The 55176-nt window shown below is 68.6% G+C and carries 57 protein-coding genes and 3 tRNA genes; 19 read left to right on the top strand and 41 right to left on the bottom strand.

Features of this window, described 5'->3' with window-relative positions; translation table 11 throughout:
* Positions 1 to 83: 83 nt before the first annotated feature.
* The 27 genes from BO64_RS09220 to BO64_RS09090 all read right to left on the bottom strand — a co-directional run bounded on the left by BO64_RS09220 (position 84) and on the right by BO64_RS09090 (position 14353).
* Entirely contained in the window at positions 84 to 650 is a 567-nt protein-coding gene (locus BO64_RS09220) for an adenylate kinase (protein ID WP_496402997.1), read from the bottom strand.
* Between the two features lie 51 nt (positions 651 to 701).
* Positions 702 to 2051 carry a preprotein translocase subunit SecY gene (gene secY / locus BO64_RS09215; protein WP_496402996.1) on the bottom strand — a complete coding sequence of 450 codons (1350 nt, stop codon included), beginning with the start codon at positions 2049 to 2051 and terminating at the stop codon, positions 702 to 704.
* An 80-nt stretch (positions 2052 to 2131) separates the two neighbouring features.
* A complete protein-coding gene (gene rplO, locus BO64_RS09210; RefSeq protein WP_496402995.1) occupies positions 2132 to 2620 on the bottom strand; it encodes a 50S ribosomal protein L15 in 489 nt (162 codons plus the stop codon).
* A gap of 132 nt (positions 2621 to 2752) precedes the next feature.
* Positions 2753 to 2929, bottom strand: coding sequence for a 50S ribosomal protein L30 (rpmD, locus tag BO64_RS09205; RefSeq protein ID WP_496402994.1), 177 nt, complete (start codon positions 2927 to 2929; stop codon positions 2753 to 2755).
* 4 nt (positions 2930 to 2933) lie between these two features.
* Positions 2934 to 3521 (bottom strand): 30S ribosomal protein S5, encoded by a 588-nt coding sequence (gene rpsE, locus BO64_RS09200; RefSeq protein ID WP_496402993.1) that lies wholly within the window; start codon positions 3519 to 3521, stop codon positions 2934 to 2936.
* Positions 3522 to 3532: 11 nt separating this feature from the next.
* The gene (rplR, locus tag BO64_RS09195; RefSeq protein ID WP_496402992.1) at positions 3533 to 3889 is read right to left on the bottom strand and encodes a 50S ribosomal protein L18; all 357 of its coding nucleotides are present in this window, start codon (positions 3887 to 3889) and stop codon (positions 3533 to 3535) included.
* 3 nt (positions 3890 to 3892) lie between these two features.
* Complete coding sequence (gene rplF, locus BO64_RS09190; protein ID WP_496402991.1) at positions 3893 to 4426, bottom strand: 50S ribosomal protein L6; 534 nt, start codon at positions 4424 to 4426, stop codon at positions 3893 to 3895.
* 1 nt (position 4427) lies between these two features.
* Positions 4428 to 4823, bottom strand: coding sequence for a 30S ribosomal protein S8 (rpsH, locus tag BO64_RS09185; protein WP_496402990.1), 396 nt, complete (start codon positions 4821 to 4823; stop codon positions 4428 to 4430).
* A gap of 13 nt (positions 4824 to 4836) precedes the next feature.
* On the bottom strand, positions 4837 to 5142 hold the full coding sequence (gene rpsN, locus BO64_RS09180; RefSeq protein ID WP_496402989.1) for a 30S ribosomal protein S14: 306 nt from the start codon (positions 5140 to 5142) through the stop codon (positions 4837 to 4839).
* A 22-nt stretch (positions 5143 to 5164) separates the two neighbouring features.
* The gene (gene rplE / locus BO64_RS09175) at positions 5165 to 5725 is read right to left on the bottom strand and encodes a 50S ribosomal protein L5 (protein ID WP_496402988.1); all 561 of its coding nucleotides are present in this window, start codon (positions 5723 to 5725) and stop codon (positions 5165 to 5167) included.
* On the bottom strand, positions 5718 to 6032 hold the full coding sequence (rplX, locus tag BO64_RS09170) for a 50S ribosomal protein L24 (RefSeq protein ID WP_496402987.1): 315 nt from the start codon (positions 6030 to 6032) through the stop codon (positions 5718 to 5720). The genes rplE and rplX overlap by 8 nt, the downstream gene beginning before the upstream one ends.
* Positions 6032 to 6400 (bottom strand): 50S ribosomal protein L14, encoded by a 369-nt coding sequence (gene rplN / locus BO64_RS09165; protein WP_012521798.1) that lies wholly within the window; start codon positions 6398 to 6400, stop codon positions 6032 to 6034. Before rplN ends, rplX begins: the two co-directional genes overlap by 1 nt.
* Positions 6401 to 6412: 12 nt before the next feature.
* Entirely contained in the window at positions 6413 to 6661 is a 249-nt protein-coding gene (rpsQ, locus tag BO64_RS09160) for a 30S ribosomal protein S17 (protein ID WP_496402986.1), read from the bottom strand.
* Between the two features lie 12 nt (positions 6662 to 6673).
* Positions 6674 to 6865, bottom strand: coding sequence for a 50S ribosomal protein L29 (gene rpmC, locus BO64_RS09155; RefSeq protein WP_496402985.1), 192 nt, complete (start codon positions 6863 to 6865; stop codon positions 6674 to 6676).
* Positions 6865 to 7293 (bottom strand): 50S ribosomal protein L16, encoded by a 429-nt coding sequence (gene rplP, locus BO64_RS09150; RefSeq protein WP_496402984.1) that lies wholly within the window; start codon positions 7291 to 7293, stop codon positions 6865 to 6867. The genes rpmC and rplP overlap by 1 nt, the downstream gene beginning before the upstream one ends.
* 11 nt (positions 7294 to 7304) lie before the next feature.
* Entirely contained in the window at positions 7305 to 8063 is a 759-nt protein-coding gene (gene rpsC, locus BO64_RS09145) for a 30S ribosomal protein S3 (protein WP_496402983.1), read from the bottom strand.
* Positions 8063 to 8443 (bottom strand): 50S ribosomal protein L22, encoded by a 381-nt coding sequence (rplV, locus tag BO64_RS09140; protein WP_496402982.1) that lies wholly within the window; start codon positions 8441 to 8443, stop codon positions 8063 to 8065. The genes rpsC and rplV overlap by 1 nt, the downstream gene beginning before the upstream one ends.
* A 1-nt stretch (position 8444) precedes the next feature.
* Positions 8445 to 8723, bottom strand: a complete 279-nt coding sequence (gene rpsS / locus BO64_RS09135; protein ID WP_496402981.1) for a 30S ribosomal protein S19 — start codon at positions 8721 to 8723, stop codon at positions 8445 to 8447.
* 3 nt (positions 8724 to 8726) lie between these two features.
* Entirely contained in the window at positions 8727 to 9563 is an 837-nt protein-coding gene (gene rplB / locus BO64_RS09130) for a 50S ribosomal protein L2 (RefSeq protein ID WP_496402980.1), read from the bottom strand.
* 4 nt (positions 9564 to 9567) lie between these two features.
* Positions 9568 to 9870, bottom strand: a complete 303-nt coding sequence (locus tag BO64_RS09125; RefSeq protein WP_496402979.1) for a 50S ribosomal protein L23 — start codon at positions 9868 to 9870, stop codon at positions 9568 to 9570.
* Positions 9870 to 10508, bottom strand: coding sequence for a 50S ribosomal protein L4 (rplD, locus tag BO64_RS09120; RefSeq protein ID WP_496402978.1), 639 nt, complete (start codon positions 10506 to 10508; stop codon positions 9870 to 9872). Before rplD ends, BO64_RS09125 begins: the two co-directional genes overlap by 1 nt.
* Positions 10508 to 11287, bottom strand: coding sequence for a 50S ribosomal protein L3 (rplC, locus tag BO64_RS09115; protein WP_496402977.1), 780 nt, complete (start codon positions 11285 to 11287; stop codon positions 10508 to 10510). The genes rplD and rplC overlap by 1 nt, the downstream gene beginning before the upstream one ends.
* 13 nt (positions 11288 to 11300) lie before the next feature.
* Complete coding sequence (gene rpsJ / locus BO64_RS09110; protein ID WP_012521787.1) at positions 11301 to 11609, bottom strand: 30S ribosomal protein S10; 309 nt, start codon at positions 11607 to 11609, stop codon at positions 11301 to 11303.
* Between the two features lie 309 nt (positions 11610 to 11918).
* A complete protein-coding gene (locus tag BO64_RS09105; protein WP_496402976.1) occupies positions 11919 to 12755 on the bottom strand; it encodes a GIN domain-containing protein in 837 nt (278 codons plus the stop codon).
* Between the two features lie 149 nt (positions 12756 to 12904).
* A complete protein-coding gene (gene tuf, locus BO64_RS09100; protein ID WP_496401745.1) occupies positions 12905 to 14095 on the bottom strand; it encodes an elongation factor Tu in 1191 nt (396 codons plus the stop codon).
* Between the two features lie 46 nt (positions 14096 to 14141).
* Positions 14142 to 14215 (bottom strand) — tRNA-Gly (locus tag BO64_RS09095).
* Positions 14216 to 14267: 52 nt separating this feature from the next.
* Positions 14268 to 14353: transfer RNA gene (locus BO64_RS09090), tRNA-Tyr, on the bottom strand.
* A 135-nt stretch (positions 14354 to 14488) separates the two neighbouring features.
* Between BO64_RS09090 and rlmB the strand changes: the two genes are divergently transcribed.
* Together rlmB and BO64_RS09080 are read left to right on the top strand one after the other, a co-directional pair.
* Positions 14489 to 15298 carry a 23S rRNA (guanosine(2251)-2'-O)-methyltransferase RlmB gene (gene rlmB / locus BO64_RS09085; protein ID WP_496402975.1) on the top strand — a complete coding sequence of 270 codons (810 nt, stop codon included), beginning with the start codon at positions 14489 to 14491 and terminating at the stop codon, positions 15296 to 15298.
* A gap of 37 nt (positions 15299 to 15335) precedes the next feature.
* Positions 15336 to 16049, top strand: a complete 714-nt coding sequence (locus tag BO64_RS09080) for a TerC family protein (RefSeq protein ID WP_496402974.1) — start codon at positions 15336 to 15338, stop codon at positions 16047 to 16049.
* Positions 16050 to 16105: 56 nt separating this feature from the next.
* Here BO64_RS09080 and metG read toward each other — a convergent pair whose 3' ends face one another.
* Positions 16106 to 17812 carry a methionine--tRNA ligase gene (metG, locus tag BO64_RS09075; RefSeq protein WP_496402973.1) on the bottom strand — a complete coding sequence of 569 codons (1707 nt, stop codon included), beginning with the start codon at positions 17810 to 17812 and terminating at the stop codon, positions 16106 to 16108.
* A gap of 179 nt (positions 17813 to 17991) precedes the next feature.
* Here metG and BO64_RS09070 point away from each other — a divergent pair, with 179 nt between their 5' ends.
* Positions 17992 to 18465 (top strand): hypothetical protein, encoded by a 474-nt coding sequence (locus BO64_RS09070; protein ID WP_496402972.1) that lies wholly within the window; start codon positions 17992 to 17994, stop codon positions 18463 to 18465.
* On the opposite strand, the gene BO64_RS09065 is transcribed toward BO64_RS09070, so the two are convergent.
* On the bottom strand, positions 18462 to 18821 hold the full coding sequence (locus BO64_RS09065; protein WP_496402971.1) for a DMT family protein: 360 nt from the start codon (positions 18819 to 18821) through the stop codon (positions 18462 to 18464). The genes BO64_RS09070 and BO64_RS09065 overlap by 4 nt on opposite strands.
* A gap of 192 nt (positions 18822 to 19013) precedes the next feature.
* Between BO64_RS09065 and BO64_RS09060 the strand changes: the two genes are divergently transcribed.
* From BO64_RS09060 to BO64_RS09045, 4 genes are read left to right on the top strand one after another with little or no spacing between them, the layout of a single operon-like run.
* On the top strand, positions 19014 to 20105 hold the full coding sequence (locus BO64_RS09060; RefSeq protein ID WP_496402970.1) for a polyamine ABC transporter substrate-binding protein: 1092 nt from the start codon (positions 19014 to 19016) through the stop codon (positions 20103 to 20105).
* Between the two features lie 8 nt (positions 20106 to 20113).
* Positions 20114 to 21079, top strand: a complete 966-nt coding sequence (locus BO64_RS09055) for an ABC transporter ATP-binding protein (protein WP_496402969.1) — start codon at positions 20114 to 20116, stop codon at positions 21077 to 21079.
* On the top strand, positions 21076 to 21960 hold the full coding sequence (locus BO64_RS09050; protein ID WP_496402968.1) for an ABC transporter permease: 885 nt from the start codon (positions 21076 to 21078) through the stop codon (positions 21958 to 21960). Before BO64_RS09055 ends, BO64_RS09050 begins: the two co-directional genes overlap by 4 nt.
* Positions 21957 to 22733, top strand: coding sequence for an ABC transporter permease (locus tag BO64_RS09045; protein WP_496402967.1), 777 nt, complete (start codon positions 21957 to 21959; stop codon positions 22731 to 22733). The genes BO64_RS09050 and BO64_RS09045 overlap by 4 nt, the downstream gene beginning before the upstream one ends.
* Here BO64_RS09045 and BO64_RS09040 read toward each other — a convergent pair.
* Positions 22730 to 24130 carry an amidase gene (locus BO64_RS09040; protein WP_496402966.1) on the bottom strand — a complete coding sequence of 467 codons (1401 nt, stop codon included), beginning with the start codon at positions 24128 to 24130 and terminating at the stop codon, positions 22730 to 22732. The genes BO64_RS09045 and BO64_RS09040 overlap by 4 nt on opposite strands.
* Positions 24131 to 24387: 257 nt before the next feature.
* Here BO64_RS09040 and BO64_RS09035 point away from each other — a divergent pair, with 257 nt between their 5' ends.
* Positions 24388 to 27345: a TonB-dependent receptor domain-containing protein gene (locus BO64_RS09035; protein WP_496402965.1), complete on the top strand. Its 2958-nt coding sequence runs from the start codon at positions 24388 to 24390 to the stop codon at positions 27343 to 27345.
* Between the two features lie 343 nt (positions 27346 to 27688).
* Here the strand turns inward: BO64_RS09035 and BO64_RS09030 are convergent, their stop codons facing one another.
* The 4 genes from BO64_RS09030 to BO64_RS09015 form a co-directional block, all read right to left on the bottom strand.
* On the bottom strand, positions 27689 to 30439 hold the full coding sequence (locus tag BO64_RS09030; protein ID WP_496402964.1) for a M14 family metallopeptidase: 2751 nt from the start codon (positions 30437 to 30439) through the stop codon (positions 27689 to 27691).
* Positions 30440 to 30571: 132 nt separating this feature from the next.
* Positions 30572 to 32056, bottom strand: coding sequence for an amidohydrolase (locus BO64_RS09025; protein WP_496402963.1), 1485 nt, complete (start codon positions 32054 to 32056; stop codon positions 30572 to 30574).
* Positions 32057 to 32124: 68 nt separating this feature from the next.
* Positions 32125 to 33123 (bottom strand): FecR family protein, encoded by a 999-nt coding sequence (locus BO64_RS09020; protein ID WP_496402962.1) that lies wholly within the window; start codon positions 33121 to 33123, stop codon positions 32125 to 32127.
* A complete protein-coding gene (locus BO64_RS09015; protein ID WP_496402961.1) occupies positions 33086 to 33601 on the bottom strand; it encodes an RNA polymerase sigma factor in 516 nt (171 codons plus the stop codon). The genes BO64_RS09020 and BO64_RS09015 overlap by 38 nt, the downstream gene beginning before the upstream one ends.
* 288 nt (positions 33602 to 33889) lie before the next feature.
* Between BO64_RS09015 and BO64_RS09010 the strand changes: the two genes are divergently transcribed.
* The 7 genes from BO64_RS09010 to BO64_RS08980 all read left to right on the top strand — a co-directional run bounded on the left by BO64_RS09010 (position 33890) and on the right by BO64_RS08980 (position 40970).
* Positions 33890 to 36373, top strand: coding sequence for a TonB-dependent receptor (locus BO64_RS09010; RefSeq protein WP_496402960.1), 2484 nt, complete (start codon positions 33890 to 33892; stop codon positions 36371 to 36373).
* Between the two features lie 196 nt (positions 36374 to 36569).
* Positions 36570 to 36836, top strand: coding sequence for a hypothetical protein (locus BO64_RS09005; protein ID WP_496402959.1), 267 nt, complete (start codon positions 36570 to 36572; stop codon positions 36834 to 36836).
* Positions 36837 to 36896: 60 nt separating this feature from the next.
* Positions 36897 to 37928 (top strand): hypothetical protein, encoded by a 1032-nt coding sequence (locus BO64_RS09000; protein WP_496402958.1) that lies wholly within the window; start codon positions 36897 to 36899, stop codon positions 37926 to 37928.
* A 47-nt stretch (positions 37929 to 37975) separates the two neighbouring features.
* Positions 37976 to 39700 (top strand): autotransporter family protein, encoded by a 1725-nt coding sequence (locus tag BO64_RS08995; protein ID WP_496403216.1) that lies wholly within the window; start codon positions 37976 to 37978, stop codon positions 39698 to 39700.
* A 160-nt stretch (positions 39701 to 39860) separates the two neighbouring features.
* Positions 39861 to 39936, top strand: a tRNA-Thr gene (locus BO64_RS08990).
* Between the two features lie 19 nt (positions 39937 to 39955).
* Entirely contained in the window at positions 39956 to 40408 is a 453-nt protein-coding gene (locus BO64_RS08985) for a YaiI/YqxD family protein (protein ID WP_496402957.1), read from the top strand.
* A gap of 58 nt (positions 40409 to 40466) precedes the next feature.
* Entirely contained in the window at positions 40467 to 40970 is a 504-nt protein-coding gene (locus BO64_RS08980; protein WP_496402956.1) for a c-type cytochrome, read from the top strand.
* Between the two features lie 231 nt (positions 40971 to 41201).
* On the opposite strand, the gene BO64_RS08975 is transcribed toward BO64_RS08980, so the two are convergent.
* From BO64_RS08975 to glpK, 4 genes are all read right to left on the bottom strand, one after another.
* Positions 41202 to 44444, bottom strand: coding sequence for an efflux RND transporter permease subunit (locus BO64_RS08975; protein ID WP_496403215.1), 3243 nt, complete (start codon positions 44442 to 44444; stop codon positions 41202 to 41204).
* On the bottom strand, positions 44444 to 45601 hold the full coding sequence (locus BO64_RS08970; RefSeq protein WP_496402955.1) for an efflux RND transporter periplasmic adaptor subunit: 1158 nt from the start codon (positions 45599 to 45601) through the stop codon (positions 44444 to 44446). Before BO64_RS08970 ends, BO64_RS08975 begins: the two co-directional genes overlap by 1 nt.
* A 290-nt stretch (positions 45602 to 45891) precedes the next feature.
* Complete coding sequence (locus tag BO64_RS08965) at positions 45892 to 46662, bottom strand: class II aldolase/adducin family protein (RefSeq protein ID WP_496402954.1); 771 nt, start codon at positions 46660 to 46662, stop codon at positions 45892 to 45894.
* A gap of 62 nt (positions 46663 to 46724) precedes the next feature.
* Positions 46725 to 48221, bottom strand: coding sequence for a glycerol kinase GlpK (glpK, locus tag BO64_RS08960; RefSeq protein ID WP_496402953.1), 1497 nt, complete (start codon positions 48219 to 48221; stop codon positions 46725 to 46727).
* Between the two features lie 125 nt (positions 48222 to 48346).
* On the opposite strand from glpK, the gene BO64_RS08955 reads away from it, so the two are divergent.
* From BO64_RS08955 to BO64_RS08945, 3 genes are all read left to right on the top strand, one after another.
* The gene (locus BO64_RS08955) at positions 48347 to 49468 is read left to right on the top strand and encodes a DUF2336 domain-containing protein (protein ID WP_496402952.1); all 1122 of its coding nucleotides are present in this window, start codon (positions 48347 to 48349) and stop codon (positions 49466 to 49468) included.
* Between the two features lie 49 nt (positions 49469 to 49517).
* The gene (locus tag BO64_RS08950) at positions 49518 to 50312 is read left to right on the top strand and encodes an NAD kinase (RefSeq protein WP_496402951.1); all 795 of its coding nucleotides are present in this window, start codon (positions 49518 to 49520) and stop codon (positions 50310 to 50312) included.
* A gap of 110 nt (positions 50313 to 50422) precedes the next feature.
* Positions 50423 to 50908, top strand: a complete 486-nt coding sequence (locus BO64_RS08945) for an Hpt domain-containing protein (RefSeq protein ID WP_496402950.1) — start codon at positions 50423 to 50425, stop codon at positions 50906 to 50908.
* A 20-nt stretch (positions 50909 to 50928) separates the two neighbouring features.
* Here BO64_RS08945 and BO64_RS08940 read toward each other — a convergent pair whose 3' ends face one another.
* Together BO64_RS08940 and spbR are read right to left on the bottom strand one after the other, a co-directional pair.
* Positions 50929 to 51705 (bottom strand): NUDIX hydrolase, encoded by a 777-nt coding sequence (locus BO64_RS08940; RefSeq protein ID WP_496402949.1) that lies wholly within the window; start codon positions 51703 to 51705, stop codon positions 50929 to 50931.
* Positions 51706 to 51761: 56 nt separating this feature from the next.
* On the bottom strand, positions 51762 to 52895 hold the full coding sequence (gene spbR, locus BO64_RS08935; protein WP_496402948.1) for a SpbR family protein: 1134 nt from the start codon (positions 52893 to 52895) through the stop codon (positions 51762 to 51764).
* A 242-nt stretch (positions 52896 to 53137) separates the two neighbouring features.
* Here spbR and BO64_RS08930 point away from each other — a divergent pair, with 242 nt between their 5' ends.
* A complete protein-coding gene (locus tag BO64_RS08930) occupies positions 53138 to 54328 on the top strand; it encodes a CaiB/BaiF CoA transferase family protein (protein WP_496402947.1) in 1191 nt (396 codons plus the stop codon).
* A gap of 17 nt (positions 54329 to 54345) precedes the next feature.
* Here BO64_RS08930 and BO64_RS08925 read toward each other — a convergent pair whose 3' ends face one another.
* Positions 54346 to 55170: a transglycosylase SLT domain-containing protein gene (locus BO64_RS08925; protein WP_496402946.1), complete on the bottom strand. Its 825-nt coding sequence runs from the start codon at positions 55168 to 55170 to the stop codon at positions 54346 to 54348.
* Positions 55171 to 55176 lie beyond the last annotated feature (6 nt).

Here is a 55176-nt window from a genome sequence, read left to right as displayed (position 1 = left end):
GTTAAGGAAAGCATGAGGCCCGCAGGCTGGCAACGTGGCCAGGCCTGCGGCGAAAGCGGCCGTCGGGATGCAGCGGCCGAGAATCACGCCTTGGCCAGGGCCGCGTCGATGGCGGCGGCGACGTCCTGGATCGAGCCCATGCCATCCACTTCCACGAGCTTGCCCTGCCCTTCGTAGTACGGCAGCAGCGGCGCGGTCTGGCGGTTGTAGGCGTCCAGGCGGACCTTGAAGCTTTCCGGATTGTCGTCGGGACGACCCGATTCCGCGAATCGGCCGGCGATCCGCTGGGTCAGCACTTCGTCATCGACCTTCAGGCGGATGACCAGGTCGATCTTGCGGCCGCGGCCCTTCAGCATGGCGTCCAGCGCCTCGGCCTGGGCCAGGGTGCGCGGGAAGCCGTCGAAGATCGCACCGCCGGCGGCCTCGGCCTCCGGCAGGCGGCTTTCGATCAGCTCGATGACGATTTCGTCCGACACCAGTTCGCCGCGCTGCATAATGCCCTCGACGCGCTTGCCGAGCTCCGAGCCCGACGCGATCGCCGCGCGCAGCATGTCCCCGGTGGAGAGCTGCACCATGTTGCGCTCGTCCACCAGGCGCTTGGCCTGGGTGCCCTTGCCCGCCGCCGGCGGTCCGAACAGGATCAGGTTCATCGGCTGCCTCCCAGCCGGCGCGCGGTCGCGCCGGCCGCTCTCCCCGTTTAGTTAGCGCTGACGTCCGCCGCGCAGTTTCGACTTCTTGATCAGCCCCTCGTACTGGTGCGCCAGCAGGTGGGACTGGATCTGCGCCACGGTGTCCATGGTGACGCTGACCACGATCAGCAGGCTCGTGCCGCCCATGTAGAACTGCACGTTGTAGAAGCCGATCAGGGCCTCGGGCAGCAGGCAGACGAGGGCGATGTAGGCCGCCCCGATCACGGTCAGACGGGTCAGCACATAATCCAGGTACTCGGCCGTCCGCTTGCCGGGCCGGATGCCGGGCAGGAAGCCACCGTACTTGCGCAGGTTCTCCGCCGTGTCGTCCGGATTGAAGACGATCGAGGTGTAGAAGAAGCAGAAGAAGACGATCAGCAGGCCATACAGGATCATGAACAGCGGCCGGCCGTGTTGCAGCTGGCCGGTCAGGCCCGGCAGCCACTGCATGTACTCGGGCAGGTTCGCATTGGCCGCGAAGCCCATGACCGTCGTCGGCAGCAGCAGCAGCGATGAGGCGAAAATCGGCGGGATGACGCCCGCGGTGTTGATCTTCAGCGGCAGAAACGAGGTGTCGCCGCCGAACATGCGGTTGCCCATCTGGCGCTTCGGATACTGCACCAGCAGGCGGCGCTGCGACCGCTCCATGAAGACGATGCCGACCGTCACACCGACCACCAGCACGGCGATGAGCAGCAGCGCGCCGCCGCTCATAGCGCCCGTGCGGGCCATTTCGAAGGCCTGGACGACGTAGCGCGGAAGCACCGCGACGATACCGGCGAAGATGATCAGGCTGATGCCGTTGCCCACCCCGCGGCTGGTGATCTGCTCGCCCAGCCACATGAGGAACATGGTGCCGCCGGTCAGGGTGACGACCGTCGAGATCACGAAGAACAGACCCGGGTTCTCGACCAGGCCGGGGCTCTGCGACAGGCCCATGGCGATCCCGAACGACTGGAACAGCGCCAGGACCACGGTGAGATAACGGGTGTACTGGTTCAGCTGCTTGCGGCCGGCCTCGCCGCCTTCCTTACGCAGCTTCTCCCACGGCGGATACACGCTGCCGAGGAGCTGAACGATGATCGAAGCCGAGATGTACGGCATCACGTTCAGGGCGAAGAGCGCCATCCGTTCGACGGCGCCGCCCGAGAACATGTTGAACATGCCCAGGATGCCCTGGGCTTGGCCCTGGAACGCCTGCTGCAGGGCGGCCGCATCGATGCCGGGGATCGGGATGTAGCACCCCGCCCGGTAGACGATCATCGCCAGAAGCGTGAACCAGATGCGCTTGTGAAGTTCCGTGGCCTTGGCGAAGGCCTGGAAGTTCATGTTCGCTGCGAGCTGTTCGGCGGCCGAAGCCATTCAGCAAATCCCCTGACTCGTGTGCCGATCACATAGGACGCGCCGGCCTCGGAAGCGAGGCCGGCGTCATCCAATTCGGATCAGGCTTCCGCCGAAGCGGGGGCTTCCGCCTTGGTCGTGGTCAGCTTGCCGCCGGCCTTTTCGACCGCGGCGCGGGCCGAGGCGGTGGCCGCATAGACGTTCAGGTCAAGCTTCGACTTCAGCTCGCCCTTGCCCAGCAGCTTCACGCCGTCCTTCACGCGGCGGATCACGCCGGCCTTCAGGAGGGCTTCGGCGTCGATGGTGGCCTTGGCGTCGAGCTTGCCGGCGGCGATCGCCTGCTCGATCCGCCACAGGTTCACCTCGGCGAATTCCTTGCGGTTCAGGCTGTTAAAGCCGCGCTTGGGCATGCGCATGTGCAGCGGCATCTGGCCGCCTTCGAAGCCGGCGATCGAGACGCCGGTCCGGGACTTCTGGCCCTTCACGCCGCGGCCGGCGGTCTTACCCTTGCCCGAGCCCGGGCCGCGGCCGACGCGCATGCGATTCTTGGTGGAGCCTTCGCGCGGAGCGAGTTCGTTCAGCTTGGTCATGTGGCCTCTCCTTGGAGATCTGTCGCCGGGGCCGTGCCCCGACTCGGCGATGATTGGGTTGGCGTAGAAACGCCGACGGGCGAGGCTCGCGCCCCGCCCTCAACGTCCGTGCCTATGGCACGAAACCGGTAGCTATTCCACCACCTCGACGAGGTGGGCCACCTTGGCCACCATGCCGCGGACGGCGGGGGTGTCTTCCAGGGTGGAGACGCGGCCGACGCGGTTCAGGCCAAGGCCGATCAGCGTCGCGCGCTGATCCTTGGTCCGGCGGATCGGGCTGCCGGTCTGACGAACGGTGATCTTGGCCATGTGCTTAACCTTCCGCATCCGCGGCGGGCTGGGCCGCCGAGGCGCCATCGGCGCGACGGCCGATCACGTCGGAGACCTTCTTGCCGCGCTTGGCGGCGACCTGACGGGGCGAGGACTGGGCCTTCAGCGCCTCGAAGGTCGCGCGCACCATGTTGTAGGGGTTGGACGAGCCGACCGACTTGCCGACGACGTCCTGGACGCCCAGGGTTTCGAGCACCGCGCGCATCGGACCGCCGGCGATGACGCCGGTGCCGGGAGGCGCCGCGCGGACCATCACCTTGCCAGCGCCCCAACGGCCCGCGCCGTCGTGGTGCAGGGTGCGGCTCTCGCGGAGCGGCACGCGGATCATCGACTTCTTGGCTTCCTCGGTCGCCTTGCGGATAGCTTCCGGCACTTCACGCGCCTTGCCATGACCGAAGCCCACGCGGCCCTTCTGGTCGCCCACCACCATCAGGGCGGCGAACGAGAACCGGCGGCCGCCCTTCACGGTGGCCGCGACGCGGTTGATGTGGACCAGCTTCTCGACGAGTTCGCTGTCGCGCTCTTCTTCGCGATTGCGACGGTCGCCGCGCTGTTCGTCTCTGCGAGCCATGCGATCGTTCCTCAGAAATTCAGGCCGGCTTCGCGCGCGGCGTCAGCCAGGGCCTTGACCCGGCCATGGTACAGGTAGCCGCCACGGTCGAAGACGACGTCCTTGACGCCCTTTTCGATCGCACGTTGGGCCACGAGAGCGCCGACGCGAGCGGCGGCCTCCTTGTCCGAGCCCTTTTCCTTCTTCTCGCCTTCCAGCGAGGAAGCGGCCGCGACGGTCACGCCGCGCTCATCATCGATGATCTGGGCGTAGATGTTCTTCGACGAGCGGAAGACCGACAGGCGCGGACGGCCGTTCGCCACCTTGCGCAGGCGGGTGCGGACGCGCTGGGCGCGACGCTTGGTGGAATCGCGGGGAGAGAGCGCCATGGCTTACTTCTTCTTGCCTTCCTTGCGCCGGACCTTCTCGCCGGCATAGCGCACGCCCTTGCCCTTGTAGGGTTCCGGCGGACGGATGCGGCGGATCCGGGCGGCGGTTTCGCCGACCAGCTGCTTGTCGATGCCCGAGATCTTGATCTCGGTCTGCTTGGGCGTGGCGAAGGTGATGCCCGCCGGCGGCGGGATGTCCACGTCGTGGCTGAAGCCGAGCTGCATCGAGAGGGCCTGGCCCTTCATCGCGGCCCGGTAGCCGACGCCCACCAGCTCGAGGGTTTCCTCGTAGCCCTGGGTCACGCCGACGACCATGTTGTTCACCAGGGTGCGCGAGAGGCCCCACATCGCTTGAGCGCGGGTGGTGTCCTGGCGCTTCGAAAGCACCAGTTCGGCGCCTTCCTGGCGGACTTCGATCTCTTCGGCCACGGTCCAGGCGAGCTGACCCTTCGGGCCCTTCACCGTCACCGTCTGGCCGTCGATGGTCACCGTCACCCCAGCGGGGACAGGGACCGCCTTCTTACCGATACGAGACATATTAGTAGACCCGGCAGAGCACTTCGCCGCCAACATTGGCCTCGCGGGCCGCGTTGTCGGACATGACACCCTTGGGCGTCGACAGGATCGAGATCCCGAGGCCGTTCTTCACCGGCTTCAGGTCCTTGATCGACGAATAGACGCGGCGGCCAGGCTTCGAGACGCGGCTGATTTCGGCGATGACCGGCTGGCCATCGAAGTACTTCAGCTCGACTTCGAATTCCGGGAAGGCGCCCGGGCGTTCCACCAACTGGTAGCCGCGGATGTAGCCTTCCTCGGTCAGCACGTCGAGGACGCGAGCGCGCATCTTCGACGCCGGCGTCGTCAGCTTGGACCGGCCGCGCGCGGCGGCGTTCTTGATGCGGGCGATCAGATCGCCGATGGGGTCGTTGACCATCTGAAAGACCCTCCTACCAGCTCGACTTGACGAGGCCGGGGATCAGGCCGAGGGAGCCGAGCTCCCGCAGCGAGACGCGGCTCATCTTCAGCTTGCGGTAATAGGCGCGCGGACGGCCCGTCACCTCACAGCGGTTGCGGATGCGGACCGGAGCCGAGTTGCGCGGCAGTTCGGCAAGCTTCAGCCGGGCTTCGAAACGTTCTTCGAGCGGGAGGCTCTCGTCGTTCGCAATGTCCTTCAGCGCCTGGCGCTTGGCGGCGTATTGCTTGACGAGCTTCTTGACCCGTTCGTTGCGGTTGACGGCGCTCTTCTTGGCCATGGTGTGCTTTCCTTCCCGCCGCTTATTGCTTGACGAACGGGAACTGGAATTCCTTGAGAAGCTCGCGAGCTTCGTCGTCGGTCTTCGCAGTCGTGGTGACGATGATGTCCATGCCCCAGATCTGGTCGATCTGGTCGTAGTTGATCTCCGGGAACACGATGTGTTCCTTCAGACCCATGGCGTAGTTGCCGCGGCCGTCGAAGGACGTGGGCTTCAGGCCCCGGAAGTCCTTCACGCGCGGCAGCGCGATGGTGATCAGCCGGTCAAGGAACTCGTACATCCGGTCCTTGCGCAGGGTGACTTTGCAGCCCACCGTCATCCCTTCGCGCAGCTTGAAGCCGGCGATCGAGTTGCGGGCCTTGGTCGGCACGGGCTTCTGACCGGCGATCTTCGCCAGGTCGGCCATAGCCGATTGGATCTTCTTGGAGTCGGCGACGGCTTCGCCAACACCCATGTTGATCACAATCTTCTCCAGCTTCGGGATTTGCATCTCGTTGCTGTAGCCGAACCGGTCCTTGAGCGCCTTGCGGATGCGCTCGCGGTACTCGGTCTTCAGCCGCGGTTCGTAAGCTTGATCAGCCATTGATCACCTCGCCGGTCGTCTTGGCGAACCGCACCTTCTTGTCGCCTTCCATGCGGAAGCCGACGCGGGTCGGCTTGCCGTTGGAGTCGACCAGAGCCACGTTCGACAGGTGGATCGGCGCTTCCTTGTTCTTGATCCCGCCCTGGGGATCGAGCTGCGAGGGGCGCGTATGCCGCTGGACGATGTTGATGCCCTCGACCAGGACGCGTTGCTCCTTCGGGAACACCTTGGTGACGGCGCCCTGACGGCCCTTGTCCTTGCCGGTGAGGACCACGACGCGGTCCCCCTTCTTGATCTTCGCGGCCATTACAGCACCTCAGGCGCGAGCGAGATGATCTTCATGTGGTTCTTCGCACGCAGTTCGCGGGGAACCGGCCCAAAGATCCGCGTGCCGATCGGCTCGGATTGCTTGTTGACGATCACGGCCGCGTTCTTGTCGAAGCGGATCACCGAGCCGTCCTTGCGCTTGATGCCCTGGCTGGTGCGCACGACGATCGCCTGCAGCACGTCGCCCTTCTTCACGCGACCGCGCGGAATGGCTTCCTTCACGGAGACGACGATCTTGTCGCCAACGCCGGCGTAGCGGCGCTTGGCGCCGCCGAGCACCTTGATGCACATGACCCGGCGGGCGCCGGAATTGTCGGCGACGTCCAGGTTAGTTTGCATCTGGATCATAGGTCTCGATCCTTAGGCTTGGGCCGCGCCGCCCTTAGGCAGCACTTCCCAGGTTTTGAGCTTCGACTTGGGCGCGCATTCGATGATGCGGGCGACCTCGCCGACCTTGTACGTGTTGCCCTCATCGTGGGCGTGGTACTTCTTCGACCGGCGGACCGGCTTCTTCAGCACCGGGTGCAGGAAGGTCCGTTCGACCTTCACCACGACGGTCTTGTCGCCCTTGTCGGAGACGACAACGCCTTCGAGGATTCGCTTCGGCATGTCCTAGTCTCCTCAGGCCTTGGCCTTGGCGCGCAGAACGGTCTGAATGCGCGCAATGTCCTTGCGCACTTCGTTCACGCGGTGGGTCTTCTCAAGCTGGCCGGTGGCCTGCTGGAAGCGCAGGTTGAACTGCTCCTTCTTCAGCGCCACGAGCTGCTCGTTCAGCTGGTCGGCCGTGAGGCCGCGAACTTCGTCGATCTTCATCACGCGTGCTCCACGGCGGCGTCGATGCGGGTGACGATGCGGGTCTTCACCGGAAGCTTCGCCGCGCCGAGGCGCAGGGCTTCACGGGCGACTTCGTCCGGCACGCCGTCGATTTCGAACATGATGCGGCCAGGGTGGACGCGGGCGGCCCAGTACTCGACCGAACCCTTGCCCGAACCCATCCGGACTTCCGCCGGCTTGCCGGTCACCGGCACGTCGGGGAACACCCGAATCCACACCCGGCCCTGACGCTTCATCTGGCGGGTGATCGCGCGGCGGGCCGCTTCGATCTGACGCGCGGTGATGCGCTCGGGCTCCAGCGACTTCAGGCCGTACGAGCCGAAGTTCAGCGTGAACCCGCCCTTGGCCGTGCCGTGGATGCGGCCCTTGAACTGCTTACGGTACTTGGTCTTCTTCGGAGACAGCATGGTTCAGGTCCTTAGGCGTTCGCCGACTCGCGGCGCTCGCGACGGGGGCCGCGCTCCGGACGATCGCCACGCTCACGGCCGCCGCCCTCGCCCGCCGGGCCGCTTTCGCCAGCCAGGCGCTTGTCGAGAGCCATCGGGTCGTGCTCGAGCACTTCGCCCTTGAACACCCACACCTTCACGCCGATGACGCCATAGGTGGTCTTGGCTTCGGTGAAGCCGTAGTCCACGTCGGCGCGCAGGGTGTGCAGCGGCACGCGGCCTTCGCGGTACCACTCCATGCGGGCGATTTCGGCGCCGCCGAGGCGGCCCGAGACGTTGATCCGGACGCCCTTGGCGCCCAGACGCATCGCCGACTGCATCGAACGCTTCATGGCGCGGCGGAAGGCCACGCGGCGCTCGAGCTGCTGGGCGATGTTTTCAGCGATCAGCTGAGCGTCGGTTTCCGGCTTGCGGATCTCGACGATGTTCAGATGAACCTCGCCGTCCGTCATCGCCGCGATGTCCTTGCGCAGCTTCTCGATGTCCGCGCCCTTCTTGCCGATGATCACGCCGGGGCGCGCGGCATAGATGGTGATGCGGCACTTCTTGTGCGGACGCTCGATGACGATCCGCGACACGCCGGCCTGATACAGGCGCTTCTTCAGCGCACGACGGACCTTGAGGTCTTCGTGCAGCAGGCGGCCGTACTCGGGGCCGTCGGCGAACCAGCGGCTGTCCCAGGTGCGGTTGATGCCGAGGCGCAGCCCGACCGGATTGATCTTCTGACCCATTAGGCGGCCTCACCTTGCTCGCGGACCACGATGGTGATCTCGCTGAACGGCTTCTCGATGCGCGAGGCGCGACCGCGCGCACGGGCGTGGAAGCGCTTCATGACCAGGTTCTTGCCCACGAAGGCCTCGGCCACGACCAGGTTGTCGATGTCGAGGTTGTGGTTGTTTTCGGCGTTCGAGATGGCCGAGTAGAGCGCCTTGCGCACATCCTTGGCGATGCGCTTCGGGCTGAACTCCAGCTCGTTGAGGGCGCGCTGAACCTTCAGGCCACGGATCGACTGGGCCACCAGGTTGAGCTTGCGCGGGCTGGTGCGGAGGGTCCGCACCTTGGCCATCGCCTCGGAGCCGGCAAGACGGCGGGCTTTAGCTTGCTTGGCCATCTTACTTCCTCTTCGCCTTCTTGTCGGCGGCGTGGCCGGGGAAGAAGCGGGTCGGCGCGAATTCGCCGAGCTTCATGCCGACCATGTCTTCCGAGATCAGCACCGGCACGTGCTTGTGACCGTTGTGCACGCCGAACGTCAGGCCCACGAACTGGGGCATGATGGTCGAGCGGCGCGACCAAGTCTTGATCACGTCCTTCCGGCCCGAGGCTTGAGCAGCCTCGGCCTTCTTGAGCAGGTACCCGTCGACGAACGGGCCTTTCCAGACGGAGCGGGTCATCGGTTAGCGAGCCTTCCGAGCGTGGCGCGAGCGGATGATGAACTTGTCCGTCGCCTTGTTCTTGCGGGTCTTGCGGCCCTTCGTGGGTTGGCCCCACGGGGTGACCGGGTGACGGCCGCCCGAGGTGCGGCCTTCACCGCCGCCGTGCGGGTGGTCGATCGGGTTCATGGCGACGCCGCGGACGTGCGGACGACGGCCCTTGTGACGCGAGCGGCCGGCCTTGCCGAGGCTCTCGTTCATGTGGTCCGGGTTCGACACGGCGCCAACGGTGGCCATGCAGCTGTCCTGCACCATCCGCAGCTCGCCCGAGTTCAGGCGGATCTGGGCATAGCCGCCGTCGCGGCCGACCAGCTGGGCGTAGGCGCCGGCCGAGCGGGCGATCTGCCCGCCCTTCAGCGGCTTCAGCTCGACGTTATGGATGATGGTGCCGATAGGCATGCCACGCAGCGGCATGGCGTTGCCCGGCTTCACGTCGGCCTTTTCCGAGGCGATGACGGTGTCGCCGGCCTTCAGGCGCTGCGGCGCCAGGATGTAGGCCAGTTCACCGTCCTCGTACTTCACCAGGGCGATGAAGGCCGAACGGTTCGGGTCATACTCCAGGCGCTCGACCGTGGCGGGCACGTCGAACTTGCGGCGCTTGAAGTCGATGACGCGGTACAGGCGCTTGGCGCCGCCGCCGCGAAAGCGGACGGCGATGCGGCCGTTGCCGCCGCGGCCGCCCGACTTCGTCAGGCCTTGGACCAGCGACTTCTCCGGACGGCCCTTGTGGAGCTCGGACTTGTCCACCAGCACCAGCTGGCGGCGACCCGGCGACGTCGGATTGAACTGCTTCAGAGCCATCGGATCAGAGCCCCGTGGTGATGTCGATCGACTGGCCTTCGGCCAGCGTCACGATCGCTTTCTTGACGTCGGAACGACGGCCGACGAGGCCGCGGAAGCGCTTGGTCTTGCCCTTCACGTTGAGGGTGTTGACCTTGGTCACATTGACCTTGAACAGCGCCTCGACCGCAGCGGCGATCTCGTCCTTCGTCGCATCGCCGGCGACGCGGAAGACGACCTTGTTCTGCTCGGAGAGCACGGTGGCCTTCTCGGTGATGACCGGCGACAGGATGGTGTCGTAATGGCGGGCGGTGGGCTCGACGGCCATCACGCGGCCTCCTCAGGCTGGAAGCGCGCCTGGATCGCTTCGACCGCGTCCTTGGTGAGGACGAGGGTGCGGCGACGCAGCACGTCGTAGACGTTCAGGCCGGCGTTCGGCAGCACGTCCACGTTCGGGATGTTGCGGGCGGCGAGCTTCAGGTTGTTGTCGACCTGGGCGCCGGCGATCACCAGCGCGTTGGTCACGCCGATCTTGCCAAGCTGCTCGCGCAGCACGGCGGTCTTGGGCTCAGGCAGAGCAGCCGAGTCCAGGACGATCAGCGAGCCTTCCTTGGCCTTCGACGACAGCGCGTGGCGCAGGGCCAGGGCGCGGACCTTCTTCGGTAGGTCGAAGGCATGGCTGCGGACCACGGGACCGTGGGCCTTGGCGCCGCCGACGAACTGGGCCGCCCGGCGCGAGCCGTGACGGGCGCCGCCGGTGCCCTTCTGCTTGTACATCTTCTTCCCGGTCCGCGAGACTTCGTTCCGGACCTGGATCTTGTGGGTCCCGGCGCGGCGCTTGGCCAGCTGCCAGGTGACGACGCGCTGCAGGATATCGCCGCGGATCTCTTCGATGCCGAAGATGTCGTCGGCCAGCTCGATCGAGCCGCCCTTCCCGCCGTCCAGTTTGATGACGTCGAGCTTCATTACGCTTGATCCCCAGCTTCAGTCGCCTCGGCGGCCGGCGCTTCGGTCACGGCTTCGGCCGGCGCAGCTTCCTCGGCGGCGGCTTCGACCGGAGTCGGAGCGCCAGCGGCGCGGAACGCACCCGGCTTCGGCGCGTCGGCCGGCAGCGGGCTCTTCACCGCGTCGCGGATCTTCACGAACGAGCCCTCCGAGCCAGGGACAGCGCCCTTGACCAGGATAAGGCCGCGCTCGGCGTCCACGCGCCAGACGGTGAGGTTGAGGGTGGTGACGGTTTCCTGGCCGTAGTGACCGGCCATCTTCTTGCCCGGGAAGGTACGGCCCGGATCCTGACGGTTACCGGTCGAACCGTGCGAACGGTGCGACACGGACACGCCGTGGGTGGCGCGCAGGCCGCCGAAGTTCCAGCGCTTCATGGCGCCAGCGAAACCCTTACCGACCGTCGTGCCGGTGACGTCGACCTTCTGACCCGGAACGAAGTGGTCGGCGGTGATCTCCGCGCCCACGTCGATCAGGTTGTCTTCGGACACCCGGAACTCGGCCAGCTTGGCCTTCGGCTCCACCCGGCCCTTCGCGAAGTGACCGCGCAGACCCTTGGTGGTGTTCTTCGCCTTCTTGGCGCCCGCGCCGAGCTGCAGGGCGACATAGCCGTCCTTGTCAGCGGTGCGGTGAGCGACGACCTGGCAGCCTTCGAGGCTGAGGACCGTCACGGGCACATGGGCGCCCGCTTCATCGAAGAAGCGCGCCATACCCAGCTTCTTGGCGATCACGCCGGTACGCATCGGACCGATCCCCTTAGAGCTTGATCTCGACGTCCACGCCGGCGGACAGGTCGAGCTTCATGAGCGCGTCCACGGTCTGCGGGGTGGGGTCGACGATGTCGAGCACGCGCTTGTGCGTGCGGATTTCGAATTGCTCGCGCGACTTCTTGTCGATGTGCGGCGAGCGGTTGACGGTGAACTTCTCAATGCGCGTCGGCAGCGGAATCGGGCCGCGCACGGTGGCGCCGGTCCGCTTCGCAGTGTTCACGATCTCGCGGGTGGAATGATCCAGCACGCGGTGATCGAAGGCTTTGAGCCGAATGCGGATGTTCTGACGATCCATATCGCTCTTACATTTCCCTACAGACGGCGGCCCGCCCGCGTGATCTCGACCATTTCAAAGACCAGCCCGAACCCTCGTAAGAGAGCCCGTACGCGAAAGTCCGCACAAACGACTTAGGCCCACGCGAAACCCCGCGAGGGCCTTCTCCCGAAACGCTTAGATTAAAGCACTCTCAGGTCGTTCCGCGGACCGCGTCTGCGCTTCAAATCGCTTCGAAGCACACAGCCGGTCCAACAGGAGGCGGGTAGATACCCATACGACTCGCCTGCGTCAAGGGTCGCCGGGCGGTTCCGGCGCCGCCTTTTACACTCAGGCTCCGCCGACCGTCACGCCGCCCGAGCCCATCACCGTCTTCGCGACCTCGCCCCTCACCTCCTGGACGCGGACGTCGCCTGAGCCGGCGATGCGGGCCTTCAGGCGCTCGGCCACGCCCCGGAAGTTCACATCGCCCGAGCCGGCGATGGAGACGCTCATGGCGCTGGCGCGGCCGCCGGCCACGTTGACGTCGCCTGAGCCGGCCACGCTCACGTTCAGGGGGCCCTGCACCGAGCGGACGGCCACCGAGCCCGACCCGGCGATGGAGACCTCGAGCCCGTGCCGGACATCGGCCATGGCCACATCCCCCGAACCGGCGACCCGGACCTCGGCCGAGCCTGCGGAACCCGCGCGCGTGTCCCCTGAGCCGGCCTGACGCAGGCGCAGCTGGCCCTCCACATTGGCCACGGTCCATTCGCCGCAGCCGGCGTTGGAGAGGGTCAGGCTCGCCGAGCGGCCCACCGAGCCGAACACCGCCCCACCCGCCTCAACCTTGGCGTCTCGTGGCGTGCGGATCACCACCTGGGGCATGTCACGCCAGCCGACGGAGCCGACCCCGCGGACCTCGACCGCGCGGCCCTCGCCCTTGCCCCGGCAGCTGCGGATCTTGCGGTCCAGGTCGCCGTCCACGATCACTCGGTCGCCCCGGGACCGCACCTCGAGCGGCAGGCGGGCGTTGGGATGGATGATCTCGACCTTGATGTCGCGACGGTTCTCCGGGATCACCGTGACCCGAGCCACCGCATCCTTCACCTCCACCGAAGCGGCGCTTGCGGCGCCGGCGGCGGACAGGGCGGCCGTGGCCGCCAGCAGAGCGATCGTAAGGCGCATCGCCGTCTCCCCAAGTTCTATTGCGGGCAGGCTAGTGCGGCGCGCGCCAGGGGACAGCTTAATTCGAGGTCATGACCCCGATGTAAGAGAAAAGGCCGCCGGGGGTGTCCCGACGGCCTCTTCGAGGTGTTCAGCGCTGTGGCGCGATCTTACTTGATGATCTTGGCCACGACGCCAGCGCCGACGGTCCGGCCACCTTCGCGAATGGCGAAGCGCAGGCCCTGGTCCATGGCGATCGGCGTGATCAGCTCAACGTTCAGCTCGGCGTTGTCGCCGGGCATGACCATCTCCACGCCTTCCTTCAGCTTGATGATCCCCGTCACGTCCGTCGTCCGGAAGTAGAACTGCGGACGGTAGTTCGTGAAGAACGGGGTGTGACGGCCGCCTTCTTCCTTCGTCAGGATGTAGGCCTCAGCCACAAACTCCGTGTGCGGGGTGATCGAGCCCGGCTTGCACAGCACCTGGCCACGCTCGACTTCTTCCCGCTTCGTGCCGCGCAGCAGCACGCCCACGTTGTCGCCCGCCTGACCTTGGTCCAGCAGCTTGCGGAACATTTCCACGCCCGTGCAGGTCGTCTTCTGCACCGGACGAATGCCGACGATCTCAACTTCGTCGCCAACCTTCACGATGCCCTTCTCGATCCGGCCCGTCACCACGGTGCCCCGGCCCGAGATCGAGAACACGTCTTCCACCGGCATCAGGAACGGCTGGTCCACCGGACGCTCAGGCTGCGGGATGTAGCTGTCCACCGCAGCCATCAGCTCCAGGATCTTCTGCTCGCCGATCTCCGGATCACGGCCTTCAACCGCCGCCAGGGCCGAGCCCTTCACCACCGGAATGTCATCGCCCGGGAACTGGTACGAGCTCAGCAGCTCGCGGACTTCCATTTCCACCAGGTCCAGCAGCTCGGCGTCGTCGACCATGTCGACCTTGTTCATGAACACCACCAGCGCCGGAACGCCAACCTGACGGGCCAGCAGGATGTGCTCACGCGTCTGCGGCATCGGACCGTCAGCCGCCGAAACCACCAGGATCGCGCCGTCCATCTGCGCCGCGCCCGTGATCATGTTCTTCACGTAGTCGGCGTGCCCAGGGCAGTCCACGTGCGCGTAGTGACGGCTCTCCGTCTCATATTCCACGTGCGCCGTGTTGATCGTGATCCCGCGCGCCTTCTCTTCCGGCGCCGCGTCAATCTCGTCGTACTTCCTCGCCGTCGCGCCGCCCGTCTTCGCCAGCGTCATCGTGATCGCCGCCGTCAGCGTCGTCTTGCCGTGGTCAACGTGGCCGATCGTGCCGATGTTGCAGTGCGGCTTCGTGCGTTCAAACTTCTCTTTGGCCATGGGGGTCCTGCCGGCTTCTCTTCAAAATCTAGGGTTCCAAAGGAGCTGGAGCGGGTAGCGGGAATCGAACCCGCATCCTCAGCTTGGAAGGCTGCTGCACTACCATTGTGCTATACCCGCCAAAACCGGTGCGGGGCCGCCGCAACTCCTCACTTCAGTTCACTCCGGCGCGTGGTGGGGGAAGTAGGACTCGAACCTACGAAGGCTGACGCCAGCGGATTTACAGTCCGCCCCCTTTGCCGCTCGGGACATTCCCCCAGCGCGCTTGGAGCCTCTTTGGAGACCTCGGAAATAAGGCTTCCGCTTCAGGACGCGAGGGGCCTATGAGCGCCGACACACAGTCCGAAAAAGCGGCGTCCCGTCCGGGGGCCCCAATTTGGAGCGCGTCTTATAGTGGCCTCGCATCCCGAACGCAACGACGCCCGTCAGGGGAAAAAATTCCGGCCCAAAACCGGGCCCCGAAAGCCGCCCCACAAGGGGAGAGAAGCCCCCTCTGACGAGTGGATCTGGGGGTGGCACGCGGTGGAGGCGGCCCTGGCGAATCGGGCTCGCGGCGCCCCGCTGCGCCTCCTCGCGACCCCCGAAAAGGCCCGTCAGCTCGAGGCGCGATTCGGCCGGCTGCCGGTCCTTGAGTCGGTCGACAATCAGGCCCTGGCTCAGATTCTGCCCCAGGGCGCGGTGCATCAGGGCGTGGCCCTCCGGCCCGCCCCGTTGCCCGACCTCGGCCTCGACGACCTCGAAGCCGCGCCGGGCGCGGTGGTGCTCATGCTGGACCAGGTCACCGACCCGCAGAACGTCGGGGCGATTCTCCGTTCGGCCGCCGCCTTCGGCGCCGCCGGCATGATTCTGCAGGACCGCCACGCCCCGAAACTGACCGGCGCCCTCGCCAAGGCGGCCGCCGGCGCCGTGGAACGCACACCCATCGTCCGGGTGGTGAACCTCTCCCGCGCCCTGGACCAGCTGGCCGACGCCGGCTGGCGCACCGTGGGCCTGGCCGGCTCGGGCGAACGGACCCTGGCCGAGGCCCTGGACGGGGCCCCGACCGTGCTCGTGCTGGGCTCGGAGGGCGAGGGCCTGCGTCGCCTGGTGGCCGAGCACTGCGACGAGGTGGCCCGGATCCCCATGCCGGGCGGCTTCGAAAGCCTGAACGTCTCCAACGCCGCGGCGATCGCCCTGTACGAAGCAGCCCGTCTGCGCGGCTGAGGTTGCAGGCCGCGCGTCCGTAAAGCATTGAGGCCGAATGATCGAAGAGCTGTTCAGCCCCGGCGGCATCTCCGCCCTCCTCCAGGTCCTCATGATCGACCTGGTCCTCGCCGGCGACAACGCCGTGGCCGTGGGCCTCGCGGCCGGGGGACTGCGGCCGGAGCTCAGGCGCCGGGCGATCTTCTGGGGCCTGGTGGCCGCGGTCGCCATCCGCATCGGCTTCGCCCTGATCACGGCCGAGCTCCTGGGCATCGTCGGCCTGCTGCTGGCGGGCGGCATCCTGCTGCTGTGGGTCTGCTGGAAGATGTGGCGCGAGCTGCGCGACCAGGCGGTCCACGAGGAGGCCGCTGCGCAGGCGGCGATGGACTCGGACCCGAGCACCGAGCCCAAGGTCCAGCCTAAGACCTTCGGCCAGGCGCTGATCCAGATTCTCGTCGCCGACGTCTCCATGTCGCTGGACAACGTCCTGGCGGTCGCCGGCGCGGCCCGGGAGCACCCGACCATCCTGGTCTTCGGCCTCCTGGTCTCGATCGCCCTCATGGGCGTGGCGGCCCACGGCATCGCCCGGCTGCTGCACCGCTTCCGGTGGATCGGCTACGTCGGCCTGCTGATCGTGCTCTACGTGGCCCTGCACATGATGTGGGAGGGCGCGCACGACGTGATCCTGCGCACCGGCAACGCCGAGGCGTTCAACGCCGTCGTCCCGACCTTCATGGAAGCCCATCCCAAGACGCCGGCGCCTGCGCATTAGCGCCTCGCGCCCCCGCTCGGGGGCGCGGCGTCAGGCTATCCAGCGCGCCGTGAAGTTCAGCCCTCGGCGCCGCCGAAACGTTCGGCCCACTCGGCCACCTGGGGGTCCTCGACCTTGGCGAAGAGCACCGGCGGAGCCGCAATCCTGGAGCCTTCCTTGAGGCGCGAGAGTTCGGCCTTGCCATCGGCCGACGGCCAGTCCGTGGGCGCGCCCTCGAAGGCGGCCAGGATCTTCTCGGCCGCGAACGGGATGAAGGGCCGGGAGATGCGGCCGAACAGGGCCGCCAGGTTCAGGCCCGTGCGCACCACCACCGCCGCCCGCTCGGGATCGGTCTTGATCGCCGTCCAGGGGGCGGCCTCGGTGAGATAGGCGTTGCCCGCCACCCACAGCTCGCGCACGTCCTGGGCGGCCCGGCGGATCGAAATGGCCTCCAGCGAACTCGTCAGCGAGGCCAGCCCCTGGCCGATCTCGGCATAGAGCTTCTCTTCCAGCGGGCCTGGCTCGCCGCCGCTGGGCGTCACGCCGTCGAAGCGGCTCTCGGCGAACTTGCAGATGCGGTTCACGAAGTTGCCGAGCACGTTGGCCAGGTCGCTGTTCACCGTGTTCTGGAAGTGCTCCCAGGTGAACGGGCTGTCGGCGCTCTCGGGCGCGTTGGCCGTCAGGTACCAACGCCAGTAGTCGGCGGGGAGCAGCTCCAGGGCCGCGTCCATGAACACGCCGCGCTTCTGGCTCGTGGAGAACTTGCCGCCGTACCAGTTCAGCCAGTTGAGGCTCTTCAGCAGGTCGACGGTTTTCCACGGCTCCTCCGAGCCGAGGATCGTCGCGGGGAAGCTCACCGTGTGGAAGGCGACATTGTCCTTGCCCATGAACTGGACGTAGCGGACGTCGTCGGCGCCCTTGTCGGTGCGCCACCAGCGCTCCCAGTCCGCGCCCGTCGCCTCGGCCCATTCCACAGTGGCCCCGATGTATTCGATAGGGGCGTCGAACCAGACGTAGAAGACCTTGTCCTCGAAGCCCGGCCGCGGGAAGCCGCCCTTGGTCACCGGGATGCCCCAGGCGAGGTCACGGGTGATGCCGCGGTCGATCAGGCCCTCGTCCAGGTGCTTGTAGGCGATGGAGCGGGTGAGCGCCGGGAACTCGGTCTTGCTGTCCACCCAGGCGCGGATCCGCCCCTCCAGCTTGGACTGCAGGAGATAGAGGTGGCGCGTCTCGCGCACCTCGAGGTTCCGGGAGCCGGAGACCGCCGAATAGGGATCCTTCAGGTCCAGGGGGTCGAGCAGCCGGCCGCAGTTGTCGCACTGGTCGCCCCGCGCCTTGGGATAGTCGCAGTGCGGGCAGGTCCCCTCGACGTAGCGATCGGGCAGGAAGCGTTTGTCGTCGAGCGAATAGATCATCCGATCCGTCCGCTCCTCGATCAGGCCCTTCTCCTCCAGCACCTCGCAGAAGTGCTGGGTCAGCCGGTGGTTCGGCGGGTTCGACGAGCGGCCGAACCAGTCCCACGACAGGCCGAAGCGGGCCCCGATGTCCTTCTGCAGCTGGTGCTGCTCGTCGCAGTAGGCGCGCACGTCCTGGCCGGCGGCGGCGGCGGCCAGCTCGGCCGGCGTGCCGTGCTCGTCGGTGGCGCAGACGTAGAGCACCTCGTGCCCCTCGGCCCGCTTGAAGCGCGCGAAGACGTCGGCCGGCAGCATGGAGCCCGCGAGGTTCCCCAGGTGCTTGATGCCATTGATGTAGGGCAGCGCCGAGGTGATCAGGATGCGGGACATGGCTTCCGGGAGGTGGATGGGCAGGAACGGGGGCTTATAGGACCGCTCAGGTGGTTCGCCAAAGAGGGCCGCGCAAGAAAGGCTCGCCAACCGCCGTTATCGGCGCAAACCTTGGCCGGGGCCGCGGCGGGCCCGAATCGAAAAGAACAAGCCGCCGCGCAGATCGGAGGAGACGAACCATGCGCAGGTTCATTGCCGTGGCGGGCGCCCTCGCCTGCCTATCGCTCGCCGCGTGCGACAACCAGGTCAGCCAGGCCGAAGCCACGCCCCAGCCCGAACCCAGGAAGTCCCTGGCGCGGCCCGCACCGCTCTACGCGGGCCAGGAACAGGTGCTGTCGGTGGAATCAGGGACCGTGGAGGTCGGGCACACCGGCGGGCTGAACCTCACCGCCAAGGCGACCACGGCCGGCCCAGGCTGGACGGCTCCGGCCTTCCTGCCGCGCATCTACGCCGCCCAGCCCGCCGATGGCATCTATGAGGTGGACGTCATCGCCACTGCCCCGGCCGCGCCCGGCGCCCAGACCGCCACGCCCATCGAGGTCAGCGGCCACTGGAACCGCTACACCGACGGCCGGGTGAAGGGGATCAAGTTCATGTCCAAGACCAACGAGGTCACGGTCATGGTCCCCGGGGCGGGCGGCAGCGGCGGCTAGAGCGAGATCGGCCCCCTGAACACGAACCACGCGCCGGCGGCGATCAGGGCGAAGCCGACCATGTGGTTCACGGTGAGCTTCTCGCCCAGGTAGGTCACCGAGAAGACGGCGAAGACCGCCAGGGTGATCACCTCCTGCATGGCCTTCAGCTCGGCCGGTTCGTATGCGAGCCGGCCGATGCGGTTGGCCGGCACCGCCAGCCAGTATTCGAAGAAGGCGATGCCCCAGCTCGCCAGCACGATGATCCACAGCGGCCGGTGCTCCACCTTCAGGTGGCCGTACCAGGCGAAGGTCATGAAGACGTTCGAGGCGATCAGCAGCAGGACGGGAGCGACGAAGGTCCAGACGGCGGGCATGGGGCCTCCAGGAGCGACCGGCCCGCTGTAGCGGCCCGCCGCGGCGTCCGCCAAGACCGCGTGCGAGGCGGCTGTGCTATTCGCGACAATACGCCCCGAAGGCCCTCGCAGGACTCGACATTTCCGCCCGACTCTTGCGCTTGGGCCCCGAAAGGGCTTTGTCCCCCTCTGGCGGTAAAAAGGGGAGCTTCAATGGGGCGGATTGGAACGAAGCTGGCGCTTAGCCTGGCGCTCCTGCTCGCGGCGTGCGGCGGCAAGCCGGCCGAAGAGCTGCGCATCTACAACTGGTCGGACTACATCGACCCTGAGCTGCTGGATCAGTTCACCAAGGAAACGGGGATCAAGGTCACCTACGACACCTTCGATTCCAACGAGGTGCTCGAAACCAAGGTGCTGCAGGGCGGCACCGGCTACGACATCGTCGTCCCCTCGAACCACAACCTGCCCCGCTACATCGCGGCCGGGGCCATCCAGCCGCTGGACAAGGCCCAGCTGCCGGGGCTCTCGAACCTCGCGCCCGACCTGATGGCGCACATGGCCGCGTTCGATCCCGAAGCCGCCTACGCCGTGCCGTACATGCAGGGCACCGTGGGCATCGGCTACAATGTCGCCGAGGTGGCCAAGCGCCTGCCGGGCGTGGCCATCGACAGCTGGTCGGTGGTGTTCGATCCCAAGAACCTGGCCAAGCTGCAGGACTGCGGCGTCTATTTCCTCGACGCGTCCGAGGACATGTACGCCGTGACGCTGAACTATCTGGGCAAGGACCCGAACTCGACGGCGCCGGCCGACTACGCCGCGGCCACCGACCTGCTGCTCAAGGTCCGGCCGCATGTGCGCAAGTTCCACTCGTCGGAATATGTCGAGGCCCTGGCCAACGGCGACGCCTGCGTGGCCATCGGCTACTCGGGCGACATCCTGCAGGCCAAGATCCGCGCTGAGGAGGCGAAGAACGGCGTCCAGGTCGCCTATGTAGTGCCCAAGGAAGGCAGCCAGATCTGGTTCGACGTCTTCACCATTCCGAAGGACGCGCCGAACCCGGCGGCCGCGCACCGGTTCATCGCCTTCATGCTGCGGCCCGAGGTGATCGCCAAGGCGTCCAACTACATCCAGTACGCCAACGCCAATGCCGCGGCGACGCCGCTCGTGGATGAGGAGGTCCGGAGCGACCCGAACGTCTATCCGACTCCTGAGATGTCCAAGCGGCTGTTCGTGACCACCACCAAGGACCAGGCCCTGCTCCGCGACGTGAACCGGCAGTGGACCCGGGTGCTGACGGGACGGTGAGCAGGTCTGTGAGCGTCCCGGGCGACATCGTCCGGTTTGAAGGGGTGACCAAGCGGTTTGGCGACCACACGGCCGTCGACGGGATCACCCTGGCGATCCGCGAGGGCGAGTTCTTCGCCCTCCTTGGTCCCTCAGGCTGCGGCAAGACCACCCTCATGCGCCTACTGGCGGGCTTCGAGACGCCCGACGAGGGCCGCATCCTCCTGGACGGCCAGGATATCGCCGGCCTGCCGCCCCATCGGCGGCCGGTCCACATGATGTTCCAGAGCTATGCGCTGTTCCCGCATCTCACGGTGGCCGGGAACATCGCCTATGGCCTGCGGGGCCTGCCCAAGGCCGAGGCCGCCGACCGGGTGGCCGAGATGCTCGCCCTGGTGAAGCTGGAGCGTCTGGCTGCCCGCAAGCCGCACCAGCTGTCGGGGGGCCAGCAGCAGCGGGTCGCCCTCGCCCGGGCTCTCGCCCCGCGTCCGCGCATCCTGCTGCTGGACGAGCCGCTGGGCGCCCTGGACCGCAAGCTGCGCGAAGAGACCCAGGGCGAACTGGTGGCCCTCCAACGTCGCCTCGGCCTGACCTTCGTCGTGGTCACCCACGACCAGGACGAGGCATTGGCCATGGCCGACCGGCTGGCGGTGATGCAGGCCGGCCACGTGGCGCAGATCGGCGCCCCGCGGGAGGTCTATGAGCGGCCCGCCACCCGGGCCGTGGCCGAGTTCCTGGGCGAGGTGAACGTCCTGGCCCACCCCGACGGCGGCTGGGTCGCCGTTCGCCCGGAGACGGTGGTGCTCGGCGAGAGCGGCCTTGAGGGCTGCGTCCAGGAGACCGCCTACTTCGGCGACCGCACCCGCTATGTGGTGGCCACGGTCCAGGGGCCGATCCGCGCGAGCCGCGCCAATGTCGCCGGCGAAGCGCCGCTGCCGGTGGGTGCGAACGTGCGGGTGAGCTGGCCGCCCGACGCCCCGAGGCTCCCCGCGTGAAGCGCGACCGTTCACGCCTGGCGGCGCTGCTGCCCGGCCTGTGGTTGGCGATCTTCTTCGCCTTTCCGTTCCTGCTCGTCCTCAAGCTGTCGCTGTCCGACAGCGCCCTGGCCATGCCGCCCTATACGCCCCAGCTGGACTGGAACCGGGGCCTGGCGGGCGTGCAAGACTTCATCGCCGGCCTGGACTTCGAGACCTATGCCCGCTTCACGGCCGACCGGCTTTATCTGGACGCCTATGTCTCCAGCCTGCGGATCGCCGGGACCGCCACCCTGATCCTGCTGCTGGTAGGGTATCCCATCGCCTATGGCATCACCCGTTGCCCGCCGCGCCTTCGGCAGATGCTGGTGATGGCGGTGATCCTGCCGTTCTGGACCAGCTTCCTGATCCGCATCTACGCTTGGATCGCCATTCTCAAGCCGGCGGGCCTGCTGAACGCCGCCCTCGGGGCCCTCGGCCTGCCGCCGGTCAATCTGCTGAACAGCGAGGCGGCGGTGCTTCTGGGCCTCGTCTACGCCTATCTGCCCTTCATGGTGCTGCCGCTCTATGCGGTGCTGGAGCGGCAGGACCCCCGCCTGGTGGAGGCGGCCCGCGACCTCGGATCTTCGCCCATAAGGGCGTTCTGGACAGTGACCTTCCCGCTGTCGGTCCCGGGCGTGGCGGCCGGCGCCCTGCTCTGCTTCATCCCCATGGCCGGCGAGTTCGTCGTCCCCGACCTCCTCGGGGGATCGGAGACCCTGATGCTGGGCCGGGTGATCTGGACCGAGTTCTTCGCCAACCGCGACTGGCCCGCCGCCTCGGCCGTGGCCGTGGCCCTGCTGGGCGCCTTGGTGATCCCGATCCTGCTGTTCGAGCGTCAGCCCGGGAAGGTGATACGATGAGGCCCTCGGCGTTCAACATCGCCGCCGTGGTCCTGGGGCTGGTGTTCCTCTACACGCCCATCGCCCTGCTGATCCTCTACTCGTTCAATGACGGGCGGCTGGTGACGGTCTGGTCGGGCTTCTCGCTGCGCTGGTACCGCGCCCTGCTGCACGACCGGCAGATGCTGGAGGCGGTCTGGACGACGGTTCGGGTCGGGGTGCTGTCGGCCACCTTCTCCACGGTGCTCGGCACGCTCGCGGCGGTCGCGCTGGTCCGCGGTGGGCGCTTCCGCGGCCGCACCGGGGTTGCGGGGATGGTCTACGCCACCCTTGTCATGCCCGAAGTGATCCTGGGACTTTCGCTGCTGCTGCTGTTCGTGGCCGCGGGCGTGGCCCGGGGGTTCTGGACCGTCACCCTGGCGCATACGACGCTCACCCTGGCCTACGCCACGGTGGTGGTCCAGGCGCGGCTGGCCAGCTTCGACCGCAGCCTGGAGGAGGCCGCCCAAGACCTCGGCGCGCCGCCGTGGAAGGCCTTCGCCACGGTCACCCTGCCCAATATCGCCCCCGCCGTGGCGGCGGCCTGGATGCTGGCCTTCACCCTGTCGCTGGACGACCTGGTGATCGCGAGCTTCACCTCGGGCCCCGGCGCCACCACCCTGCCGATGCGGCTCTACAGCCAGGTGCGCCTGGGGGTGAATCCGGAGATCAACGCCGTCTCCACCCTGCTCATTGGCCTGGTCGCCACCGGCGTCATCGGCGCCTACCTGATCCAGCAGCGCCGGGGCCGCTAGAGTTCAGGCACGCGGTCGAACCACGGCCGCGCCTGCTCCAGTCGCCCCGCCAGACGGAAGAGCCCGGCCTCGTCGCCCACCCGGCCGACGAACTGGATGCCGATGGGCAGGCCCTCGGCGCTCCAGGCCAGGGGCACGGTCATGGCCGGCTGGCCCGTGTTGTTGAACGGCTGGGTGTTGGGCATGAAGCTGAACAGCCGCTCGGTGATCTCCCGGGGCTCCTCGAAAATCCAGCCGACTGGCACGGGCGGGCGGCCCAGTGTCGACAGCAAGAGGACGTCGTAGGTCTCGAACAGCCGCGCCATGTCCCGGCCGAAGGCGTGCAGCACGGCAAGCGCCCGCACATAGTCCGCCCCCGTCACCGCCTTGCCGCGGCGGTAGGTGGCCATGGTCAGGGGCTCGATCTCGTCCGGCTCCACCGGCCGGCCACGGCGCTCGGCCTCGGCGTCCAGGGTCGCGGCGACGCTGGCGGCGATCACGAGCCCGGCTGAAGCCTGCATGCCGGTCAGGTCGCCAGGAACGGCCACCTCCTCCACCTCATGGCCGAGGTCTGCGCAAAGCCGGGCGACGTCCAGGACCGCAGCGGCGCATTGGGGATCGAGGGCCGTGGACTGCAGCGCCTTGGCGGTGAAGCCGATCCTCAGGCGGCCGGGATCGCGCCCCACCTCCTCCAGGAACGGCCGCTCGGGCGCCGGCAGGAAATAGGGATCACCGGGCTGAGGCGTACAGACGGCGTCCAGCAGGGCGGCGCTGTCGCGCACCGAGCGGGTGACCGCATGCTGGATGGACGCGCCGGCCCAGCCCTCGCCGGCCGGGGCGAAGCTGACCCGCCCGCGGGAGGGCTTCATGCCGAACAGGCCGCAGCAGGCCGCAGGCGTGCGGATCGAGCCGCCGCCGTCGCTGGCGTGGGCGGTCGGAACGATCCCCGCCGCCACGGCCGCCGCCGCGCCGCCCGAGGAGCCGCCCGGCGTGCGGCTCACGTCCCACGGATTGCGGCAAACGCCCAGGTGCGCCGGCTCGGTCACCGGCCACAGGCCGAACTCCGGGGTGTTGGTCTTGCCGAAAATGTTGAGGCCTGCGGCCCTGTAGAGCCGCACGATGGCGCTGTCGGCGGGCGCCACGGCCTCGGCGAACAGCCTCGAGCCGCTCGAGGTGACCGTCCCAGCCATCTGCGCCCCGAGGTCCTTCAGCAGGAACGGAACGCCCGCGAAGGGCCCTTCGGTCGGCGCGGTGCGGGCGAGGCCGGACAGGTCGGTGGTGACGGCGTTGATCCTGGGATCGATCTCGGCCTTGCGGGCCAGGGCGGTCTCCAGCAGCTCGGCCGCCGACACCTCGCGCCGCCGCACCAGTTCGGCCAGTCCCAGAGCGTCGTGCTTCCGGTAGTCCTCGAACCGCATCCTTCGGGCCTCCCTGTCCTTGTTCTCTCAGGCCAGCCAAGCACAGGCCGCCCGCCCCTCCAACCCGCCCTATGCCCTGCCGGTCGGCCAGGCGGCCGCGGAACTGGTGCGACCCGGCGATTTTTCGGTGGGTCGCGGCCGAGCGTCGCTGTGGTTTTCGAACGCCGCTGCGTCTTGGGACCGGCGCGCAATGGGCGCGTCGAACGAAATACCGAGCGGGGATAGATCGGATGAGAGCGAAGTCCTTGAGGTGGCTGATGGCTGGCGGCTGCGCGACTGGCGCGCTGCTGTCGGGGGTCGCCTTTGCGCAAACGCCGGATGGCGAGACGGTCCAGGAGGTGGTGGTCACCGGCTCCCGCATCGCCCGTCCTGACTATTCGGCCAACAGCCCGATCGTCTCCGTCGGCCAGGCCGCGATCGAAAACACCGGCCAGGTGACGGTCGAAAAGTCGCTGTCGCAAATGCCGCAGTTCACCGGCTCGTTCGGCCAGGGCAACACCGGCAGCACCAGCACCGGCCTGAACGGCGGCCAGTCCTACGCCAGCCTCCGCGGCCTGGGCGCCAAGCGCACCCTGATCCTGCTGGACGGCCGTCGCCTGCAGCCCTCGAACCCCGACGGCTCGGTCGACCTGAACATCATTCCGGAAGCCCTGATCGAGAACGTCGAGGTCATCACCGGCGGCGCCTCCACCGTCTACGGCTCGGACGCCACCGCCGGCGTGGTGAACTTCCGCCTGCGCCGCAGCCTCGACGGCGTGATCGTCGACACCCAGTACGGCATCTCGGAGCGCGGTGACGGCGAGTCCTTCCGCGTGTCGGTGATGGGCGGCTCGAGCTTCGCGGACGACCGCGGCCGCGCCATTCTGTCGTTCGACTACAGCAACCGCGACCGGGCCCTGAACGGCTCGCGCGACTACTACATCTTCCGGACCAGCACGCCCGGCCTGTCGACCATTCCGCAAGGCACGGTGCTGTTCGGCGCCAACATGCCGACGCTGGCGGCGGTCAACGGCGTGTTCGTGGGCAACTACGGCACCCCCGCCCTGACCGGCAACGCGGGCGGCCGCTACACGGGCCAGATCGGCTTCAACACCGACCAGACGCTGTTCTCGACGGCGGGCGTGCCGGTGCTGAACTTCCGCGACCCGGAAACCGACGAAGCCTACATCGTCAACACCAACGCCGCGGGCACCGCCCAGCAGCTGAACTTCGGCTATGCCGGCGGTTCGCTGCAGTCGGACCTGGACCGCTACTCGGTGTTCGGCAAGGTCGACTACGACTTCACCGACAGCCTGCGCGGCTTCGCCCAGTTCACCTTCACGGACTATGAGTCCGTGGGCGTGACGAACCCGACCCTGGCGTCGAACGTCTATGGCCTCACCGCGCCGGTGACGAACCCGTTCATCCCGGCCGACATGCGGACCATCCTGGCCTCGCGGACCGACCCGACCGCCGACTTCACCCTCTACAAAGCGTTCAACATCCTGGGTCCGCGGATCCAGTCCTACAAGTACAACGTCTATCAGCTGATCGGCGGCCTCTCGGGCGACGTCGGCTTCCGCGACTGGACCTGGGACGCCTACGCCGCCTACAGCCGCGCCAAGTTCGACAACGAACAGTTCGGCGGGGCCAGCGCCAGCGCGGTGCGCAACCTGCTCTACAGCCCGACGGGCGGCGCCGAGTTCTGCGCGGGCGGCTTCAACCCGTTCGGCAACCTCACGCCGTCGGCCGAGTGCATCAACTACATCAGCCGCCGCACGCTGAACCAGAACGAGCTGGAACAGCGCATGGTCGAGCTGAACCTGCAGGGCGGTCTCTTCGCCCTCCCCGCGGGCGACGTCCGCTTCGCGGTGGGCGCCGGCTATCGCGCCAACGAGTACACCTTCAAGGCCGACAGCCAGCTGAACATGCCCGGCGGCGTCAGCGACGTCCTCGGCTACAGCGTGCTGCGCGACGCTGAGGGCGCCGTGGACACCTACGAGCTGTTCGGCGAACTGCTGGTCCCGGTCCTGAAGGACCTGCCGTTCATCCAGGAGCTGAACCTCGACCTCGGCTACCGCTTCTCCGACTACAGCTCGGTGGGCGGCATCCACACCTACAAGGTCGACTTCGACTGGCGGATCATCGACAGCCTGCGCCTGCGCGGCGGTTACAACCGCGCCATCCGCGCGCCCAGCGTCGGCGAACTCTACGCGCCGATCTCCACGGGCAGCGTCGGCATCGGCAACCCGTCGGCCACCACGACCAACGGCGACCCGTGCGACGTGCGCTCGTCCTTCCGTCAGGGCCCGAACGCGGCCCAGGTGCGGGAGCTCTGCCTCGCGCAAGGCATCCCGACGGCGGTCATCGACAGCTACCAGCTCGGCACGGCCCAGGTCTTCGCCCTCACCGGCGGCAACCCGGACCTCGAGGAAGAAACCGCCGACACCTACTCGATCGGCGCGGTCGTGCAGTCGCCGTTCGACCACCCGCTGCTGAGCCGCATGTCGGCCTCGGTGGACTGGTACGCCATCAAGGTGAAGGACGCCGTCGGCACCCTGTCGATCGCGGACGCCATTCGGTTCTGCTTCAACTCGGGCGGCAACAACCCGACCTACGATCCGAACAACTACTACTGCGAGCTGATGACCCGGAACCCGTCCAACGGCGTCCCGGTCAATCCGGTGCAGCCGCTGCTGAACCTCGGCCAGTTCGAGGTCTCGGGCGTGGACTTCCAGTTCGACTGGACCCTCAACGCCGAGGACCTGGGCCTGGGCGACCGCGGCTCGCTGGCCCTGAACGTCGCCGTGGGCTACCTGGACACCTTCAAGATCCAGACCCTGCCGGGCGCGGCCACCTACGACTACGCCGGCACGATCGGCACCGGCGTGGAAGCCAACGCCGGTACGGCGCACCCCGAGTGGAAGATCGCCACCTCGGCCACCTACACCTACGGCCCGGCCAGCCTCGGCCTCCGTTGGCGTCACCTCAGCTCGATGATCGCCTCCGCGCGCAAGGTCTCCCCGACCAGCACCGCGCGCGGCGTCAAGGCCTATGACGTCTTCGACCTGAACGGCCGCGTGAAGCTGCCGTACGACGCCGACCTGCGCTTCGGGGTGACCAACCTGTTCGACAAGGCGCCGCTCCAAGTGGGCGACACCGAGGGCACCTACGATCCCCAGAACCACGACATGATCGGCCGCTCGTACTACGTCGGCATCCGCAAGCGCTTCTAAGCCTTACGGAACGATCTGAGACTTCGGCGCTGGCCCTCGTGGCCGGCGCCTTTTTCTTTGCCCGTCCGCCGGCGGCCAGTCGGCCATCTGCGCGCGGCGGCCGCCGCCGGCGCCGGCCTGCCCTTCCTGAGCTCGGGGTCGCCCTCGCCGAGCCTTTGCCAGCCCGGCCGCCCTTCCCGTTTGCCTGCCCCCTGCCCTGATCGGCCTGCGGATCGACGCCTTGGCGCCTGGCTTCCCGCAGACACAAAGAAGGCGTCGGTCCGCAGACCGACGCCTCAAGTTTTCCGCACGAGATGGGTGGGCGGCTCGGGGGACTAGCCGCCCACCCTGGGGATCCTCGGGGTTACCGGGTCGCGGCGACCGCCGGGCCGTAGAGCAGCCCGTTGAACAGGAACTTGAAGGTCCCGTACGACTGGGCGCGGTGGTTCACCTCGGGGCCCATGACCAGCAGCTTGCCCTTGCCGTAGTCGACGTCGACGATCGCCGCCGAACCGTCCAGGCGCTCCTGGCCGACCGCCCAGCCGCTGCGGACAAGCTCCTTGCCCTCGAACCAGGAAACCGTGGAGGCGCCGGCGGTGGTCTTCACCCGGTAGGTCGGAGCCCGGTCGTAGAACATGTCCACTTCCGAGTTCATGCCGTAGGCCAGCGGGTGCTTTGGATCGACCTTGGCCCGCAGCACCGAGCCTGGGATGTAGAACTCGGTCGCCGGCAACGGCTTGGCCTCGCCGCCTTCGTTCTTGGCCACGGCGACCTCGAGCGGTGCGCCGAGTTCCAGGGCCAGGCGACCGGCCGAGCCCATCGCCACGACCGTGCCGCCCTTCTCGAGGAAGGCCTTGATCTGCGGCAGGGTCTTGTCCGACGTGATCGACCCCAGCCAGCTGCGATATTCGACCGGAATGTCCTCAGGCTTGGGCTGACGCGATTCCCAGCGCCCGCGGAAGACGCCGCCTTCCTTCGCCGGCACCACCGCGTCGGGGAACAGCAGGACGTCAAAGTCCTTGTTCAGGTCGCCCGCGTCGAGGCGTTGCGGGAACACCACCTCGAACGGAGCCTGGAAGCGTTCCAGCAGCCAGCGGGTCCAGCCGGACGGCATCGAGCCGCCGTAGACATCCACGAGGCCGATGCGCACGGGCTTCAGGGCCAGGGCGTCAGCGGACGGCTTGGCGCCCACGGCCCAGGCGTCCACGCCCAGTTCCTTCACGCCCTGCTCGATGATGGCCGTGGCCTCGTCCGACGCCGGGACCCAGATGGCGCCGGGGCCGAAGCTCTTGCCCGAGGCCTTGGTCTCGGCCTTCAGCCAGTAGACCTGCTGGCCGGCCTTCAGCAGCCGGTTGGTGAGGTCGAAGGCGCGGTTCGGCGCATGGCTGATCAGCCAGCCGGCGCGGCCCGAGCCGCGGATCTGGCCGGGCGGCGGGGCGATCAGGTCAGGGATGCGCTCGAAGGGACCGTCGAACCCGTCGAGGATCCGGTCGAACTGCACGCCCATCTGATAGGCCAGGGTGTAGCCCGTAATGTCGTACGGCGGGATCGGCGGGCCGCCCGGATAGGCGAAGTTGTGCGGGTGATCCTGCGGCTCGAACATGTCGAGCACGTGCGGACGGTAGGCCTGGGCCGTCTTCACCACGTACGAGCCGGCCGGATAGGTCTTGTCGCCCACCTTGAAGGCCTTGGTCGCGCGCTCGACGTCGACGCCGGTCTTGATGAGGGCGTTCACGAAGTCGACCACGGTCGGCAGGTCTGCCTGGTCGGCCGGGATGACATAGCCGCGCGGATCGCGTTCCGCGGGGTTCTGCAGCACGGCCTTGTAGAGCTCGGGATCGACGACGCCCTGATCCCAACGGTTCCCCGTCTTGATCTCCTTGCCTTCGGCCTTGGCGACGGCCCGCAGCTTCTCGACCTTCTTCGGGGTGATGGTCCAGGAGTCCTGGGAGCCGCGCGCGATGCTGTCGGCGCCCATCTTGTAGATGTTGAACAGCAGGCGCTCGCGGTTGCGCGAGGCGTAGTCCAGGACTGCCCGGTTCAGGCTCCACTGGTACTCGACGGTGTCACGCAGGTGCCAGGGCCGCGGCGCAATCGGGTCGGGCCGATCGCTGTTGGGAAGCTGCAGCTCGGGGACCAGCTTCACCTCGGCGGGCGTCGGACCGCCGATGATCTCGGTGAGCAGGCCGATCGAATTGTGGAAGTAGGCGATCGAACGCTCCATCCCGTTGTGCCAGGTGGAGTAGTTCGCAGCGCTGCGGGCGCCGGAGCCAGGCTTGTCCTCGGCCACCAGGCGGCTGTGCATCGCCATGCCGACTTCCTGGAGCGTGGTCATCACCAGGGGGTCGTAGTTGTAGTTGAACGGGTCGCGGAACGGCGGGACGAACACCACCATGCCCGTCGGGCCGGTCTGGTGCTGGTTGAAGACGATCTGCGGGAACCACTCCCGGAACAGCATCCGGTTGATGTTCGTGGTTTCCGCCATCTGCGACATGTAGCTGTCGCGGTTGTTATCGTGGCCCACGTACTTCTGGTACAGGCGCGGGATGGAGTCGAACTCCCGCTCCTTCGGGTCGGCCTTGCGCATATACCAGTCGGAGACCAGCTCCATGCCGTCCGGGTTGGCGTGGGCGAAGAGGATGATGACGTCGTCCAGAATCCGGAGCGTCTCCGGATCGTTCATGGTCAGCATCCGGTAGAGCGCCTGGATCTGCCCCTGCGAGGTCACCGTCTCGGTGGCGTGCAGGCCGGCGTCGATCCAGACCACAGCCTTGCCCTCGGCCGCCAGCGCCTTGGCCTCTTCGGCGGTCAGCCCCTCGGCCTTGGCCAAGCGGCGGGCGATGTCACGGTAATGGTCGAGCTTGGCGAGGTTGGCCGGCGAGCTGACGATGGCCGCCCACTGGGTGCGCCCCTCCTCGGTCTTGCCGAAGTCCACCAGCTTCATCCGGTCGGACTGGCCCGCGAGGGTCTTCAGATAGGCCTCGTATGCAGTGTAGTCGGCGAGGAAGTAGTCGCTGCCCGGATCCTGGGCGAACGCATCCTTCGGCGGCGTGATCGTCGCGCTGTGCGCGGCGGATCCGAACATCAGGACCAGCGCCAGCGCGGCGCTGCTCATTGCATGGGACCGCATGCTCTCTACTTCCCCTATTTGAACCCCACGGCTTACGCGCCGTCATTCCCATGACGCGGCTGGCGCCGCATTCCACAACAAAAAGACCGCGCGGCCGGAGCCGCGCGGTCCAGAAGCTTACTCAGCCCCCGCGCCCTTGCGGTAGTCGAGCGGCGGCGGCCGGTCGCCCACCAGGGCCTTGTAGGTGAAATCGGCCCCGCGACGCTCGTTCAGCTCCGCCTTGGCCTCGGCGATCAGCTGCGGGTCGGTGAACACCCGGGCGCCGGTGAGCGCCAGGGTCTTGGCGGCGACCTGCGCGCCCTTGAGACCGATGGTCGTGCCGGCCGCGGCCACGTTCTGCCAGCTGTGGCCCGGCGAGCCCGGGACGAAGGTGGCGGTGGAGAGGCCCACGGTCGGGGTCACCCAGCTCACGTCGGCCACGTCGGTCGAGCCGCCGCCGCCCGAGTTGGGGTCGGCCGTCCGGTAAGGCATCACGCGCTCCACCGAGCTCAGGTCTTCGCCGCCGTTCGGCAGGTGCTTCGCGAGCTCGCGAGCGAAGGCCTTCTCTTCCTCGGTCCAGGTGATGCCGCCCACCGTCTCCAGCGACTCGTGCATCACCTTGCCCAGGGCTTCGTTGGGCAGGAGGTTGTAGACGCCGCCGGTCTGCTCGAACTCGACCTGGGTGCCGGTGATCAGGGCCGCGCCTTCAGCCGCGCGCTTCACCTTGTCCATCACGTCCACGACCACCTTCGGATCGGTGTGGCGGACGTAGTAGTAGACCTCGGCGTAGTCCGGCACCACGTTGGGCGCCTTGCCGCCGTTGGTCACCACATAGTGGATGCGCGTGCGGTCGGGGATGTGCTCGCGCAGATAGTTGGTGGCGACGTTCATGATCTCGACGCCGTCCAGGGCCGAACGGCCGTTCCACGGCTGGCCGCCGGCGTGTGCGGACTGACCACGGAAGCGGAACTTGCCGCTGATGTTGGCCGACGAGGTCCCCTGGCTGGCCGAGTTGGCGTTGCCCGGGTGCCAATGCAGGGTGATGTCGACGTCGTTGAACAGGCCGTCGCGCACCATGTAGGCCTTGCCCGACCCGCCTTCTTCGGCAGGGGTGCCGTAGACCCGGATCTCGCCCTGGATCTTGTTGGCGACCATCCAGTTCTTCAGGGCGATGCCGCTCGCCACCGAGGCCGCGCCGAACAGGTTATGGCCGCAGCCGTGACCCGCTTCCCGGCCCGCCACGGGCTGCTGCGTGGGAACCGCCGCCTGGGACAGACCCGGCAGCGCGTCGAATTCCGCCAGGATCGCCACCACCGGGCCATCACCGTTGCGGAAGCTGGCCACGAAGGCGGTGGGCTCGCCGGCGACGCCGGCCTTGATGTTGAAGCCTGCAGCCTTCAGCTGCGACTGAAGCAGGGCCGAGCTCTTGGTCTCAAGGTAGCCCAGCTCGGCGTAGTTCCAGATCTTCAGCGCCGCATCGTTCATCTTCGGCGTAACGGCGTCCACCGCCGCCAGCACCGCCTGGCGATCCGCAGGCGCCAGCGGCGCGGCCACGGCGGACACGGCGCTGGCGCAGGTCGTCGCGCACAGCACGGCCGCCAACGCCTTGATCGTTGACTTCATGGAGTTCCCCTTAGGACTGGCCGGTCGACCCGGCGTACAGTCCCAAGACGCAAGCGGGCCTCAAATCCTCAGCGGCCCACCGGCCGAAGCGTGATGGTCCGGTCCGCTTCCCGCACGGGCGTTGCGAGGCCGTAGGCCTCGAGCATGGCCACGAAGCCTTCCACGTCGCCGGCCCGGAACCGGCCGCTCAGCTTGGCCTGGGCCAGGCCGGCGTCGGCGATCTGCAGCTTGGCCTCGGAATAGCGGTTCATCTCGTCGGCGATCTCGCCCAGGGGCTGGTCATGGAAGACGAGCCGGCCGTCGCGCCAGGCCGACATCTCGGCGACGTCGCGGCGGAGGATGCGCCAGGACTGCGGCCCTTCCTGCACGAGGCGTTCGCCGGGCGAGAGTTCGGCGGCCGCCCCGCCGCTGCGCACCCTCACCCGCCCCTCAAGCAGGTCCACCGACCAGCGATCGGAATCGAGGCGGACGTTGAAGGCGGTTCCCAGCGCCGTGACCGTGCGCCCGTCCGCCGTCACGGTGAACGGCCGCTGCGGATCCTTGGCCACCTGGAAGAAGGCTTCCCCGCGCACCAGGGTTATCGCCCGAGCCTTGGACCAGTCGCCCGCCCGCACCTCGGTGTCCGTGTTGAGGACGACCTGCGACCCGTCGGGCAGGTCTACCGCCAGGCGACCGCCCACCGGGGTGCGGTAGACCGTGGGGCTGGCCTGGCCCGCCACAGGCCCGGCGGCCCGCCAGGACTGGTAGCTCAGCGCCCCGCCGCCGATGACCGCCAGCAACACGGCCGCGGCCGCCGCCATCCGCTGGCGCCGGACCTTCTGGCCCCGCCGCAGTTCGCGCTGCAGGTCCGCCCGCGCGGCCCGGATCTCCGGCGCCTCGGCCAGTTCGCCCAGGCGCGACCAGGCGCCGCCGATCTTGTCCCAGGCGGCCGCATTCGCCGGATCTTCGTGGAGCCAGGTCTGGAACGCCGCCTGAGCCTCAGGCCCATCCTGACGCTGCAGCCGAACGAACCACTCTGCGGCTTCCGCGTCAGCGTTGCAGGCGTGCAGTGGCCGATTGTCGTTCATCATCGTCCTGCAGACGCGCCGCGACGACCTGGAGCGCCTTGGCGACTTGCTTCTCGACCGCGCTGACCGAAACGCCGAGCAGCTGCGCGGCCGCCTTGTAGCTCAAGCCTTCGAAACGGACCAGCATGAGCGCCGCACGCGTCCGAGGCGGCAGCTCGCCAAGGGCTTCCATCACGCGGGCCACGTCTTCCTTGCCCTGGAGCACCCGGTCCGGCGTGACCTCGTCCAGCGGATGGAACGAATCTTCCAGGGTCGTGTGGGCGCCCCGGCGGCGCGCAGCGTCCCGCCGCCGGCGGTCCTGCAGCACATTGGCCGCGGTCTGGAACACGAAACTGATGGGATTGCGCACGGCGTCCGTGGCGCGCCGGTTGTGGATCCGGAGCATCACGTCCTGCACCAGGTCGTCGACCTCGTGCCCGTCCACCCGCCGTCGGAAATACGCACGCAGCGCTTCCCGATAGCCCATGGCCGCGGTCATCAACCCGCGCTCTGGCAGGTCCTCGGTCGTCTCAGGCCACGCCAATCCCCGTTCCCCCGCGTTTTCGCGTTTTTATGGTCGCGCAGTCCAGACGCGCCGATGACGCCCCGTCAAGCCTGCGTTGTGGAACGCCCTGAGCTCGCCGCCCCCTGCACGCCGATGCGGCACAGGCGCCATGGCGACGATTTGCCTCGGTGGGGCTATGGCCACGCCGCGTTCGAGGTCCTATCCAGACCCGCGCAAAATCTGGGGAGAGGCGTCACGAAGAGCGACCGCAATGTCCCGCCGATGCGTCGTCCGTTCGTGGCGACGACCGCGATTCTCCTGGCGAGTCTCGCGGCAAGCACCGTTTGCGCGGCCGAGCGAAAGCGCCATTTCGACATCGCCGACGGCATGCGTCTCGAGGACGCCCTGACCTCATTCTCGTGGCAAGCCGACCGGGACATCCTCTTCCAGCCCGGAATCGTGGCCGACGCCCGCGCGCACGGCGTGACCGGCCTCCAGGCGCCGACGGCGGCGCTCACCCAGCTCCTGCAAGACACCGGTCTGGTCTGGCGCGAAGTCCAGGGCCGGCTGCTGATCGAGCGCGGCGTCACGGCCTCGTCGGTCGGCGCCGCGCCTTCGGCGACCCTCGACGCCCTGGTCGTCACCGCCACCCGCCGGCCGACCATCGACCAGCTGACCCCGATGTCGGTCCGGGCGCTTTCGGGGCACGAACTCGCCCACGCGGGGGTGAGCGACCTCAGCGACGCCCGCGCCATCCTGCCCGGCCTCAACCACCTGCCGGCCGGGACAGGGCGGAACCGGCTGAGCCTTCGGGGCGTCCACGCCTCGGGCGAGATGACCACCGCCCTCTACTACGACGACATGCCGGTGACGGGGCCGAGCGGCACCACCGCCGATCCGGGCGGCGGGCCGCCGGAACTCCTGCTCGTGGACCTGGACCGCATCGAGGTTCTGCGCGGGCCGCAGGGCACGCTCTACGGCTCCGGAGCCATGGGCGGTGCGCTCAAGGTGATGTTCAAACGGCCCGACGCCACCCGCCAGACGGCGCAGATCGGCGGCGAGGTCGAAGCGGCGGCTGGCAATCTGGGGACGACCACGACGGCGGTGTTCAACACCCCCCTGCCGCTGGCCGGGGCGGCGGCCAGGCTGACCGCCTACCGGCGGGTCGAGCCGGGCTACATCTACAACCAGCGGCTCGACCAGACCGACGTAAACGAGACCCGCATCGAGGGCGCGCGCCTCGGGCTGGCCATGGAAGCGTCCAGCGCGCTCCAGTTCGGCCTGACAAGCGCCATCCAGACCTCGGATTTCGACGACAGCGGGACGGCGGTTCGGGGCGGCCCTGCGCTGGTGTCGGCGGTCCCGGTCCGCTCGCCATTCCGCAGCCGACTGGCGCTCCACCAGGGCCAAGCCCGGGCCCGCCTGGGAGGCGTGGAGCTGACCGCCAACGCCGGCGCCTATACGTGGCGCACCACGCGGCAGAGCGACTACACCGGGGTGCTGACTGCGGAACGGATGAGCCCGGCGGGTTGCGCCCGCTACTTCGCGGACCTGGGCGGCTGCGATGCGAACCAGCTGGCCGCCTATTCCGCCTATGTGGACAGCCGCTCGCCCGGCGTCCTGCACCAGCCCGACAAGATGGATGCCCAGGTCCAGGAGCTTCGCCTGCAGTCCGCGGGTTCGGGCTTCCTCGCCTGGACACTCGGCGTCTTCCGGGAAGTCCGTAAGGACACTATGGACAGCCAGGTGCTGGCCGCCGATCCGCGGACCGGGGCCGCGCGCCCCGACCTCGGCTTCACGGGCCGGCGGCTGGTCTCGAGCCGCCTGCGCCAACGGGCGGCCTATGGCGAGACCACCCTGGGCGCCGACCGGCCCAGTTCCCTGACGCTCGGCGCCCGGCGCTTCGAATACAATCGCCGCACGGTGGGCTCGGTGCTGGTCCCCAACATCATCTCCAACACCACCAACGCCAATTTCGACAGCACGGCGGACGAGGCGGGCTGGAGCCTGAAAGTGCTGGCCAGCCACCGGTTCGGCTCTGACAGCCTCGCCTATGTTCAGGCCGCCCAGGGCTTCCGCCCCGGCGGCGCCAACACCGCCCCGGTGCCGCAGGACCTGGCGATCTACCGGTCCGACAGTCTCTGGAGCTACGAGGCCGGCGTGAAGCTCGCCTGGCCCGAACGGCCGGCCAGCCTGAACATCGCCGTCTACCGTATCGATTGGCGCGACATGCAGTTCAGCGCCGCCAGCGCCAACGGCGCCTTCAGCTTCATCACGAACGTGGGGCGGGCGCGGATCGACGGGGTCGAGCTTGACGCCGCCTTGGCCGACGGCCCGAACCGGGCAGGACTCAACCTCACCCTCAACCGGGCCGAGCTCATCGAGGACCAGGAGTCGGCGGAGGCCATCGGGCTCGGTTCGGCCGGCGACCACCTCCCCTTCGTCCCGCATGTGGCGTTCAACATCTGGGGCGAGCACACGCGCCGCCTTCCCTGGGACTTCGACCTTCTGCTCCGCGCCGACATCGCCTACCTCGGCCGCGCCCACAGCACGTTCCGGCCCGGCGCGGCCAACGACACTGCGATCGGCGACGCCTGGCAGATCAACCTCAGGGCCAACGCCTTGCACGGCCCCTGGCGGTTCGGCGTCCACATCGAGAACCTGCTGGACAGCCACCGCGCCGTGACCGCCACCACCGGCAACACGCCGCAGGTCTATCCCATGCGACCGCGGCGCGTGGGCATGAGCGCCACCTACGAATTCTGAATCCCCGGCAGAAGCCGCGGCGCGGTTCTGAAGTCCAGATTCCGTCTTCCAAATAATAGAACGTCGTTCTTTCAACGATCACAAAAAAGAGAGAAGTTGTTGGGTTGCAACCTTGGCTATTCCCTAGGTAGCGTTTTGACATTCTCCGGTTGGGGAATTTTGGATTTACAATGTATCGAGGATCCACATGGGGAGGATGTCTCGCGGCCTGACGGCTTCCGGATATCAATTCAACGGCTTAACAAGCGCTAGTCCCCGCAGCGGGAAGTTTCGAAAGAAACTGCTTCTTGGCTTTACTGGCGCAAGCGCACTTGCTCTTGCCTCTTCGGCCTATGCTGCCGACCAATGCGGCGATCCGCAGGTCATCTGCAGCGACCCCACCCTGAATCCTTATCCGGGCGGGATGAGCTATGCGGCCACTTCCAGCTTCAATCTTGTCGTCCGAAGCGGCACGGTCGTGTAACGCAGCGGCGCCGGGTATGACTTCGACGGCGTCCATGTCGACGGCTTCGGAGACGGACTGTTGCGGCTGACGGCCGAGCCCGGCGTGGCCATCGCCACAGATGGCCTGCTGGCCGACGGGATTCAGGTTCACAGCCAAGCCAGGAACGATATCGAGATCGTCTCCGGCGCGAACATCGTCGCCTTGAACTCCGACGGCTTCTCCAACGGCATTCTCGGGCGGATCGACGACCAGTCGCAACCGAACCAGCTGAGTACGAGCACCGCCAGCATCACCATCGAGCAGCTCGCCGGAAGCACGGTTGAGGTGCGGGGCGAATATGGCGCCGGCGTCTATGGCCTGCACCATGGCCTGGGATCCGTGCACATCGACGCGGCCGGCGAGGTCCGAGCCTCGGGTCTCGGCAGCTACGGGGTCGTCGGCTACATCCTGAACCCTGAGGCCACCGGAGACATCCAGATCAACCTGGCGTCAACCGGCCAGGTGGTGACCGATGGCGAGGGCGTGATCGGCCTGTTCGCCCCGCACCTGGGGCTTGGAGGAAGCGCGATCACCGTTGCGGGCCGCGTCGAAACGAACCTGCTGAATTCGGATGGGGCGCAGGTCAGCCTCACCAAAGAGGCCAACCTCAGCGCCGCCACCATCGACATCCTCGAAGGCGGGGCGATCACGGCCTGGGGCCCCCGGTCCTATGCCGCCTGGGCCTACAACCAGGGCCAAGGCCTGACCCGCATCACCCACCGCGGCTCGGCGGTGGCGAGCGGGACGCAATCGGCGGGGCTGCGCGCCGAGGCCCGGGGCGAGGCCCGGGTGATCATAGCCGGAAGCGTCGCCGCCCCGGTGAGTATGGCGTCGGCGTCCAGGCCTCGTCTTCCGAAGACGCCGCCACCGTCGAGATCGCTGCCGGAACCACCGTCACGGGCGGCTGGCAAGCCGATGCGACCAGCGTGGGGGATGAGAGCAAGACGGCCTCGGCCGGCGTCGTCCTCTGGTCACAGGACAGCGCCCTCGCCAACGCCGGCGCCATCACGGCCGCGTCCGACCGGGCGATCGCCGATGCGGGGCGCTGGGACACGGCGCACGGCGCGCTGACGGTCGCCAATAGCGGCGCGGTCACCGGCTTCGTCGAACTGGCCAATGTGGCCGGCAACCGGTTCACCAACGCGGCCGGCGGCGTGTTCGAGGCGCGCCATTTCGCCGACACCAACGGCGACGGGGTGCGCGACACCAAGCGCGTGGCCATCTCCGACTTCGGCGGGACAGGCAGCCGCTTCGACAACCTCGCGGGCGCCACGGTGCGTCTGGCCCAGGCTCAGGGGGCCGTCGCCGTCGACGCCGCCGGCTACTATGCGCCGGGCGGACTGGATGCGGGCTTCTACAGTCTCGCCCGGTCGGGCGTGGCGCAGGCGCAGTTCACCAATCTCGCCGCCTTCGACCATGCCGGGACCATCGACCTGCGGGGTCCTGAGATCGGCAACAGCCTGGTCATCACCGGCGCGGGGTCGGCGGCCTCCGGGCCTGGCGGCGGCGTGTTCACCGCCAACGGCGGCCAGCTGCTGATCAACACCGTGCTGAACGAAGGCGGCGCGGCGTCCCGTTCGGACGTGCTCGTCGTCGATGGCACGGCCCGTGGCGGCGCGCCCACTACTATCGTCATCGACCGCCGCGAGGGCTCGGGCGCCCGCTCGACCGGCAACGGCATCCTGCTGGTCGAAGTCCGCGACCCCGCCGCCTCGGCGGCCGACGTGTTCACTCTGCAGGGCGACTACACGGTGAACGGCGAGCAGCGGCTGGCCGGCGGCCTCTACAGCTACGGCCTCTACCGCAATGGCGTGGGCGCCGACGCCGCCGACGGCAACTGGTACCTGCGCACCGCCGGCTACACGCCGACCGTGCCGGTCTACCAAGAATATCCGAAGGTCCTCGCCGGACTCATCCGCCTGCCGACGCTCGACCAGCGGACGGGCACGCGGCACTGGCCCGACACGGCGGCCGGGGCGCAGAACGACGCCGTGGTCGTGGAGGCCAATGGCTTCTGGGGCCGGATCGAAGGCGTGCACGGCGAGTACGAGGCGGCCGCTTCCAGCGCCGCAGCCGAGTACGAGACCACCACCTGGCGGCTGCAGGCCGGTCTCGACCGCGTCCTGCGGGAGAACGACTCGGGCAAGCTGATCGGCGGCGTCTCGGTCCACTACGGCAAGCTCGACGGCGAGATCACCGCCGTGGACGGCTCGGGCGACGTCGACAGCACCGGCTACGGCCTCGGCGCGAGCCTCACCTGGTACGGGACGAACGGCCTCTACGTGGACGCCCAAGGCCAGGCCACCTGGCTGGACAGCGACCTGACGTCCTCGAGCCTGGGCGCCCGGCTGCTCGATGGCCATAACGGCTTCGGCTACGCCCTGGGCCTGGAAGCCGGCCGCCGGTTGCGGCTCAACGCCGAGTGGTCGCTCACGCCTCAGGCGCAGCTGGTCTATTCGAAGCTCGACTTCGACGATTTCACCGACCCGCTGGGCGCCCCGGTCTCGCTGGAGGATGGCGACAGCCTCCGCGGGCGACTGGGCCTGGCGGCCGAACGGGCCAAGACGTGGCAGGCGGACGACGGCACGACGTCGCGGACCAACTTCTACGGCATCGCCAATCTCTACAACGAGTTCTCGGACGGCTATCGCGTCTCCATCCTGGGTGAGGAGTTGACGACCCGGAACGACCGGCTGTGGGGCGGCCTCGGCCTTGGCGGCGCCTACAACTGGAAGAACGACAAGTACTCGCTCTACGGCGAAGCCACGGTCACGACCTCGCTGAAGAACTTCGGCGACAGCCACACGGTGGGCGGCGTCCTGGGCCTGCGGATCAAGTGGTAGCCGGTCACAGGTCCTGAAGTCCTGAAGGGGGCGGAAGAACCTTCCGCCCCCTTTTCTTGTCAGGCGCTTGCCGGGCGTGGCCGGTTGTGCAATCCGAACCACGCCTCGTGCGCCGGCCCCGCGGCCGGCGCACGAGGCGCAAGCCGCCGATCCTTGCGGCGCCGGATTAGCTCAGCTGGTAGAGCAGCGGTTTTGTAAACCGAAGGTCGCGGGTTCGAACCCTGCATCCGGCACCATCGGCAAGGGGCCCTCCGCATGCGGATCTTCATCGACGCCGACGCCTGCCCGGTGAAGGACGAGGCCTACAAGGTCGCTGCCCGCTATGGCCTGAGGACCTTCGTGGTCTGCAACAGCTGGATCCGCACGCCGCAGAGCCCGACGATCGAGCTGGTGGTCGTGGAGGCCGGCCCCGACGTGGCGGACGACTGGATCGCCGAGCGGGCGACGACGGGCGACATCGTGGTCACCAACGACATTCCTCTCGCCGACCGGGTGCTGAAGGCCGGGGCGGCGGCGATCGCGCCGAACGGCCGCGCCTTCACCGCCGACAGCATCGGCCAAGCCCTGGCCCAGCGGTCGATCATGGAGCACATCCGCTCCACCGGAGAGATCACCGGCGGTCCCAAGCCCTTCGGCCCCGCCGACCGCTCGCGCTTCCTTCAAGCCCTGGACGAGGCGGTGAACCGCGAACGGCGGCGCCGGCGCTGAACGCCGCTTGCACGACGCGCCGGCCACGCTAGCTTCTCGCCGCAGTCAGGAGACCGAAATGCGTCTGGGACCGATTCTCGCCGTCGCCTTCACCGCCACCGCCCTGGCCGCCTGCGGCCAGTCGGGCTCCGGCTCCAGCGACGAGGCGGCCTCCAGCGGTCCGGCTCCGGCGGCCGCTCCGGAAATGTCCGAGGCCGAGAAGCAGGCGCTGCTCGCGTCCCTCCCCGCCCCTTACAACACCGCCGACCTGGCCAATGGCGAGGCGAAGTTCGCCCTCTGCCGCTCGTGTCACACGATCACCCCCGGCGGCGCCAACATGACGGGCCCCAACCTGCACGGCGTCTTCGGTCGCAAGGCGGCCCAGGTGGACAAGTTCCGCTATTCGGAGGCCCTCAAGACCTCCGGCATCGTCTGGGATGCGAGCCACCTCGACCAGTGGCTGGCCAAGCCGATGACTTACCTGCCCGGCACCAAGATGTCGTTCGCCGGGGTGAAGGACGAGAAGGATCGCATCGACCTCATCGCCTTCCTGATGGTCGAAACCGGCCACAAGCCCGAGTAGCGTCGCCAGCTCGCGCGGCGCGAGCAGAACACCCGACGGGACAACCTTGACGCGCATATATGGGCGGCGCATGGTGCCGCCTGTCGATACGCATCTGTCGACCACACCCTTCAGCCGGTTCGCCCCGTGGGCCGGAATGTGCCTGGATCGCCGATCCCCCTTGCCGGTCCAGGCGTCGCCTTTCCTCGGCCTCCCCTTCGTGGGGAGGCCTTTTTCTTTGCCGGGACGGCCCTATTCGGCGGCGTTCGCCACCCGGGCGCGCTCGGCCTCCTCGAAGGCCTCGATGCGCCGCGCGGTCGCCATAGGCGACTTCGTGAAGCGCCCAAGCATGTTGTAGAACACCGGCACGATGAACAGCGTGACGAGGGTGGCGAAGATCGCCCCGAAGAAGATCGTCACGCCGATGGTCCTCCGGGCCTCGCCGCCCATGCCGCCCCACACGATCAGCGGGATCGCCCCGGCCGCCGCCGCAATCGAGGTCATGATGATCGGCCGCAGGCGCAGCGCGGCGCTCTCGATCACCGCCTCGCGCACCGACAGTCCCTCGTCACGCAGCTGGTTGGCGAACTCGACAATGAGGATGCCGTTCTTGGCGGCGATGCCCACGAGGATGATCAGGCCGATCTGGCTGTAGGTGTTGATCGACGAGCCGGCCAGGAGCAGGCCGAACAGGCCGCCCAGGGTGGCCACCGGCACGGTCAGCATGATGACCGCCGGGTGGATCCAGCTCTCGAACTGGGCCGCCAGCACCAGGAACACCAGCAGCAGGGCGAGGCCGAAGGCCACGCCCACCGCGCTGGACGACTCCAGATAGTCCCGGGCCCCGCCGCCCCACTTCACGCTGCCCGCCACGCCCTGCTTCTCGGCCTCGGCGCGCAGGAAGTCGATGGCCTCGCCCATGGAGTAGCCCGGGTTCAGCTGCGCCGTCAGGGAGATGGCCCGCAGCCGGTCCACGCGCGCCCGGTCGGGCGTGTCGCCGCGCACCCGGGTGGTCACGAGGGCGGACAGAGGCACCGTCTCGCCCGAACTGGCCCGGACGTAGAGCTTGGCGAGGTCCTGCTCGGTCTGACGGTTGGAGCGGTCGGTCTGCAGGAGCACGTCGTACTCCTGACCTTCCTTGATGTAGGTGGTGACCCGCCGGTTGCCGAACATGGTCTCCAGGGCGCGGCCGACGGCCTGGGTCGAAACGCCGAGGGCGGCGGCCTTGTCACGGTCGATGTCCACCACCACCCGCGGGCTGGTCGGCTCATAGTTGAGGCGCGGCCGCGCAAGACCCGGGTTCTGCTCGGCGGCCTGCAGGATCGGACGGATGCGGCGCTCGATCTCGGGGTAGTCGTTGCCGGTGAGGATGAGCTGCAGGCTGGAGCCGCCGCCACCGCCGCCGCTGCCCGGACCGCCGCGCTGCAGCCCGCCCTCCGGCGAGACGATGGCGCGGACCGAGGTGATGGAGCTGAGCTCGCGGTTCAGCTTGGCCGCGAACTCCTGGGTGGTCATGTCCGCCTTGGGCGACAGCATGGTGTTGCCGCCGGCGGAGTTGAAGCTGCTGGCGCCGCCGAAGCGCGGGATCGAGAGGACGTAACGCTCCAGCGTCCCGTTCTCCACATAGCCCATCAGGATCTTCTCGAGCTGGTCGGCGGCCGCCTTGGTGTAGTCGTAGCCGGCGCCTTCCGGGCCGATGATCATGACCTGCGCCCGACGGCGGTCTTCCTCGGGTGTCAGCTCCTTGGGCAGGACGTTGAAAACCACCACCGCCAGGCCGGCGAGGAGCAGCACCAGGGCGGACGCGCCGAGGGTCACGGACCGCTTGCCCAGCATGGCTTCGAGGGAGGCGTGGTACGACTCCTTCAGCTTGTCCATGGCGGTGTCGATGATGTGGGCCAGCCGCCCCTGCGCCTTGGCCGGACGCAGCAGTTTGGACGCCAGCATCGGCGACAGCGACAGCGCCATCAGGGCCGAGAAGCCCACGGCGGCGGCCACGGCCACAGCCAGTTCGACGAACAGCCGGCCGGTGAAGCCCGGCATGAACATCAGCGGCGCGAACACCGAGATCAGCACGATGGTGGTCGCCACGACCGCGAAGAACACCTGTCGGGCGCCGCGTTCCGCCGCCACCAGAGGCGGCTCGCCCTCGTCGATCCGGCGCTGGATGTTCTCCACCACCACGATGGCGTCGTCCACGACGAGGCCGATGGCCAGCACCAGGGCCAGCAGGGTCAGCAGGTTGATGGAGAAGCCCAGCGGAGCCAGGACGATGAAGGTGGAGAGAATGCAGATCGGCGCGACGATCGAAGGGATCAGCGCCGCCCGCCAGGTGCCCAGGAACAGCAGGTTCACCAAGGCCACGCAGCCGAGCGCGATGCCCATGGTGATCCACACTTCCTCGATCGCGTGTCGGGTGAATTCGGTGTAGTCCACCGCTACCTGGATGTCGGTGCCCTTGGGCAGGCTCGAGCGCAGCTCCTTGATCGTCTCGCGGACGCCCTTGGAGATCTCCAGGTCGTTGGCCAGGCTCTGGCGGAAGATGGCGATGCCGACCTGGTCCTCGCCGTTTGAGCGGTAGGCGCGCCGCCGCTCGTCGGGCCCTTCCTCGACCCGAGCGATGTCGCCGAGGCGGGTGATGTAGGCCTGGCCGGCGGTCGCCGTGGCGACCTTCTGGGTGGCGCCAGGCGCCGCGCCGGCGCCCGCGGCCGCGCCGCCCAGGGCCGCGGAACCGCTGGTCGAGGCCGGGCTGCGCGACGGGGTGATGGGCAGCCGCGCGAACTGCTCGGGCGTGGCGTAGCCCCGAGCCACGCGGATGGTGAAGTCCTTGTCCGGCGCTTCGAGCGAACCGGCCGGAAGCTCCAGGTTCTGGCTGTTCAGCGCGGTCTCGACGTCCTCCACGGTGATGCCGCGGGCCGCCATGGCGTCCGGATCGAGCCAGATGCGCATCGAATAGTACTGGGACCCGCCCACGCCGACGTTGGCGACGCCGGGCACAGTGGAAAAGCGCTCCACGAGGTAGCGCTGGGCGTAGTCCGAGAGCTCCAGACGGTTCAGCGTCGTCGAGGTGAAGCTCAGGAACATGATCGGCGACGCGTCGGCGTTCGCCTTCTGCACTGTCGGCGGGTCGGCCTGCTCAGGCAGCTGCTGCAGGGTCCGGCTGACGGCGTCGCGGACGTCGTTGGCCGCCGCGTCCAGGTCCCGGTCAAGGGTGAAGGAGATGCTGATGCGCGAGGAACCGTCCCGCGAAGCCGAGTTGATGCGGTCGATGCCCTCGATACCGGCCACCTGCCGCTCGATGACCTCGGTGATGCGCTCTTCGATGACCTCGGCCGAGGCGCCGCGATAGGTGGTGCTCACCGACACCACCGGCGGGTCGACGCTCGGCAGTTCGCGCACCGTCAGCGACTGGAAGGCCGCAAAGCCGACCACGCAGAGGATGATCGCGGCGACCGCCGCGAACACCGGACGCCGGACAGATATGTCCGAGAGCATCATGCCGGGGTCCTCGCGCCTTGGCCGGCGGGCCGCCCCCCGACCTGGATCGGCTGGCCGGGCTGGATCTTGTTCAGACCGTCCGCGACGATCCGCTCACCTGGCTGCAGGCCGTCGCGGATTTCCACCAGGCCCTGCTGACGGACGCCGGTGACCACCGGACGCTGCTCGGCCACCGCCCGGTCGCCGCTCTGGCGGATGACATAGACGAAGGCGGCGTCGCCCTGCACCGACACCGCAGCCTCGGGGGCGCTCAGGCTCTGGCGCTCGCCGCGGGAGATGCCGACCCGGATCAGCATGCCGGGCTTCAGCCGGCCGCCGGGGTTCGGGAATTCGGCCCGGGCGGTGATGGCCCGGGTGCGCTCGTCCACGCGGGTGTCGAGCTGAGAGATGCGGCCGGTGATGGTCTCGCCCGGATAGGCGTCCACCTTGGCGAGGATGGTCTGCCCCTGGCGCAGCTGGGCGAGATAGCGTTCGGGCACCTGGAAGTCGACGCGGATGGCCGAGATATCGTCCAGGGTCACGATCGGCGCGCCGGGATTGACCAGGGCGCCCGGCGCCACGTCCGACAGGCCCACGACCCCGGCGAACGGGGCGCGGATCACCCGGTCGGCCTCGCGGGCCTGGGCGGCGCGAAGGTCGGCTTCGGCGGCGCGGTAGGCGGCTTCGTACTGATCGATGGTGGCCTTGGAGGCCCAGCCCTGCTCGCCGAGGGTGCGATAGCGCTCGTAGGCGCGCTGAGCCTGAACCAGCCGGGCCTGAGCCTGGGCGACGCCGGCGCCCTGCTCCGTCGCCCGGAGCTCAACCAGCACCGCGCCGCGCGCCACCTGCTGGCCGTCGCGGAAATGCACGCGCTCGACCAGCTGGGTGGCCGCCGCCGTGAGCGTGACCGACTGGCGGCCCTTGGCGACGCCCAGAACCTCGATGGTGTCGTTGAAGGCGCGCGGCTCCACCACCGCCACCGACACCTGGGTCGCACCGAAGCCCCCGCGCCCCGGACCGCCGCCGGGACCTCCGGGGCCCTTCGCCATGGCGCCGGGCGGGCCGCCCGGTTGCCCGCCGCCCGACCGCAGGCCGAACACCTTCAAGCCGCCGACGACGACCATGACCACCAGCACGACAAGGGCTGCTGCAAGGAAGAAATGCCGTCGGATCAAACTCAGATGCTCCATCGCCCTGCCGGGGGCGCACGTTCGTAAGAGGGAAGCTCCGTTACAGCGCCTCTAAAGCTCCATCCAATGACTGGGGGATGGCTTAGCGTTTCGCCTATGAAACTTTCCCATTAAAAAGACGTCATGCCGCGGCAGAACCACAGCGGCGCCCGCGGTGGCGGCAGCTTTTTCGTCAGCCCACGCCTGTCAGGCGGGGCCGCAACGTCCCTGAGGCCGGAATCGCTGCGCCGGCATATGGCCGGAAATCAGGCGGGCGGGGCCGAAGCCCCGCCGGATCAGGCGTCGTAGCCCGGAAGCTCGCGATCGAGGCGGCGCAGACAGCCCGGCCAGGCCAGGTTGCCGCCAATGCCGCGGGAGGTCTGCATCTTCACCTCCGCCTGAGCGGCGTCCGGGGCGAACAGCACGTTCTCGCGGCCGGCCGAGAGGGCCATGATCTGCTGCTTGCAGGCCCGCTCCAGGAAGAACATCCCGACCCAGCAGTCACCGGCCGTGGCGCCCACCGAAAGGGTGCCGTGATTTCGCAGCAACATCAGTTGCTTGTCGCCGATATCTGCCACGAGCCGCTCACGCTCATCGAGGTTCAGGGCGATGCCTTCGTAGTCGTGGTAGGCCAGCCGGGGCAGCACGATCAGCGCATGCTGAGTGAGCGGCAGGAGCCCTTCCTTCTGGGCCGACACGGCTACGCCCTGGTCCGTGTGCAGGTGCATCACGAACTTGGCGTCCTCACGGGCGTCGTGGATCGCCGAGTGGATCGTGAAACCCGCGGGATTGATGAAGTAGGGCGTCTCCTGAAGGATGTTGCCCTGCAGGTCGATCTTCACCAGGGACGAGGCGGTGATCTCGTCAAACAGCATCCCGTAGGGGTTGATCAGGAAATGGTGATCCGGGCCCGGGATGCGCGCCGAGATGTGGGTGTAGATCAGGTCGTCCCACCCATGCAGCGCCACCAGGCGGTAAAGCGCCGCCAGATCGACCCGCGCCTGCCATTCCTCGGCGCTCACCTTGCCCTTCAGCGAGACCACGCCTGCCGCCGAACCGTCCGCCATGGGGCTCCTCCCTCGAGCTTGTTCCTTATCGCCGTTCAGGGTCGCGCCCGCCCGGCCAGCCGTCAAGTCGCGCGGACCCGCGCCACGGCGTCGAGCCAGCGGGCATAGGCGGCCTCGCGGAACGCCTCGTCGCGCCGGGGGCCGTAGCCTTCGGTCCGCGGCCGCGAAGCGGTGGCCTCGGCCACGTCGCGATAGACTCCTGCGCCGACCCCGGCGAACAGGGCCGCGCCAAGGGCGGTGGTCTCCTGGTAGGTGGATCGGCAGACCCGCACGCCGGTGAGGTCGGCCAGCCGCTGGCTGAACCAGGGACTCTTCGACATGCCGCCGTCGATCCGCATCTCCACCGAGCCGGCGAAGGCCTGGGGGGCGTCGGCCCGCATGGCCTCGATCAGGTCTCGCGTCTGCAGGGCGCAGGCGTCGAAGGCCGCCTGGGCGATCTCGGCGCGGCCGGCGTCGCGGGTCAGGCCGAAGATCGCGCCTCGGGCCCCGGCGTCCCACCAGGGCGCGCCGAGCCCGGTGAAGGCGGGCACCAGCACCACCCCGTGATCGTCCCGGGCCTTGGCCGCCAGAGCCTCGGCCGCCTGTGGGCCTCCCTCCACGCCCAGGCCATCGCCCAGCCACTGGATAGCGGCGCCGGCGATGAAGATCGCCCCCTCGAGAGCATAGGTGGTCCGGCCGCCGACCCGGGCCGCGATGGTGGTCAGGAGCCGCGCCCGCGACGGGGCCCGGCTTTCACCGGTGTTGATCAGCATGAAGCAGCCGGTGCCGTAGGTGGCCTTCATCTCGCCCGGCCGGATGCAGCCCTGCCCCATCAGCGCCGCCTGCTGGTCGCCCGCCACCCCGCGGATCGGAATGGGGCGGCCCAGCAGCTCCGGCTCGGTCTCGCCGAAGTCGCCCGCGCAGTCCCGCACCTCGGGCAGGAGTGAGAGCGGCACGTCAAGCAGCTCCGCGAGCTCGGCCGACCATTCGCCCGCGCCGATGTCGTACAGCAGGGTGCGGGAGGCGTTGGTGGCGTCGGTGGCGTGAACGCGCCCGCCCGTCAGTTTCCAGATCACCCAGGCGTCGATGGTGCCGGCCAGCAATTCCCCCCGCTCGGCGGCCTGCCGGGCGCCGGGAACATTGTCGAGGAGCCAGGCGAACTTGGTCCCCGAGAAGTAGGGATCCAGGAGAAGGCCGGTCAGGTCGGTGACCCGGGGCTCGTGGCCCGCGTCCCGCAGGCTCTGACAGGCCGGTTCGGTCCGCCGGTCCTGCCAGACGATGGCGTTGTGGATTGGCCGCCCGGTGCGCCGATCCCAGATCACCGCCGTTTCGCGCTGATTGGTGATGCCAATGGCCGCCACGGCGTTCGCCCCCGCACCGGCCGCCGCCAGGGTCTCCCGCAGGACCTCCACCGAGGCCGCGAAGATCTCCTCGGCGTCGTGCTCCACCCAGCCGTCGTGCGGATAGATCTGCCGGAGCGGCCGGCCCGCGTCGGCGAGCGCCCGGCCGTCGTGGGCGAAGAGGATCGCGCGGGTGCTGGTGGTGCCCTGGTCCAGCGCCAGGATCAGCGGTTCGGCCATCGTGCCCCTCGTCTCCCTGATTGCGACCTGTGCGTGCAGAACGCGTGCGTTTTAAACATGTCTTCATCCGCCCCGTTCAGGATCGCTTATAGCCGTGTTCGGTCTGGGGATTGGGGGGATTTGGCTTGGGCGTCGCGCTCAGCAGCGAACGGCTGCTCGATCTCGCCAAGAGCCGTGCGCCCGCCGACCGGGAGCGCCTGCTGCTGGCCATCGCCGACCTGTGCGACACGCCCCATGCCGGCGAGGCGATGAAGGAGCCCCAGATCCAGGGGCTGCTCTCCTCCATCTTCATGAGCCTGGTGGTCGAAGCCGAGCGGGACATCCGCCGCCGGCTGGCCGAAAAGCTGGCGGACGCCGACTGGGTGCCGCCGGCCCTCGTCAATGTTCTGGCCCTCGACGAGATCGAGATCGCCCGCCCGGTGATCGCCCAGAGCCCCCTGCTCCGTGACGTCGACCTCGTGCGCCTGCTGGTCGAAGCCACCATCGAACATCAGATCGAGATCGCCCGCCGCCCGCGGCTGTCCCAGAACATCGTCTCGGCCATCCTGCACCAGGGCGAGCCGGCGGTCCTGACCGCCCTCGCGGGCAACGACACCGCCGAACTTTCGCCCCGCGACATGGCCGAACTGGTGGAGCGCTCCCGCCAGATCGCGGCCCTGCGCCAGCCGCTTGCCCGCCATCCGCGGCTGACCAGCGACCTGGCCGAGCGCCTCTACCTCTGGGTGGGCCAGGCGCTGCGCAGGTCGTTGGCCGACCGCTTCCGCCTGGACGCCGCCGCCCTCGACCGGATGCTGGCCGAGTCCGTGCTCGAAGCCCATGCCGGCTCGCCCCGGGCGGCGAACGCCCCCCTGGTCATGGCCCGCGACGGCGAACGCGAGGAGATGGAGCTGCGGCTCATCGAAAAGCTGCACGCCGCCGGCCAGCTCAGGCCGGGCTACCTCGTCCGCGCCCTGCGCGAGGGGCGGCTGACGCTCTTCATCACGGCCCTGGCCACCCTGGGCCGCTTCGACGGCGCTCACGTCCGGCGGGCGATCGATTCCGACCGGCCGGAGCTTCTTGGCCTCGCCTGCGCGGCGGTGGGCATCGATCGCAGCGTCTTTCCGACCATTCTTGAGCTCGTCCGGAACCTGAATGACGGCAAGCCCGGGGGCGGCCTCGAATCGGCCCGTCGCGCCGCGGGCGCCTTTGCGCCGGTGACTCCGCGGGTGGCCGCCGCCGCCTTCCGGCAGGCGGCCAAGGCGCTCTAGCGCATCCGACGCTGGACAGACGCCTCGGGTTGCGGCGTTCTCCTCCGCCATGTTCACGCCCGAGCCCTTCCTCACCCGCCTGACCTTCACGGCGAGCGACCGGCCCGAAGCCCAGGAGGCCCGGGCGCGGCTCGTGGAGCGCTACGGGGACGTCGGCGAGGCGGACGCCCAGGTGATCGTCGCCCTCGGCGGCGATGGCTTCATGCTGGAGACGGTGCACGAGACCGTCCTGCGCAATCCCGCCGGGGCCAAGCCGATCTACGGCATGAACCGCGGCTCGGTCGGCTTCCTCATGAACGAATACAGCGAGGACAGCCTGCTTGAGCGGATCAACGCCGCCGAGCGCGCTGTCATCCATCCGCTGCGGATGATCGCGCTCGACATCTGGGGCCGCAGGCACGAGGCGCTGGCCTTCAATGAGGTCTCGCTCCTGCGCCAGACCCGTCAGACGGCCAAGCTCCGCATCTCGGTGGACGGCAAGGTGCGGCTCGGCGAGCTGTCCTGCGACGGCGCCCTGGTGGCCACCCCGGCCGGCTCGACGGCCTACAACCTCTCCGCTCACGGGCCGATCATTCCCCTGGAAGCCAAAATCCTGGCCCTGACTCCCATCAGCGCCTTCCGCCCCCGGCGCTGGCGCGGCGCCCTCCTGGCGCACACCGCCAAGGTGGATTTCCGCATCCTCGAGGCCGAAAAGCGGCCGGTAAGCGCGGTGGCCGACAACTTCGAGGTGCGCGACGTGACGGACGTCAGCGTCGCCGAGGACCGCAACGTCTCCATCACCATGATGTTCGACGCCGGCCGCAGCCTTGAGGAACGGGTGCTGGCCGAACAGTTCGCGGTCTGACGGCGGACAAGGCCCCGCCGCCTCTCCGCACGGGCGGCCATGCCCGACTTATCAGGTGTTATTAACGGGTTGCGCCTTAGGGTCTCCGTGCGACCCGCCAGGAGAGCCCCGTGAGCGAGCAGAAGTCCGGTCACCTGATCCAGCCGTCGAACGCCCTGCGCCTCAAGGTCGGAGGCGGTCGCCTCGGCACGATCGACGCTGCGGCCATCGCCAAGGCGGAGGCCGCCCTGAAGAGCCTCTCCGGCAACTTCGCCCAGTGGCTGAACGACGAGGTCGCCAAGCTGGAGGCCGCGCGCCAGGTCGTGCGCAGCGAGGGCGCCTCGCCCGAGACCATGGAGACGCTGTACCTTCGGGCCCATGACCTCAAGGGCCTGGGCGCCACCTATGGCTTTCCGCTGATCACCCGCGTCGCCGGCCTGCTGTGCCGGCTGATCGACGACCGCGCCAAGCGGGTGAACGCGCCCATGGCGCTGATCGACGCCCACATCGACGCCATCAAGGCGGCCGTCCGCGACGACATCAAGGACCTCGACCACCCCATCGGCAAGGCCCTGGTCCAGGAACTGGAAACCCGGATCACCGAGCTCGGCGCCTAGACCGGGCGCGATCGCGGGCTTCAGCCCATGATCCGCTCCAGCGGCTCGGCCACGTCGCCGTAGCCGGCCTCCGGGGGCAGGACGAGGACGCGCTGGTCGCCATGGGTCTCCACCTTCGGCTCCACCGTCACCAGCGTCCGGGTCCGGGCCCGCGCCACAGCATCATCCGCGTTCTGCGCCTCGCCCAGCAGCTGCAGGTTCATTCGCGTGGGGAAGATTACGGTGCGCTGCCCGGCCGCCGCCAGGCGCAGCGCCTCGTCCGGGGCGATCCATTCGGCGTCCACCGTCTCGCGCCCGTCACAGGCGGCGAGCTGGCCGTCGGGCGCGCGCACCACATAGAACCAGGTGTCGAAGCGCTTCGGCATGATCGGCGGCGTGATCCACCGGGCGAAGACCGTAAGCGCATCGAGGGTCAGACGCACGCCGAGCCCCCTGACCACGTCCAGGAACGCCGCCTCGCCGCGATCCACCGCCTGCCGCACCGCCGGGTCGCAGGCCTCGGCGAAGGGCCGGCCCTGGGCGTCCTGGGCGAGCAGGATGCCCGCCTCCTCAAACACCTCTCGGATCGCCGCCACCCGCAGCCCCCGCTGCTCGGGCTCGGAATCCTCCCAGCCGAGAGCGTGCGCGGCCCAGGCGGGATCGTGATCGCCCGCGTGGGTCTTGCCGCCGGGAAAAACCAGGGCGCCTGAAGCGAAGTCGATTTGCTGGTGGCGCTTGACCATCAGCACCTGGAAGGCGGGGTCGTCGCGCAGCAGGAGGATGGTGGCGGCGGGTTTGATCTCGACGGCGGCGGTCATGGGCCAAGCTTGGGACGCGTCGTCAGCGCGGACAAGCATGCCGCAAGGTCAGGCGCTCAGGCGGCTACGCCGGTCCGGCCGGACGCTGTCGCGCCCATGCGTGCAAGCAGATAGTCGACGTCCTCGCGGGAAGCGGCCTGAGGCTGGGTGAGGAAGCGCTGCAGCATCCGCTCCTGGAATCGCTCGCGGTCCCGCGGGCCGCCGTCGAACTCCATGGCGTGGAAGGCGTCCACCGCAGCCCGGAAGGCCGGGAACAGCCGGGCCGGCAGCCCCGCCCGCTCGTAGATCGCCCGCAGGCCCAGCGGCCCGGCGTCATGGATCATCAGCCAGGTGCGGTGATGCGGCACCCCGGCCAGTTCGGCGACGCCCCATTCGAAGAAGGTCATGTGGCCATGGGCCAGAGCCCGTAGCAGCAGCGACGGCGTCAGCCGGCCAGTGGCGTGGAGATGAGTGACGAAGGCCTTCACATCGGCCGTGCGCCCGGCCTCGTCCACCAGATCGATCGTGGCCCGCTCCGCCGCGCTCACGGCGACCTCCAGGGCGACCTCGGGCGAGACCGAATGCCTGGCGATCAGGTGGTCCCGCACCTGATCGCTGACCAGGGTGATCAGCCGCTCAGTCACCGACAGCGGCAGGGCACGGCGGTAGGCGATGGCCGCGAGGACCTTCTCGGACTCCGCAAAGCGGCTCACCGCTCGCTGGAGCGAGTCCTCGGCGAAGTCCGCCCCTTCGTTGGCGCAGGCCGCGGCCACGGCCCGCTCAGCGCCATGTTCGGCGATGGCGTCGGTGACCTTGCGCGACAGGGCCGGCCGCTTGGCGATGACCAGCTGCCGCACCGGCCCGCCCAGTCGAACAACCTCGGCCAGATCGTCGTCGGTGAAAGCCGGCGAGAAGGCCAGCATCGGCAGGCAGACGCTCTCCACGTCCCGGGCGAGCCGCCGGGCCACATCCCGGGGCACCACCGGCGAGGCCTTGAGCACATCCACCAGCGCCCGGCGCACCATCACGGCCGCATCGGCGGCCATCACCCGGAGGATCTCGGCGGCTACCGCCCGCTCCTCGTCGGTGAGGACCGAGCGCTCGATGGAAATGCAGAGTTTGCGGGCGGCTCGGGCGCGCTCGTCCGGCGTGGCGCCCTTCACCAGCGTACGGATATCACTCTCCGTCAACGCCGATCGCGTCGTCGCCATCAACCCGCCCAAGACCCTGCTCCGGTCCCACCGGAGTCCCACGAGTCGAGTTATCAACCGTTAAGCTTAATGAGTGGTTGTGACCCGAATCTGTGGATTAAGGGTTGTCCTTCGACCTCAACCCAACCAGACGGCGACCAACCGCCGCACGAGCCGGGCTCACGTGGCGGTCACCGCCGCGTGGTGGCCTGACAAGCGGTCCAACAGCCGTTTAAACTGCCCGAAAACGGGGGAGAGAACGCGTGCTGCTGAAGGGCCTGAAGGTCGTCGACTTCACCGCCTACATCGCCGGGCCGGGGGCTGCGGCCATCCTGTGCGACTGGGGCGCGGACGTGGTGAAGGTGGAGCGCCCCGAGGGCGACGCCATGCGCCACATCTTCGGCGATGTCGATATCGGCTCCAATCCCACCTTCGACGTCGACAACCGCGGCAAGCGGGGGATCGTTCTTGACATCGGCAAGCCCCAGGGGCGCGCGGCCCTGACCAGGCTGGCGGCCGAGGCCGACGTCTTCCTGACCAATGTGCGGCCGGGCTCCCTCAAGAAGTACGGCCTTGATGCGGACACCCTGCGGGCCGCCAACCCGCGGCTCGTCTATGCCGTCATCACCGGCTACGGGCTGGAGGGGCCCGAGGCGCGCAAGCCCGGGTTCGACGTGACCGCCTTCTGGGCGCGTGCGGGCGTGGCGGCCATGACCGCGCCCAAGGGCATGGATCCGTTCATGCTGCGCTCCGGCGTCGGCGACCACACGACCGCCCTGGCGACGGTCTCGGCGATCCTGGCGGCCCTCTACGAGCGCGAACGGACCGGCCAGGGCCGCCTCGTGCAGACCTCGCTGCTGGCCACCGGGGTCTATGTGATGGCGTCGGACCTGGCTGTGCAGCTGAAGCTGGGCCGCCTGGCTTCGGCGAGGCCGCGGGACAATCCGCTCAACCCCCTGGCCAACTTCTATCGCAGCTCGGATGGACACTGGTTCGTGCACAATCCGCGAGGCACCAGCGGCGGCTGGGAGGCGTTCTGCGCGGCCGCCGGCCGACCCGACCTCGTGACGGATCCCCGCTTCGCCACTGGCCGGGCGCGGCGGGAGAACGGCAAGGCGCTGACCGAGGAGTTCGACCGGGCCTTCGGCGCCCTGCCCTTCGACGAGATCGCCCGCCGGCTGGATGAGGCCGACCTTGTCTGGGCGCCCGTCCAGACGCCGGCCCAGGTTGTGGCGGACCCCCAGGTCGCCGCCGCAGGCGCCTTCATCGAGATCGAGGACGGCCAGGGCGGGACCCATCGCTCCATCGCCGCGCCGGCGCGCTTCCCGGGCGCGGACGCCGACCGCCGCCCCCCCTCGCCGAAGCTGGGCGAACACACCCGCGAGGTGCTGGCCGAGCTGGGTTACGGCGAGGCCGAAATCGAGGCGATGTTCGAGGCGGGCGCCGCCGCCTGACCCGTCAGGAGCACCCGTCAGGAGTCCTGGCGGCTGTCCGACAGGACCTTCAGCATCTCCGAGGTGAACAGGGAGCCGCTCAAGCGCGAGCCGACGCCCAGCTGATCGCTCGGCTGCGAGCCCTTGAGGATCAGCTGCACCAGGAGCTCCTCCTCGCGGAGGCGGGCGGCCCGCCGGGCCGAGGCGTATTCCACGAAGCCGCCCTCCTCGTCACCGGTGCGCCGGCCCGAGGTGGCGGCGCCGGCCCCGCCCGTGCGGGTGAGGTTGTCATAGACCTCGGCTACCGTGGCCGCTCGGCCATCCCGATAGAAGATCGAGCGATTGGCCTGGGCCGCCTCGGGGAACAGGGCCGCAGCCGAGGCGGCCGGCCGGGTCTGCACCGCCTCGATCAGTCGGGCCGAGCCCTGCGGCCCCAGGAAGTGGGCGGCATAGAGTTCACCGGCGGTGGGCGTCCGGCCCGTGCGGCCCTTCAGATAGGCGGCATGGTCTGAGGCCAGCTCCCCGGCCATCAGCGAGGCGGCCTGGGGATCGAGCCGCAGGTCCATCACCGCCCGGCGGGCCTCGGCGCCCTGCACCCGATAGCGGCCGTCCGTCCCTTGCGTGATCAGGTCGGCGTAGCGGGCGTAGCCGTACTTCGCCCCATGGGTCTTGAGCGTCCGCAGCCAGGTCTGCTCGACGAACTGGAACAGCCCCGCCGCCGAGGACGAAGACGCGCGCGCCGTCGGGTTGAAGCCGCTCTCCCGGTGGGCGGTCTTCATCAGGAAGCTGAAATCGACGCCGGTCGCCTTTGAGGCGCGATCGATCGCAGCCTCGACGATCCCGCGAATCCCCTGGACGGCCATGACATC

The organism is Phenylobacterium composti DSM 19425 (assembly GCF_059568645.1).
Note: the sequence above shows the minus strand (reverse complement) of the source record. Positions and strands in the feature narration are given on the sequence as shown.

Coding starts and splice junctions, on each gene's coding strand:
- rpmD (WP_496402994.1), bottom strand. CDS start 2,929: ATGGCCAAGATCACCGTTCGTCAGACCGGCAGCCCGATCCGCCGGACC.
- rplX (WP_496402987.1), bottom strand. CDS start 6,032: ATGGCCGCGAAGATCAAGAAGGGGGACCGCGTCGTGGTCCTCACCGGC.
- BO64_RS08975 (WP_496403215.1), bottom strand. CDS start 44,444: ATGCTCTCGGACATATCTGTCCGGCGTCCGGTGTTCGCGGCGGTCGCC.
- BO64_RS08940 (WP_496402949.1), bottom strand. CDS start 51,705: ATGACCGCCGCCGTCGAGATCAAACCCGCCGCCACCATCCTCCTGCTG.
- rplE (WP_496402988.1), bottom strand. CDS start 5,725: ATGGCTGATCAAGCTTACGAACCGCGGCTGAAGACCGAGTACCGCGAG.
- metG (WP_496402973.1), bottom strand. CDS start 17,812: ATGTCCCGCATCCTGATCACCTCGGCGCTGCCCTACATCAATGGCATC.
- BO64_RS09025 (WP_496402963.1), bottom strand. CDS start 32,056: ATGAAGTCAACGATCAAGGCGTTGGCGGCCGTGCTGTGCGCGACGACC.
- rpsN (WP_496402989.1), bottom strand. CDS start 5,142: ATGGCCAAGAAGAGCGCCGTCAACCGCAACGAACGGGTCAAGAAGCTC.
- rpmC (WP_496402985.1), bottom strand. CDS start 6,865: ATGAAGATCGACGAAGTTCGCGGCCTCACGGCCGACCAGCTGAACGAG.
- BO64_RS08925 (WP_496402946.1), bottom strand. CDS start 55,170: ATGGCCGTCCAGGGGATTCGCGGGATCGTCGAGGCTGCGATCGATCGC.
- rplB (WP_496402980.1), bottom strand. CDS start 9,563: ATGGCTCTGAAGCAGTTCAATCCGACGTCGCCGGGTCGCCGCCAGCTG.
- BO64_RS09080 (WP_496402974.1), top strand. CDS start 15,336: ATGATCGAAGAGCTGTTCAGCCCCGGCGGCATCTCCGCCCTCCTCCAG.
- rplC (WP_496402977.1), bottom strand. CDS start 11,287: ATGCGTACCGGCGTGATCGCCAAGAAGCTGGGTATGGCGCGCTTCTTC.
- rplD (WP_496402978.1), bottom strand. CDS start 10,508: ATGAAGCTCGACGTCATCAAACTGGACGGCGGGAAGGGCGGCTCGATC.
- BO64_RS09125 (WP_496402979.1), bottom strand. CDS start 9,870: ATGGCCGTCGAGCCCACCGCCCGCCATTACGACACCATCCTGTCGCCG.
- rpsJ (WP_012521787.1), bottom strand. CDS start 11,609: ATGGATCGTCAGAACATCCGCATTCGGCTCAAAGCCTTCGATCACCGC.
- BO64_RS09020 (WP_496402962.1), bottom strand. CDS start 33,123: ATGAACGACAATCGGCCACTGCACGCCTGCAACGCTGACGCGGAAGCC.
- BO64_RS09035 (WP_496402965.1), top strand. CDS start 24,388: ATGGCTGGCGGCTGCGCGACTGGCGCGCTGCTGTCGGGGGTCGCCTTT.
- rpsH (WP_496402990.1), bottom strand. CDS start 4,823: ATGGTCAACGACCCCATCGGCGATCTGATCGCCCGCATCAAGAACGCC.
- BO64_RS09040 (WP_496402966.1), bottom strand. CDS start 24,130: ATGCGGTTCGAGGACTACCGGAAGCACGACGCTCTGGGACTGGCCGAA.
- BO64_RS09065 (WP_496402971.1), bottom strand. CDS start 18,821: ATGCCCGCCGTCTGGACCTTCGTCGCTCCCGTCCTGCTGCTGATCGCC.
- rpsC (WP_496402983.1), bottom strand. CDS start 8,063: ATGGGTCAGAAGATCAATCCGGTCGGGCTGCGCCTCGGCATCAACCGC.
- rplP (WP_496402984.1), bottom strand. CDS start 7,293: ATGCTGTCTCCGAAGAAGACCAAGTACCGTAAGCAGTTCAAGGGCCGC.
- rpsS (WP_496402981.1), bottom strand. CDS start 8,723: ATGACCCGCTCCGTCTGGAAAGGCCCGTTCGTCGACGGGTACCTGCTC.
- rpsQ (WP_496402986.1), bottom strand. CDS start 6,661: ATGCCGAAGCGAATCCTCGAAGGCGTTGTCGTCTCCGACAAGGGCGAC.
- BO64_RS08985 (WP_496402957.1), top strand. CDS start 39,956: ATGCGGATCTTCATCGACGCCGACGCCTGCCCGGTGAAGGACGAGGCC.
- rplO (WP_496402995.1), bottom strand. CDS start 2,620: ATGACCAAGCTGAACGAACTCGCTCCGCGCGAAGGCTCCACCAAGAAT.
- rplF (WP_496402991.1), bottom strand. CDS start 4,426: ATGTCTCGTATCGGTAAGAAGGCGGTCCCTGTCCCCGCTGGGGTGACG.
- BO64_RS09070 (WP_496402972.1), top strand. CDS start 17,992: ATGCGCAGGTTCATTGCCGTGGCGGGCGCCCTCGCCTGCCTATCGCTC.
- rpsE (WP_496402993.1), bottom strand. CDS start 3,521: ATGGCTCGCAGAGACGAACAGCGCGGCGACCGTCGCAATCGCGAAGAA.
- BO64_RS08980 (WP_496402956.1), top strand. CDS start 40,467: ATGCGTCTGGGACCGATTCTCGCCGTCGCCTTCACCGCCACCGCCCTG.
- BO64_RS08950 (WP_496402951.1), top strand. CDS start 49,518: ATGTTCACGCCCGAGCCCTTCCTCACCCGCCTGACCTTCACGGCGAGC.
- BO64_RS09010 (WP_496402960.1), top strand. CDS start 33,890: ATGCGTCGTCCGTTCGTGGCGACGACCGCGATTCTCCTGGCGAGTCTC.
- spbR (WP_496402948.1), bottom strand. CDS start 52,895: ATGGCGACGACGCGATCGGCGTTGACGGAGAGTGATATCCGTACGCTG.
- BO64_RS09015 (WP_496402961.1), bottom strand. CDS start 33,601: ATGACCGCGGCCATGGGCTATCGGGAAGCGCTGCGTGCGTATTTCCGA.
- rplV (WP_496402982.1), bottom strand. CDS start 8,443: ATGGCCAAGCAAGCTAAAGCCCGCCGTCTTGCCGGCTCCGAGGCGATG.
- glpK (WP_496402953.1), bottom strand. CDS start 48,221: ATGGCCGAACCGCTGATCCTGGCGCTGGACCAGGGCACCACCAGCACC.
- BO64_RS09060 (WP_496402970.1), top strand. CDS start 19,014: ATGGGGCGGATTGGAACGAAGCTGGCGCTTAGCCTGGCGCTCCTGCTC.
- BO64_RS09005 (WP_496402959.1), top strand. CDS start 36,570: ATGTCTCGCGGCCTGACGGCTTCCGGATATCAATTCAACGGCTTAACA.
- BO64_RS09030 (WP_496402964.1), bottom strand. CDS start 30,439: ATGAGCAGCGCCGCGCTGGCGCTGGTCCTGATGTTCGGATCCGCCGCG.
- BO64_RS09045 (WP_496402967.1), top strand. CDS start 21,957: ATGAGGCCCTCGGCGTTCAACATCGCCGCCGTGGTCCTGGGGCTGGTG.
- rplR (WP_496402992.1), bottom strand. CDS start 3,889: ATGGCGCTCTCTCCCCGCGATTCCACCAAGCGTCGCGCCCAGCGCGTC.
- BO64_RS09105 (WP_496402976.1), bottom strand. CDS start 12,755: ATGCGCCTTACGATCGCTCTGCTGGCGGCCACGGCCGCCCTGTCCGCC.
- BO64_RS09220 (WP_496402997.1), bottom strand. CDS start 650: ATGAACCTGATCCTGTTCGGACCGCCGGCGGCGGGCAAGGGCACCCAG.
- tuf (WP_496401745.1), bottom strand. CDS start 14,095: ATGGCCAAAGAGAAGTTTGAACGCACGAAGCCGCACTGCAACATCGGC.
- secY (WP_496402996.1), bottom strand. CDS start 2,051: ATGGCTTCGGCCGCCGAACAGCTCGCAGCGAACATGAACTTCCAGGCC.
- rplN (WP_012521798.1), bottom strand. CDS start 6,400: ATGATCCAGATGCAAACTAACCTGGACGTCGCCGACAATTCCGGCGCC.
- BO64_RS08965 (WP_496402954.1), bottom strand. CDS start 46,662: ATGGCGGACGGTTCGGCGGCAGGCGTGGTCTCGCTGAAGGGCAAGGTG.